This window comes from Corynebacterium sp. (assembly GCF_022712195.1).
Taxonomy (GTDB): Bacteria; Actinomycetota; Actinomycetes; order Mycobacteriales; family Mycobacteriaceae; genus Corynebacterium.
In genome coordinates this window covers 1-56203 of sequence record NZ_JALAGY010000010.1, presented here as the reverse complement: position 1 = coordinate 56203, position 56203 = coordinate 1, and the positions used below count along the sequence as shown (strand labels likewise).

Annotated in this window: 54 protein-coding genes and 1 pseudogene (1 of these 55 cut by a window edge); 25 read left to right on the top strand and 30 right to left on the bottom strand. The window is 68.9% G+C overall.

Features of this window, described 5'->3' with window-relative positions; all coding sequences use genetic code 11:
* The 5 genes from Q0A34_RS01515 to Q0A34_RS01495 all read right to left on the bottom strand — a co-directional run.
* Positions 1 to 113 carry the start of an AMP-binding protein gene (locus Q0A34_RS01515; RefSeq protein ID WP_291477792.1) on the bottom strand. It extends 1435 nt beyond the left edge of the window, so 113 of the gene's 1548 nt are visible here — the first part of the coding sequence; it begins with the start codon at positions 111 to 113; the stop codon falls past the left edge of the window.
* Positions 110 to 1528 (bottom strand): MFS transporter, encoded by a 1419-nt coding sequence (locus tag Q0A34_RS01510; RefSeq protein ID WP_291477790.1) that lies wholly within the window; start codon positions 1526 to 1528, stop codon positions 110 to 112. Before Q0A34_RS01510 ends, Q0A34_RS01515 begins: the two co-directional genes overlap by 4 nt.
* Positions 1529 to 1533: 5 nt before the next feature.
* On the bottom strand, positions 1534 to 2406 hold the full coding sequence (locus tag Q0A34_RS01505; protein WP_291477788.1) for an SDR family NAD(P)-dependent oxidoreductase: 873 nt from the start codon (positions 2404 to 2406) through the stop codon (positions 1534 to 1536).
* A 189-nt stretch (positions 2407 to 2595) separates the two neighbouring features.
* Entirely contained in the window at positions 2596 to 4881 is a 2286-nt protein-coding gene (locus Q0A34_RS01500) for a glycoside hydrolase family 3 C-terminal domain-containing protein (protein WP_291477786.1), read from the bottom strand.
* Positions 4882 to 4901: 20 nt separating this feature from the next.
* Entirely contained in the window at positions 4902 to 6239 is a 1338-nt protein-coding gene (locus Q0A34_RS01495) for a lipase family protein (protein WP_291477784.1), read from the bottom strand.
* Between the two features lie 218 nt (positions 6240 to 6457).
* Here Q0A34_RS01495 and Q0A34_RS01490 point away from each other — a divergent pair, with 218 nt between their 5' ends.
* The 5 genes from Q0A34_RS01490 to Q0A34_RS01470 all read left to right on the top strand — a co-directional run bounded on the left by Q0A34_RS01490 (position 6458) and on the right by Q0A34_RS01470 (position 11379).
* Positions 6458 to 7009 (top strand): gluconokinase, encoded by a 552-nt coding sequence (locus Q0A34_RS01490; RefSeq protein ID WP_291477782.1) that lies wholly within the window; start codon positions 6458 to 6460, stop codon positions 7007 to 7009.
* A 20-nt stretch (positions 7010 to 7029) separates the two neighbouring features.
* Entirely contained in the window at positions 7030 to 8394 is a 1365-nt protein-coding gene (locus tag Q0A34_RS01485) for a gluconate:H+ symporter (protein ID WP_291477804.1), read from the top strand.
* Between the two features lie 115 nt (positions 8395 to 8509).
* Positions 8510 to 9403 carry an SDR family oxidoreductase gene (locus Q0A34_RS01480; protein WP_291477780.1) on the top strand — a complete coding sequence of 298 codons (894 nt, stop codon included), beginning with the start codon at positions 8510 to 8512 and terminating at the stop codon, positions 9401 to 9403.
* 69 nt (positions 9404 to 9472) lie between these two features.
* Positions 9473 to 10600, top strand: a complete 1128-nt coding sequence (locus Q0A34_RS01475; protein WP_291477778.1) for an aromatic acid exporter family protein — start codon at positions 9473 to 9475, stop codon at positions 10598 to 10600.
* Between the two features lie 107 nt (positions 10601 to 10707).
* The gene (locus Q0A34_RS01470) at positions 10708 to 11379 is read left to right on the top strand and encodes a YdcF family protein (protein ID WP_291477777.1); all 672 of its coding nucleotides are present in this window, start codon (positions 10708 to 10710) and stop codon (positions 11377 to 11379) included.
* 13 nt (positions 11380 to 11392) lie between these two features.
* Here Q0A34_RS01470 and Q0A34_RS01465 read toward each other — a convergent pair whose 3' ends face one another.
* The 3 genes from Q0A34_RS01465 to Q0A34_RS01455 all read right to left on the bottom strand — a co-directional run bounded on the left by Q0A34_RS01465 (position 11393) and on the right by Q0A34_RS01455 (position 14327).
* Positions 11393 to 11758: a hypothetical protein gene (locus Q0A34_RS01465; RefSeq protein ID WP_291477775.1), complete on the bottom strand. Its 366-nt coding sequence runs from the start codon at positions 11756 to 11758 to the stop codon at positions 11393 to 11395.
* Positions 11742 to 13235 carry an MDR family MFS transporter gene (locus Q0A34_RS01460; RefSeq protein ID WP_291477774.1) on the bottom strand — a complete coding sequence of 498 codons (1494 nt, stop codon included), beginning with the start codon at positions 13233 to 13235 and terminating at the stop codon, positions 11742 to 11744. The genes Q0A34_RS01465 and Q0A34_RS01460 overlap by 17 nt, the downstream gene beginning before the upstream one ends.
* A 270-nt stretch (positions 13236 to 13505) precedes the next feature.
* Entirely contained in the window at positions 13506 to 14327 is an 822-nt protein-coding gene (locus Q0A34_RS01455; protein ID WP_291477772.1) for a PspA/IM30 family protein, read from the bottom strand.
* A 116-nt stretch (positions 14328 to 14443) separates the two neighbouring features.
* On the opposite strand from Q0A34_RS01455, the gene Q0A34_RS01450 reads away from it, so the two are divergent.
* Entirely contained in the window at positions 14444 to 15517 is a 1074-nt protein-coding gene (locus Q0A34_RS01450) for an NAD(P)-dependent alcohol dehydrogenase (RefSeq protein ID WP_291477770.1), read from the top strand.
* 17 nt (positions 15518 to 15534) lie between these two features.
* Here the strand turns inward: Q0A34_RS01450 and trxA are convergent, their stop codons facing one another.
* Positions 15535 to 15903 (bottom strand): thioredoxin, encoded by a 369-nt coding sequence (gene trxA / locus Q0A34_RS01445; protein WP_291477768.1) that lies wholly within the window; start codon positions 15901 to 15903, stop codon positions 15535 to 15537.
* Between the two features lie 206 nt (positions 15904 to 16109).
* Between trxA and Q0A34_RS01440 the strand changes: the two genes are divergently transcribed.
* Entirely contained in the window at positions 16110 to 16607 is a 498-nt protein-coding gene (locus tag Q0A34_RS01440; protein ID WP_291477766.1) for a hotdog fold domain-containing protein, read from the top strand.
* Here the strand turns inward: Q0A34_RS01440 and Q0A34_RS01435 are convergent, their stop codons facing one another.
* From Q0A34_RS01435 to Q0A34_RS01425, 3 genes are read right to left on the bottom strand one after another with little or no spacing between them, the layout of a single operon-like run.
* Positions 16608 to 16982 carry a CrcB family protein gene (locus Q0A34_RS01435; protein WP_291477765.1) on the bottom strand — a complete coding sequence of 125 codons (375 nt, stop codon included), beginning with the start codon at positions 16980 to 16982 and terminating at the stop codon, positions 16608 to 16610. It lies immediately after the preceding gene.
* The gene (locus Q0A34_RS01430; protein WP_291477764.1) at positions 16979 to 17425 is read right to left on the bottom strand and encodes a CrcB family protein; all 447 of its coding nucleotides are present in this window, start codon (positions 17423 to 17425) and stop codon (positions 16979 to 16981) included. The genes Q0A34_RS01435 and Q0A34_RS01430 overlap by 4 nt, the downstream gene beginning before the upstream one ends.
* 32 nt (positions 17426 to 17457) lie before the next feature.
* The gene (locus Q0A34_RS01425) at positions 17458 to 18003 is read right to left on the bottom strand and encodes a YceI family protein (protein WP_291477761.1); all 546 of its coding nucleotides are present in this window, start codon (positions 18001 to 18003) and stop codon (positions 17458 to 17460) included.
* A gap of 95 nt (positions 18004 to 18098) precedes the next feature.
* Here Q0A34_RS01425 and Q0A34_RS01420 point away from each other — a divergent pair, with 95 nt between their 5' ends.
* The gene (locus tag Q0A34_RS01420) at positions 18099 to 18563 is read left to right on the top strand and encodes a MarR family winged helix-turn-helix transcriptional regulator (RefSeq protein WP_291477759.1); all 465 of its coding nucleotides are present in this window, start codon (positions 18099 to 18101) and stop codon (positions 18561 to 18563) included.
* Here the strand turns inward: Q0A34_RS01420 and dnaB are convergent, their stop codons facing one another.
* From dnaB to Q0A34_RS01385, 7 genes are all read right to left on the bottom strand, one after another.
* Positions 18564 to 20072: a replicative DNA helicase gene (gene dnaB / locus Q0A34_RS01415; protein ID WP_291477757.1), complete on the bottom strand. Its 1509-nt coding sequence runs from the start codon at positions 20070 to 20072 to the stop codon at positions 18564 to 18566. It lies immediately after the preceding gene.
* 671 nt (positions 20073 to 20743) lie between these two features.
* Positions 20744 to 21199: a 50S ribosomal protein L9 gene (gene rplI / locus Q0A34_RS01410; RefSeq protein WP_291477756.1), complete on the bottom strand. Its 456-nt coding sequence runs from the start codon at positions 21197 to 21199 to the stop codon at positions 20744 to 20746.
* Positions 21200 to 21263: 64 nt separating this feature from the next.
* Positions 21264 to 21890 (bottom strand): single-stranded DNA-binding protein, encoded by a 627-nt coding sequence (locus tag Q0A34_RS01405; protein ID WP_291477754.1) that lies wholly within the window; start codon positions 21888 to 21890, stop codon positions 21264 to 21266.
* A 65-nt stretch (positions 21891 to 21955) separates the two neighbouring features.
* Complete coding sequence (gene rpsF / locus Q0A34_RS01400) at positions 21956 to 22255, bottom strand: 30S ribosomal protein S6 (RefSeq protein ID WP_291477752.1); 300 nt, start codon at positions 22253 to 22255, stop codon at positions 21956 to 21958.
* Between the two features lie 111 nt (positions 22256 to 22366).
* On the bottom strand, positions 22367 to 22567 hold the full coding sequence (locus Q0A34_RS01395) for a hypothetical protein (RefSeq protein WP_291477750.1): 201 nt from the start codon (positions 22565 to 22567) through the stop codon (positions 22367 to 22369).
* 12 nt (positions 22568 to 22579) lie between these two features.
* Positions 22580 to 24658, bottom strand: a complete 2079-nt coding sequence (locus Q0A34_RS01390) for a transglycosylase domain-containing protein (RefSeq protein ID WP_291477803.1) — start codon at positions 24656 to 24658, stop codon at positions 22580 to 22582.
* Between the two features lie 62 nt (positions 24659 to 24720).
* The gene (locus Q0A34_RS01385; protein WP_291477748.1) at positions 24721 to 25182 is read right to left on the bottom strand and encodes a DUF5318 family protein; all 462 of its coding nucleotides are present in this window, start codon (positions 25180 to 25182) and stop codon (positions 24721 to 24723) included.
* A 130-nt stretch (positions 25183 to 25312) separates the two neighbouring features.
* On the opposite strand from Q0A34_RS01385, the gene Q0A34_RS01380 reads away from it, so the two are divergent.
* The 4 genes from Q0A34_RS01380 to Q0A34_RS01365 all read left to right on the top strand — a co-directional run bounded on the left by Q0A34_RS01380 (position 25313) and on the right by Q0A34_RS01365 (position 28339).
* Positions 25313 to 26419 carry an inositol-3-phosphate synthase gene (locus tag Q0A34_RS01380; RefSeq protein WP_291477746.1) on the top strand — a complete coding sequence of 369 codons (1107 nt, stop codon included), beginning with the start codon at positions 25313 to 25315 and terminating at the stop codon, positions 26417 to 26419.
* 115 nt (positions 26420 to 26534) lie between these two features.
* Entirely contained in the window at positions 26535 to 26987 is a 453-nt protein-coding gene (locus Q0A34_RS01375; protein WP_291477744.1) for a MarR family transcriptional regulator, read from the top strand.
* A gap of 3 nt (positions 26988 to 26990) precedes the next feature.
* The gene (locus tag Q0A34_RS01370) at positions 26991 to 27941 is read left to right on the top strand and encodes a universal stress protein (protein ID WP_291477742.1); all 951 of its coding nucleotides are present in this window, start codon (positions 26991 to 26993) and stop codon (positions 27939 to 27941) included.
* 50 nt (positions 27942 to 27991) lie between these two features.
* Entirely contained in the window at positions 27992 to 28339 is a 348-nt protein-coding gene (locus tag Q0A34_RS01365) for a hypothetical protein (RefSeq protein ID WP_291477740.1), read from the top strand.
* A gap of 169 nt (positions 28340 to 28508) precedes the next feature.
* On the opposite strand, the gene leuS is transcribed toward Q0A34_RS01365, so the two are convergent.
* On the bottom strand, positions 28509 to 31364 hold the full coding sequence (gene leuS / locus Q0A34_RS01360) for a leucine--tRNA ligase (protein ID WP_291477738.1): 2856 nt from the start codon (positions 31362 to 31364) through the stop codon (positions 28509 to 28511).
* A 28-nt stretch (positions 31365 to 31392) separates the two neighbouring features.
* Between leuS and Q0A34_RS01355 the strand changes: the two genes are divergently transcribed.
* From Q0A34_RS01355 to Q0A34_RS01345, 3 genes are read left to right on the top strand one after another with little or no spacing between them, the layout of a single operon-like run.
* Positions 31393 to 31929, top strand: a complete 537-nt coding sequence (locus Q0A34_RS01355) for an SdpI family protein (protein ID WP_291477736.1) — start codon at positions 31393 to 31395, stop codon at positions 31927 to 31929.
* A gap of 7 nt (positions 31930 to 31936) precedes the next feature.
* Positions 31937 to 32809, top strand: coding sequence for a ribokinase (locus tag Q0A34_RS01350; RefSeq protein ID WP_291477734.1), 873 nt, complete (start codon positions 31937 to 31939; stop codon positions 32807 to 32809).
* A gap of 28 nt (positions 32810 to 32837) precedes the next feature.
* Positions 32838 to 33827, top strand: coding sequence for a bile acid:sodium symporter family protein (locus tag Q0A34_RS01345; RefSeq protein ID WP_291477732.1), 990 nt, complete (start codon positions 32838 to 32840; stop codon positions 33825 to 33827).
* Between the two features lie 2 nt (positions 33828 to 33829).
* Here the strand turns inward: Q0A34_RS01345 and Q0A34_RS01340 are convergent, their stop codons facing one another.
* Entirely contained in the window at positions 33830 to 35293 is a 1464-nt protein-coding gene (locus tag Q0A34_RS01340) for an RNA-binding domain-containing protein (protein ID WP_291477730.1), read from the bottom strand.
* Positions 35294 to 35305: 12 nt separating this feature from the next.
* Positions 35306 to 35869 carry an NUDIX domain-containing protein gene (locus tag Q0A34_RS01335; protein ID WP_291477728.1) on the bottom strand — a complete coding sequence of 188 codons (564 nt, stop codon included), beginning with the start codon at positions 35867 to 35869 and terminating at the stop codon, positions 35306 to 35308.
* Between the two features lie 71 nt (positions 35870 to 35940).
* Here Q0A34_RS01335 and Q0A34_RS01330 point away from each other — a divergent pair, with 71 nt between their 5' ends.
* Entirely contained in the window at positions 35941 to 36963 is a 1023-nt protein-coding gene (locus Q0A34_RS01330) for an iron-siderophore ABC transporter substrate-binding protein (protein ID WP_291477725.1), read from the top strand.
* A gap of 131 nt (positions 36964 to 37094) precedes the next feature.
* A complete protein-coding gene (locus tag Q0A34_RS01325) occupies positions 37095 to 38174 on the top strand; it encodes a hypothetical protein (RefSeq protein WP_291477724.1) in 1080 nt (359 codons plus the stop codon).
* Positions 38175 to 38289: 115 nt separating this feature from the next.
* Here the strand turns inward: Q0A34_RS01325 and Q0A34_RS01320 are convergent, their stop codons facing one another.
* From Q0A34_RS01320 to Q0A34_RS01310, 3 genes are read right to left on the bottom strand one after another with little or no spacing between them, the layout of a single operon-like run.
* Positions 38290 to 38634 (bottom strand): AzlD domain-containing protein, encoded by a 345-nt coding sequence (locus Q0A34_RS01320; RefSeq protein ID WP_291477723.1) that lies wholly within the window; start codon positions 38632 to 38634, stop codon positions 38290 to 38292.
* Positions 38627 to 39325: an AzlC family ABC transporter permease gene (locus Q0A34_RS01315; RefSeq protein ID WP_291477721.1), complete on the bottom strand. Its 699-nt coding sequence runs from the start codon at positions 39323 to 39325 to the stop codon at positions 38627 to 38629. Before Q0A34_RS01315 ends, Q0A34_RS01320 begins: the two co-directional genes overlap by 8 nt.
* Complete coding sequence (locus Q0A34_RS01310) at positions 39322 to 40773, bottom strand: CCA tRNA nucleotidyltransferase (RefSeq protein WP_291477801.1); 1452 nt, start codon at positions 40771 to 40773, stop codon at positions 39322 to 39324. The genes Q0A34_RS01315 and Q0A34_RS01310 overlap by 4 nt, the downstream gene beginning before the upstream one ends.
* A gap of 235 nt (positions 40774 to 41008) precedes the next feature.
* Here Q0A34_RS01310 and Q0A34_RS01305 point away from each other — a divergent pair.
* From Q0A34_RS01305 to Q0A34_RS01290, 4 genes and pseudogenes are all read left to right on the top strand, one after another.
* Positions 41009 to 41506, top strand: a pseudogene (locus Q0A34_RS01305) (NUDIX hydrolase); the annotation flags it as partial.
* A 2-nt stretch (positions 41507 to 41508) separates the two neighbouring features.
* Positions 41509 to 43875 (top strand): hypothetical protein, encoded by a 2367-nt coding sequence (locus tag Q0A34_RS01300; protein WP_291477800.1) that lies wholly within the window; start codon positions 41509 to 41511, stop codon positions 43873 to 43875.
* A 187-nt stretch (positions 43876 to 44062) separates the two neighbouring features.
* Complete coding sequence (locus tag Q0A34_RS01295; protein ID WP_291477719.1) at positions 44063 to 47290, top strand: murein biosynthesis integral membrane protein MurJ; 3228 nt, start codon at positions 44063 to 44065, stop codon at positions 47288 to 47290.
* Positions 47291 to 47385: 95 nt separating this feature from the next.
* Positions 47386 to 48570 carry an AAA family ATPase gene (locus tag Q0A34_RS01290; protein ID WP_291477717.1) on the top strand — a complete coding sequence of 395 codons (1185 nt, stop codon included), beginning with the start codon at positions 47386 to 47388 and terminating at the stop codon, positions 48568 to 48570.
* Positions 48571 to 48663: 93 nt separating this feature from the next.
* Here Q0A34_RS01290 and Q0A34_RS01285 read toward each other — a convergent pair whose 3' ends face one another.
* Positions 48664 to 49209, bottom strand: coding sequence for a hypothetical protein (locus Q0A34_RS01285; RefSeq protein WP_291477715.1), 546 nt, complete (start codon positions 49207 to 49209; stop codon positions 48664 to 48666).
* A gap of 132 nt (positions 49210 to 49341) precedes the next feature.
* Between Q0A34_RS01285 and Q0A34_RS01280 the strand changes: the two genes are divergently transcribed.
* From Q0A34_RS01280 to Q0A34_RS01265, 4 genes are all read left to right on the top strand, one after another.
* A complete protein-coding gene (locus Q0A34_RS01280) occupies positions 49342 to 49950 on the top strand; it encodes a sigma-70 family RNA polymerase sigma factor (RefSeq protein WP_291477713.1) in 609 nt (202 codons plus the stop codon).
* Complete coding sequence (gene trxB, locus Q0A34_RS01275) at positions 49947 to 50882, top strand: thioredoxin-disulfide reductase (RefSeq protein WP_291477711.1); 936 nt, start codon at positions 49947 to 49949, stop codon at positions 50880 to 50882. The genes Q0A34_RS01280 and trxB overlap by 4 nt, the downstream gene beginning before the upstream one ends.
* A 144-nt stretch (positions 50883 to 51026) precedes the next feature.
* Positions 51027 to 51356 (top strand): thioredoxin domain-containing protein, encoded by a 330-nt coding sequence (locus Q0A34_RS01270; RefSeq protein ID WP_291477709.1) that lies wholly within the window; start codon positions 51027 to 51029, stop codon positions 51354 to 51356.
* 48 nt (positions 51357 to 51404) lie between these two features.
* Positions 51405 to 52595 carry an N-acetylmuramoyl-L-alanine amidase gene (locus Q0A34_RS01265; protein ID WP_291477707.1) on the top strand — a complete coding sequence of 397 codons (1191 nt, stop codon included), beginning with the start codon at positions 51405 to 51407 and terminating at the stop codon, positions 52593 to 52595.
* Between the two features lie 16 nt (positions 52596 to 52611).
* Here Q0A34_RS01265 and Q0A34_RS01260 read toward each other — a convergent pair whose 3' ends face one another.
* From Q0A34_RS01260 to rsmG, 4 genes are all read right to left on the bottom strand, one after another.
* Positions 52612 to 53319, bottom strand: a complete 708-nt coding sequence (locus tag Q0A34_RS01260) for a hypothetical protein (protein WP_291477705.1) — start codon at positions 53317 to 53319, stop codon at positions 52612 to 52614.
* Positions 53320 to 53427: 108 nt separating this feature from the next.
* The gene (locus Q0A34_RS01255; protein WP_291477703.1) at positions 53428 to 54465 is read right to left on the bottom strand and encodes a ParB/RepB/Spo0J family partition protein; all 1038 of its coding nucleotides are present in this window, start codon (positions 54463 to 54465) and stop codon (positions 53428 to 53430) included.
* Complete coding sequence (locus Q0A34_RS01250; protein WP_291477696.1) at positions 54465 to 55406, bottom strand: ParA family protein; 942 nt, start codon at positions 55404 to 55406, stop codon at positions 54465 to 54467. The genes Q0A34_RS01255 and Q0A34_RS01250 overlap by 1 nt, the downstream gene beginning before the upstream one ends.
* A gap of 155 nt (positions 55407 to 55561) precedes the next feature.
* The coding region (gene rsmG / locus Q0A34_RS01245) for a 16S rRNA (guanine(527)-N(7))-methyltransferase RsmG (RefSeq protein WP_291477693.1) at positions 55562 to 56203 on the bottom strand (642 nt) is incomplete at its 5' end.

Genomic DNA, 56203 nt, shown 5'->3' with positions numbered 1-56203 from the left:
TCGGCGACCACCGTGTCCGGCATCTGCGCCGCGTAGTGCACGGGGATCTCCGACAAGGGGAAGCCGAGCTCGGGTTCCACGCACTGTGCTTTCTGTGGTTTCTGTGCTGTCACTTCTCCTCCTTGAGATCTGCGGCCTGCTCCACGAAACTGTCGTTGACGTCCGACCGGCGGAAGGTGGTGCGGGTGGCTGCGGCCTCCGCCGCCTCCCTGGCCATGGCGCGGTCCTCCTTCTTCAGCGCCCGGCCCAGGGCGATCGACAGGAGTCCGCCGATGATCGATACCCCGATGATGACCCAGAAGCCGGTCGTGGGGGTGCCCGAGGAGCTCTCCACCAGGCCGAAGACGTACGGCCCGACGAACCCGCCGGTCAGGCCCACGGTGTTGATGAAGGCCAGGCCCGCGGCGGCCATCAGGCCGGTCATCCGCGGCATGGCCACCGACCAAAACAGCGGCAGCGTCCCGATGAACAGGAAGCCCAGCACACCGATGAGGATGATGCGCAGCACCGGGGAGGACGTCATGAGGAACAGCGCGGCGGCGACGGCACAGCCGACGGCCAGGTAGCCGATGATCGCGGACTCGTTGGTGTAGCGCTTCGCGATCCGGGGGATCAGGAGCACACCGATGGTGCCGCCGATTCCGGTCACACCGCTCAGGAGCCCGATCACGAAGGTACTGCTGACGTTCATCTCCTCCACGATGGAGGGGACGTTGAACGTGACGCCGTTGTTGGTGACCTGGTTGAGGAAGTAGATCAGACCGACCAGGAGGATGAACGGGCGCCCGAAGGCGACCTTGACGTTGCCCTTGAGCGAGTGGCGTTCATGGGGCTGGTCACCTCCGACGGCGGCGTCGGTGAGCGCGTCGGCCTCCTCCTGGCTCAGCCAGGCCGCGGCCTGCGGCTTGTCCGGCAGCATGACCAGCACGACGAATCCGACGAGGACGGTGAGAATCCCCTCGACCAGGAACATCCACTGCCAGCCGTGCAGCCCGAGGGTGTCGTGCATGCCCATCAACGCCCCACCCATCGGGCCGCCGAAGAAGATGCCGAGGGTGGCGGCGAGGTAGGTGTAGCCGATGGCGGTCGCCCGGTCCTTCTGCGCGAACCACTGGGTGATCATGAACATCATGGCGGGGAACAGGCCCGCCTCGGCCGCGCCGAGCAGGATGCGCAGCAGGTAGAAGGTGATGTCGTTGGACACGAACATCATCAGGGCCGTGACCGTTCCCCAGCTCACCGCGATGCGGAAGATCCAGCGGCGCGGGCCAACCCGGAACATGATCAGGTTGCTGGGCACCTCGAGGAAGGCGTAGGTGAGGAAGAACAGGCCGGCACCGAGGCCGAAGGCGGCCACGCTGATGCCGACGTCCGCCTGCAGCTGGGTCTTCGCCATCGCGATGTTGGTGCGGTCCACGTAGGACATGAAGTACGCCAGGCACAGGATCGGCAGCAGGCGGAGCATCGCCTTCCGGGTGGCGACGGCGTGGATGGCGCCCAGCGCTTTCGGGGCGTCGGAGACGGACATCGGGCTCACCTCCCGGCCTCGGTGGCCGCGCGGACGTACAGCGCGGTCTGGTCGAAGGCCGACCCCAGGGAGTGCGGGTCACCCATGTCCGAGATCTCGTCCCACCGGGCGGCGACCCCCTCGGCGGTGCATTCGTCGGCGGGCAGGGCCACCGGTTCCGCCTCGAGCATGCGGGAGACGGCGAAGACGCCGGCACCGGCGCCGAGGATCACCCCGGTCGGGGCGTCCTTCGAGACAAGGAACACCGCGCCGGGGGCGACGGTCTCTGGGCCGAGTTTCGCGGCGGCGTCCTCGTCGATGAGGCCGTCGGTCATCTGCGTGGCGGCGGTCGGCGCCAGGGCGTTGACCTTGATGCCCTTGCGTTCGCCCTCGATGGCGAGGACGTTGGTCAGTCCGACGAGCGCGGACTTCGCCGCGCCATAGTTGGCCTGACCGAAGTTGCCGTAGATGCCGGAGGCGGAGGTGGTCATGAGGATCCGGCCGTAGCCCTGCTCCACCATGTGCGGCCAGGCCGCCTTGGTGCAGTTCACGGAGCCCATGAGGTGGACTTCGACGACGGCGCGGAAGTCGTCGAGGTCCATCTTCGCGAAGCTCCTGTCGCGGAGGATGCCTGCGTTGTTGATGAGGATGTCGATGCGGCCCCATGTCCGGACGGCGGTGTCGACCAGCGCGGCCGCGGCGGCGGCGTCGGAGATGTCGGCGTTGTCGGCGACGGCCTCTCCCCCGGCGGCGGTGATCTCGTCGACGACGGCACCGGCGTTGCCGAGGTCGTTGACCACGACCTTCACGCCGCGTTTCGCGAGGGCGAGGGCGTGGGCCCTGCCCAGTCCACCTCCCGCCCCGGTGATGACGGCAACCTGCCCTGTGAACTCTTCCATGACTCGCCTCTCTCGAAGTGAACTGCGATACTGACGAGTATTATGTGACCGGGGTCTCATGATTGTCAAGCTTTTGTTTTGTGACACAGTTCCTGTGGACACGTCAGTCCCCGGCCCCACGGCTCTGGCAGCATCCGCCGTGGCACGCCCACCCGACGCCGCGCCCGGTCAGCGCGGCGACCGTCGCCCCTAGCCGTTCACCCTCTCCAGCAGCTCCTGGAGCTGTTCGCGGGTCACCGCACCACCGCTGAAGGTGATGACCCGGTCGAGGGGGATGCTCGCCATCATCTTCGCCATGTCGACACCGAGCCCGTCGCCGGAGTCCGCCCCCTCACCGGTCAGCCCGCTCAGGGCGCTGCCCAGGGACTCCGCCACCGCCGGCACGGCGAGCGCCTCCCCGAGAGTCGACTCCAGGGTCAACGGCACACGTACCTCGTCGCCCTCGAGGTCGACCTGGACCGTCGCCCGCAGGTCACGGCTGGACGACCCCAGGTGCACAACGTAGCGTCCCGACTCCAGGACGAAGCGGCCCAGCCTCACGTCCCAGTACTCCAGGTCACGCCGGTCGAGGTGGATCTCGATCTCCTCGCGCTCCCCGGGCTCCAGGGTGACCGAGCCGAATCCCGCCAGCGACTTCGGTGCCCGGACCTGGTCCGAGTCCGGCACCGACACATAGGCCTGCACGACCTCCCGCCCGGCGCGACGTCCGGTGTTGGTCACCCCGACGGTGACCGTGATGCCGTCACCGTCGTCGTCCGGCTGCCCGTAGGCCTCGTCGTAGGCGAAGGTGGTGTAGGACAGCCCGTGCCCGAACGGGTAGGCGACCCGCAGGTTGCGTGCGTCGTACCAGCGGTAGCCGACGTACAGGCCCTCGCTGTAGCGGACATGCCCGTGCTCGCCGGGAAAGTCCAGGAACGCCGGGGTGTCCGCCAGGCGCGTCGGCAGGGTCTCGGTGAGCTTTCCCGAGGGGTTGACCTCGCCGGTCAGCACATCGGCGATGCCCGCTCCCCCTCCCTGCCCGAGGAGGTTGGCGTCCAGGATCGCCGGGGCCAGCTCGGTGACCTCGGTGAGGTCCAGCGCACCGCCGTGGGACAGCACCACGACCACACGGTCCTGCACGGCGCGGACCGCGCGCAGCAGGCCGAGCTGCTCGGCGGGCAGCGACAGGTCGGTACGGTCGAAGCCCTCGGACTCCTGGTCCGGTGACAGACCCAGGAACACCACGGCGATGTCCGCGTTCGCGGCGTCCTCCACCGCCTCGGCGAGCAGCCCGCTGTGCCGGCCGGAACCGTCGGTGGTGAAACCGGCGGCGTAGGTCACCGGCGCCGCCAGACGTTCCTTGATCAGCTCCAGCGGTGAGTCGACACGGGTGGGGTTCACGTGCGAACTGCCTCCCCCCTGGTAGCGCGGTGTCTCGGCGAAGGGGCCGATCACCGCGACGGAGCCGGTGACACCGGAGGCGGCGATCGGCAGGATGTGGCGTCCGTCGGCCTCGTCGTTCTTGAGCAGGACGACGGACCGTGCCGCCGCCTCCCGCGCCAGGGCGTGGTGTGCCTCGACCGTGGCGTCATCGAAGGTCACCTCGCGCCGTGCGGCGGCGGCTTTCCGCGCCAGCGCCGCCACACGCTGTGCGGCGACGGTCACCGGGTGCTCGTCGAACTGCCCGTTGCTGACCGCCCTGACCACCTCGGCGTCGCCCGTCCCGCCGTCCGACGGCATCTGCAGGTCGAGACCCGCGGCGAGTGACCGCAGGCGGCCTCCGACGGCGCCCCAGTCGCTGACGACGACACCGGCGAAGCCCCAGTCCCCGCGCAGGATGTCGGTGAGCAGTTCACGGCTGTGGCGGACCGGGACCCCGTTGACGGCGTTGTAGGAGCACATCACCGTCCACGGGCGGGTGTCCTCCACGATCCTGCGGAAGGCCCGCAGGTAGATCTCGTGCAGCGGCCGCGGGTCCACGTCGGAGCTGACCCGCATCCGGTCGGTCTCCTGGTTGTTCAGTGCGAAGTGCTTCAGGCTCGCACCCACGCCCCCGCCCTGCAGGCCGGCGACCCAGGCGGAGCCGAGGACACCCGCCAGGTGCGGGTCCTCGGAGTAGTACTCGAAGTTCCGGCCGCCCAGCGGGGACCGTTTGATGTTCACGCCCGGCCCGAGGAGGACCTGGACGTCCGCTGCCTGCGCCTCGTCGGCGAGGGCGGCGCCGATCCGGGCCACGAGCCCGGGGTCCCAGCTCTGGCCGAGGCCGGCGGCCGGCGGGAAGCAGGTCGCCGGCTCGCTGCCGGCCAGCCCCAGGTGGTCGACTCCGCCGGTCTGCTTCCGCAGTCCGTGCGGTCCGTCGGTCATCGTGACGGAGGGGACGTCGCCGACGTCCCTGGTCTGCCAGAAGTTCTTCCCGGACCCGAGCCCGGCCCGGTCGGCCAGGGACAGGGCAGCGATATCGGTGCTGTCGGTGCTGTCTGGTGTGTGGTGGTTCATGGTGTCCTTTGTACGGGGATTCACGCGGGGAAGGCGCAGGTGCCGCCGACGGGGCGGCCGTGGAACCTGTCGAGCAGGAACGGGATGCCGAAGGCGCTGCCGGAGACCGCCTGGAGGAAGTGGTTCTGGTCGCTGATCTCGGGGAGGACGTCGTCGCGGTACACCACGGGCGCACCGGCCGTGCACCAGGTGGCGGCCAGTTCGCGTGCCTGGGTGTAGTCGACGGTCTTGTCGTGACGGCCTGAGACGACCATCGTCGGCGCGGCGGGAGTGCCGGTGCCGATGCGCTGCTCCTCCATGGCCCGCACCCCCTCGGGGATCTCGCCCAGCAGGTCGTCGAGCCTGCGTCCGTCCGCCGTCCACCGGTCGGTGGTCTGGTACCCGTAGGTGTCGCCGATCTCGTCGGTGCACATGCCGGCCAGGTCGTCGAGGACCTCACGGCCGTGCCCGGAGAGGTGTGTGTCGAGCTCCGCGGCGAGGGAGGGGTAGCGGGCGTTGAGGCCGTTGATGGTGAAGCCGATCGCACCGACCAGGTTCGACCCGTCGATGGTGCGCTGCACCTCCTCCAGGTCGGCCGGCGGCGCCGAGGCGTAGGCGCCCGCCACGTCCAGGTCCGGTGCGTAGTCCGCCACCACCTCGACGGCCGCGGTGGAGGCGCCCCCGCCCTGGGAGTGCCCGTAGAAGCCGACCGGCCCGAAGGTGCCGCCCCGTTCCTCGACGAGGGTGCGGACGGCACGGGCGGCGTCGATCATCGCGTGGGCCTGCTCCGCCCGGTTCATGTAGGTGTGCATCCCCGGCGTCCCCATGCCGACGTAGTCGGTGACGACCACCCTCACGCCCTGGCTGGCGAACGCCCAGTCGTAGGCGCCCTCGAGGGCGACCGTCCGACCGGAGTCCAGCGGGTCCGGCTGGTTGTCCAGGGGCCAGTTCCGCGACGGGGCGCACTGGTCGCCCTGGCCGACGGTCCCCCGGCCCACCACCACGGTGGGACGCTCCCCCGGTCCGGTCCACGGCACCGTCGGTTCCACGGTGTAGCCGCTGACGGCGACGGGCCGACCGGCGGTGTCCGTGGTGGAGTACATGATCTTCCGGACCCGGTCCGGGACGGCGAACTGCCGCCCGTCCGGTCCGGGGGGCGCCGGGGCGTAGGGCGCGGACGCGGTGCGCAGCACCGTCCCGGGCGTTCCCGGCACCAGGTCGGCGGTGTCGTAGAAGGGGTCGACGTCCCCGGCCTCGACGCGTGGTGCGTGACCTCCCCACGGCAGTGTCTGCGCCTGCGCCGGCACCGTCACCAGTCCCGCTGCGACGGCGAGGCCGGCGAGCGCCGCCCGGACCGTCCTTCCTGCCGTTCTCCCCATACCCGACTCTCCTCTGATCACCAGACCGGAGACATTTTCTCCAGGCTACATTCCCCATCAAACCTACTCCGGGACCGACGCCGACCGGCACCGCAGGCGAAAACCACACGAAACCACAGAGACCGTCATCGGAGACAGACACACTCGGAACCTTCCCCACGGAGGGCCGCAGGAGTACAGTCTCCGCAAGACCACCCGTCCAACCAGAAACGAGTGCCATGCCCGACACAACCCGGCCCCGCCCCGTCCACCTCGTGATCATGGGGGTGAGCGGCAGCGGAAAGACCACGATCGCCGAGCAGCTGGAACAGCGAACCGGTGTCCCCTACGCCGAGGCCGACGTATTCCACCCCGAGGCCAACAAGAAGAAGATGGGCTCCGGCCAGCCGCTCAACGACGACGACCGGTGGCCCTGGCTGCAGGAGCTGCGCGACTGGATGACCGCACAGGCAGGGAAAGGCCACTCCACCATCGTGACCTGCTCGGCACTGAAGAAGTCCTACCGTGACGTGCTGCGCGCCGCCGACGGTGACGAGTTCTTCGTGCTGCTGGACGCCCCGGAGGACGTCCTCGCCGCCCGCATGGAGGACCGCAAGGGCCACTTCATGCCCGCCTCCCTGCTGCGCTCCCAGCTCGACACCCTCGAAGGCCTCGACACCGACGAGAACGGCGTCACCGTCGACGCCACCGAAGCACCCGAGAGGCTCGCCGACGAGATCCTCGCCATCGACGCCCTCTCCGTGCTCGTCCACGAAGGACGGCCGGCATGAGCACCGCACCGACAACGGCGATGGTCCTGGCGGAGGGCACCGCCGGTGAATCCCAACTGGTCATCGCCGCCGCCATCGGCATCGCCCTGATCATCGGGCTGATCGTCTGGGCCAAGCTCAACCCCTTCCTCTCCCTGATGATCGGCTCCGCCGTCCTGGCCCTCGTCGCCGGCACACCCCTGGTGGAGGCCTTCGGCAGCTTCACCGAGGGCTTCGGCGGCACCATCGGCAACGTCGGCGTGCTCATCGCCCTGGGAGCGGTGATCGGGCAGTTCCTCGTGAAGTCCGGGGCCGCCGACAGCATCGTCGACGCCTTCCTGGACCGTACCGCGCCTGCACTGCGACCCTGGGTCATCGCCGGGCTGGCGATGCTGCTGGGTATCCCACTGTTCTTCGAGGTCGGCATCGTCCTGCTGATCCCCGTGGTGATGCTGGCGGCACGCCGTTCGCAGCTCCCGGTGATGCTGCTGGGCATCCCCGCCCTGGCGGGCCTCTCCGCACTGCACGCCCTGGTGCCGCCGCACCCCGGCCCCCTCATCGCCGTGGAGGCCCTGGGCGCGAACCTCGGACTCACCCTGGCCCTGGGCCTGCTGGTGTCCGTGCCCGTCGTGGCGATCGCCGGACCGCTGTCGGCGAAGCTCATGGCCCGCTGGGTGCCCATCGAGGCACCGACGTCCATCTCCGGTCAGGACATCACCCAGACCGCCGGCACCGACCGCCCGTCGGTCGGCCGCGGACTCACCGTGGTGCTGCTGCCGGTGGTGATGATGCTCTCGCGCACCGTCGTGGAGTCACTGCAGGTCTCCGAGGACTCGGCGGTGTTCAAGACCTTCGAGTTCCTGGGTGAACCCCTCGTCGCCCTGCTCGCCACCGTGCTGCTGGCGATGTTCTTCCTCGGCTTCGGCATGGGCCGCACCCGCCAGGAGGTCTCCGACCAGGTCGGCGGCTCCTTCGGGCCGATCGCCGGGGTGATCCTCATCGTCGGTGCCGGCGGAGGCTTCAAGCAGACGCTGGTCAACACCGGTGTCGCCGACGTCGTCGGCGAATGGGTGCAGAGCGCCCCGGTGTCGCCGTTGATCGCGGGCTGGCTGGTCGCGGTGTTCATCCGCCTGGCCACCGGTTCAGCCACGGTGGCGACCGTCACTGCGGCGGGGATCATGGCGCCGGTCGCCGCCGGCATGGGCTCCACCGAGGTGGCACTGATGGTGCTGGCCATCGGCGCGGGTTCGGTGTTCTTCTCCCACGTCAACGACGCCGGATTCTGGCTGGTCAAGGAGTACTTCGGGATGACCGTCCCCCAGACCCTGAAGACCTGGTCACTGATGGAGACGGTCCTCTCCGTGGTGGCCCTGGGCGTGGTCCTGCTGGTCCACCTGGTCATCTGACACCACTCCCCGCACATGGGGCCACCCCTCGGGGTGGTCCACATACCTGCAGGTCAGGTCGCTGGTAGGGTCGTGGCACTTCCCGATACGCGACATGCAGGAGGGAGCACCACCCATGGCAGACCAACTGACCTTCACCGACCCCGTCACCCGCTTCGAGGCCGTCGAACCACCGGAGCAGCACCAGCCCGAACCGGGGCTGGACGCCGAACTTGTCCCCCAGGCCGACATCGGGGCCACCAGCTACCGCGGCACCGGACGTCTGGAAGGACGGAAGGCCCTGGTCACCGGCGCGGACTCCGGTATCGGCGCCGCCACCGCCCTCGCCTTCGCCCGGGAGGGTGCCGACGTCGCCCTGGCCTACCTGCCCGACGAGGAACGTGACGCCCGGCGGGTCGCCGACCTCATCGAGGAGTCCGGCCGACGGGCCGTCCTGCTGCCCGGCGACCTGTCCGACGGGCGCTACTGCACGGACCTCGTGGACCAGGCCGTGACCCACCTCGGCGGTCTCGACGCCCTGGTCAACAACGCCGGCCGGCAGATCGCCGTGACCGACTTCGCCGACGTCACCGACGAGCAGTGGAAGCACACCTACGAGGTGAACCTCCACGCCATGGTGCGCGTCACCCGGGCCGCACTGCCCCACCTGGGGGCCGGGTCGACGATCGTGAACACCACCTCCATCCAGGCCTACGACCCCTCGGACCACCTGATGGACTACGCGTCGACCAAGGCCGCCGTCAACAACCTCACCAAGAACCTGTCGGTCCAGCTCGCCCCGAAGGGGATCCGCGTCAACGCCGTGGCACCTGGGCCGATCTGGACCCCGCTGCAGGTCTCCGACGGCCAGCCCAGGGAGGCGTTGCCCGGGTTCGGGCGGGACACGCCACTGGGGCGGGCGGGCCAGCCTGTCGAGGTCGCCCCCGCCTACGTCTTCCTGACCTCCCCGGAGTCCAGCTACGTCGTGGGATCCACCGTCCACGTCAACGGCGGACAGATCAGCCCGTGACACCGAACCCGGCAGCAGCGGCGCAGTAAGGAGCAGCACCATGGCATTCGACGCCGAGGACGTGGGCGTATGACCCGGACCGACGGCCCCGGGGCCCTCGGCAGGCTCTGGGCCGCCGTCAGCGGCCCGGAGGGTTCGACGGCGGGGCTGCAGATCGCCAAGTGCGTGGTCGCCGCCACGGCGGCGTGGTGGGTCTCGGTGACCTTCCTGAACACGAGTTTCCCGTTCCTGGCCCCGTGGGTCGCCCTGCTGACCATCGACGCCACCGCCTACCGCACCCTGTCGCGCGGGGTGCAGTCGACGGTCGCGTCGCTGCTGGGCATCGGCGTGGCGTCGCTCGTGGGGCATATCCTGGGCGTCTCACTGTGGACCTACGCCCTGGCCCTGCTGGTCGGCCTGGTGGTCGCCCGAGTTCCCTGGATCCGCGACGAGGGCGTCACCGTCGCGACGATGGCCATCTTCATCCTCAGCGACGGTTTCTCGGAACAGCAGCAGCAGTTCGGCGACCGGATGCTGGAGATCGGCGTGGGCGTCCTCGTCGGCATCGCGGTGAACCTGCTGGTCCTGCCGCCGATGCGCGACCGGCAGGCCTCGCGGTACGTCGACAGCGTGAACCACCGGATGGGATCGGTCCTGGAGAACATGGGCGAGGAGTTCGCCTCCTCGTGGGACACCGACCGGGCGGACGCCTGGATCACGGAGACGGACGCGATCACCGAGGAACTCAATTCGGCGTGGTCCGTGGTGCGGTTCGCACGGGAGAGCCGACGGGCGAACCCGCGCTCCTACCTCGCCCGGCTCCGCCGGGCCCGCGCGGGGGCCGGGCAGGCGCCGGACCCTGCGGACGCGAACTGGGAGGACATCCTCCGGCGTGCCGACGAAGGTGTCTCCCACCTGCGCAACCTCGCCCGGACCCTACGGGAGGCCTCCTACGCGGACAGCGGCTGGGACACCCGCTTCCGCGAGGAGTGGGCGTCCATCTCCCGCGACGCCGGACGCGCGGTGGCGGACCCGGACGCCGAGGTCGAGTCGTTGTCGGACCGGCTGAGCGCGCTCACCGAGGAGCTCTCCGACGCCGGGGATCTGCCGACCGCCCACTGGCCGGTCTACGGTGCGATGATCACCGGTCTCGACCACATCATCACGGTCGTGGACGACGTCGCCTCCTCCCGGCATGCCCGGGAGACCGCGGACTGAGGTGCCGTTCGCCCGGTCCCCTTTCCGCACGCACGGTACTCAGTTATGCTGCTATCACTACTTGGCCCCTCCGGTCCGGGTACCGTCAACAGCCCAGGAGCTCTCCCGTGTCCTCTGCTTCACCCCTCTCCTCCGGAAGGTCGCGCCGCGGCGCCGTCGCCGCGGCACTCGCCGGCCTCCTGACCGTCGGCGCTGTGGCCGTCACCCCCGCCGTCGCCCCGGCAGACGCAGCGACCCCGGGCGTGTCCGGCCCGGTGGCCGGCTCAGTGTCCGGCTCGGTGTCCGCCGTCGACGATCTCGTCGCCTCCGCCAAGCAGCACGTCTACAACGTCACCGACTCCGAGTTCGTCCGCACCCCCCTGGCGAACTCACTGCTGCGCATGAACGAGAACACGCCGGTCGTCATCCTCGGTGCCCAACTGCAGGAGGACTGCTCGGCACCCCGGGTTCTCACCGACCGCCTCACCGCCGCCGCCGAACTGCTGCGGGAGCACCCCCGGAACCCCGTGATCGTCACCGGCGGCCCCACCCGCGCAGACTGCCCGACCGAGGCAGCGGCGATGAATGACGCACTGCAGAAGCTCGGCGTCGGCAACGAGATCCTCCTCGAGGAGAAGGCCGGCAACACCCTCCAGAACGTGGAGTACACCGCCCGGATGATCAGGGAACGCACCGGGACCGCCGTCGTCGTCACCTCCGACCCGCACTACCTGCGGGCGCTGAAGAACTACCGGGACGCCGGACTGCGCGCCTTCGGCTACGTCGGCGGCCGGGGCTGACCCCACTCCCCCGTCAGTCCACCATCTCCACGACCACCCGGTCGGCGGTGACCAGGCAGCGGAACTGCTCCCCGTCGGTCCGCGTCCCACGCGTCACCTCGACACCCTCCAGGTGTTCCGCGAACACCTGGCCGTCGATGACCCACCGCTCCCCGTCCCCGTCGTTCCGCGCGCCCCACAGGTCCAGTTCGGCGTCCCTGCCGTAACCGGTCTCCCACCGGACCTCGTCCCCGCAGAGGGTGCGGGCCTCGGACTCACGCAGTCCCCCGGCACGTTCCAGGTAGCTCCGGCTGTACCACCAGACCACCACCGTCCCGAGGGCGACGAGCGCCACCAGCAGGACGGCGGTCAGGACCCGGGCGTCAGACCGTCTGCTCATCCCGCTGGACCTCACCGGCCCCCGCACCCGCGTCCCGCGCGTCGATGCGCAGCACCAGTGCCAGGACGAACACGAGCACGGCGATGCCCGCACCCAGGAAGAAGGCGACGTGGACGCCGTCCACCAGGGCGCCGACGGGCGTGCCCGCCGTGGAGTTCGCCGACCCGATCCCCATCACTGCGATGAACAGTGCCGTACCGGCCGCGCCGGCGAGCTGCTGCAGGGTGTTGAGGATCGCCGACCCGTGCGACGAGATGTCGTTCGGGACCGCGGCGAGGGCGTTCGACATCAGCGGTGTCATCAGCAGCGACAGGCCGATGTTCAGCACGACCGCGATGAGGACGAGGTACCAGAAGGTCTTGTTCTCGTCGAGCATCAGCAGCAGACCCATCGCCACGACCAGCAGACCCCCGCCGGGGATGATCAGCGGTCGGGTCCCGTGGGCGTCGTAGAGACGTCCCACGACCGGCCCCATCGCACCCATGATGATGCCGCCGGGCAAGGTCACCAGGCCGGTCTGCAGCTCCGAGAGCCCCAGGACGTTCTGGCCGAAGATCGGCATGATGATGATGAAACCGAACAGCGAGCCGAAGGACAGCAGCATCAGCCCCAGGGACCAGGAGAACTCCCGGATCTTCAGCGGGGTGGTGTTCATCAGCGGGGCGCGGTGCTCGCCGGCCGTCTGGGCACGCATCAGCATGCCCTGGCGCCGGAAGAAGACCACCAGGACCACCGCACCGACGACCAGGCACACGACCGCCGTCGTCGGGAAGGACTCGGCCGCCTTGGACAGGCCGGACAGGCCGTAGATCGCCGCAGCGAAACCCACCGCGGAGAGCAGCACGGACACCGGGTCGAAGGGCGGACGGCTCGGCTCCTCGAAGTTACGGATCTGCCAGATGCCCATCACCAGGGCGATCACGGCCAGAGGCACCATGACGATGAAGATCCACCGCCAGTTCGCGAGCTCAAGGACCATACCGGCGAACGTCGGCCCGAGTGCCGGACCCACGGCGATGACGATGGTGACTAGACCGAAGACGGAGCCACGTCGTTCCACCGGGATGAGGATCATGATCGTGGTCATCAGCAGCGGCATGATCAGTGCGGTGCCGGCGGCCTGCAGCACGCGTCCCGCCAACAGCGCGGCGAAGACCGGGGCGACCGCGGCCAGCACCGTTCCGCCGAGGAACAGCGACAGCGCCAGGATGTAGATCGTCCGCAGGGTCAGCCGCTGCATCAGGTACCCGGTCGTGGGGATGACCACGGCCATGGTGAGCATGAAGACGGTGGTCAGCCACTGGGCGACGTCCTCGCCCACCCGGAACTCGCGCATGAGACTGGGCAGCGCGTTGGACAGGGCCGTCTCGTTGAGGATCGCGACGAAGGCCGCTGCGACGAGAATGCCGATCAGCAGACCGACGTTGACACCGGTCGTGTCCGGGCGCGCGCCGGACGAGGTTCTGTTTTCTGCCATGGAGGTCCTCCCAAAGATGCGAGGCGACGGACACACGGGCTGACCGTGTGGACGACGTCGCCGGTGGGCTGCAGTGTCGGTTGACCCGCTGCAGCGATTGGCTCGGGATGAAGGCAACCAAAAAGACCCCCGCGTACAGCTGTGGAGGTCTCGTCACAAAGTATCCGGAGTGCCCGGGGCCGCCTGTCGGCGGAACACCACGCTCCCGTGCTCAAGCCTTGCAATCTTAGAGGTTCCGGGCCGTCGGCGCAACCCGGCAGCGCAGGGAGGTCAGCGCCCCTGCGCCTCCCCGGAATCCGCCGCGTCCTGCGCGTCTGCCGCGTCCTCAGCTGACTCCCCTGCGGTGATCTCACCGGCCCCGCCGGTGGAGCCCCCGGCGAGTTCGGCACGGATCTGCTCGAGACGGGAGGACGCGGCCATGTCGCGCCCGCTCGACTCGATCTCGGCCATCCGGCCGCGCACACTGTTCTCGGTGAGCTCCTGCGCACCCAGTGCGGTGGCGTAGCGGGCCTCGATCTTGTCGCGGACGCTGTCGAGGGTGGGCACACTGTCGTCGGCCTGGATGCCCTGCATGGACTCCAGCGCCTGGTTGGAGCTCTCCTGCATCTTCGCCTGGTCCACCTGGGCGCGGAGCTGGTCGATCTGGCCCATCTGCTCCTTGAGACGCGCCTCGGACTGCCGTTGCTGCTGCTGCGCCTGCTCAGCCGCCTGGGTCGCCTGCGCATGCATCTTCTTGGTGTCCTCGATCTCCTGCTCGACTGTGACGAGCTGCGTGGCGAAGATCTCGGCGGTGTTGGTGTACTGCGTCGCCGCGGCGGTGTCCCCCTCGGCGGCCGCCTTGTCCGCCTGCTGCAGGGCGGTGCGCGCGTTATCCTGCAGCTTCTCCTGGTCCTTGACCAGGCGGTTCAGCGTCATCTCGAGGTGGTTGCGGTTGCCGATGATCCGGGCGGCGGACTCGGTGACCTCACGGTGCTGCTTCTTGGCCGCTTCAGTCGCCTGCTGGATCTGGACCTTCGGGTCCGCGTTCTCCTCGATGGTGGTGTCGAGGGACTGCATGAGGTACTTCCAGCCCTTGGAGAAGGGGTTCGCCATGGCGGTACTCCTAACGATGTCGTGCCCGGGTGGCCTCTGTGGTCTGTAGCCCAGCATAAAGGGTTTTCCGTCCGCGCGTCCCGCGGTCGCACCGGGGAGGGTTACCATCGGTGACCATGACCACCACCGCTGCCTGCATCCACGCCCCCGCCGCCGGCGCCGACCTCGAGAAGAGCACAGTCATCCGGCGCGACCTGCGTCCCGACGACTGCCTCGTGGAGATCCGCTGGTCCGGGATCTGCCACTCCGACATCCACACCGTCAACGGCGACTGGCCGCACGAGAACTTCCCCATGGCCCCCGGGCACGAGATCGTCGGCACCGTCGTGGAGACCGGTGCCGGGGTGACCCGCCACGCCGTCGGTGACGTCGTGGGGATCGGGTGCATGGTGGACTCCTGCGGCGACTGCGCCTCCTGCGAGGCCGGGGAGGAGAACTACTGCCTCAACGGCTTGACCGGCACCTACAACAGCATCGACCGGCACGACGGCACAGTCACCCAGGGCGGGTACTCCACCCACATCGTGTGCCGGGAGGACTTCCTGATCCGCATGCCCGCGGTCGACGGCGGACTCGACGGCGCGACGATGGCGGCGATGACCCCGCTGCTGTGCGCCGGGATCACCACCTACTCTCCCCTGAAACACTGGGGCGTCGGCCCCGGGTCGCGCGTCGCCGTGGTGGGCATGGGCGGGCTGGGCCACGTGGCCGTGCAGATCGCCGCCGCCCTCGGCGCCGAGGTGACCGTCTTCTCCCACGGCACGTCGAAGAAGGAGGACGGCCTACGGTTCGGCGCGTCCTCCTACGTGGCGACCGGCGGGGACGCCGCCGACACCTTCCACAGGGACCACGCCGACGAGTTCGACCTGATCCTGAACACGGTGTCGGCGACACTGCCGGTCCACCGGTACCTCAGCATGCTCGCCCCGGACGGGACGCTGGTGATGCTCGGTCTACCGCCGGAGGGGATGTCCGTGCGTGCGAACCAGCTCACCGGGCGCCGACGCAGTCTCGCAGGGTCCAACATCGGCGGGATCGCCGAGACCCAGGAGATGATCGACTTCTGCGCCGCGCACGGGATCACCGCGGAGATCGAACTCGTCTCCGCCGACGAGGTCAACGACGCCTACCGGCGGGTACTGGGGTCGGAGGTGCGTTACCGCGCCGTCATCGACGCACGCACCATCTGAGTCCGCCGGGTGGCAGGTCAGCCGTTCTGCTGCTGCTCGGCGACCTTCTTGCGGACGTCGTCCATGTCCAGTCCCTCGACCTCGGTGATGAGGTCGGTGAGCGCCTTGGGCGGCAGTGCGCCGGCCTCGCGGTAGACCAGGATGCCGTCACGGAACGCCATCAGCGTGGGGATCGACTGGATCTGCAGGGCCGCGGCGATGTCCTGGTTGGCCTCGGTGTCGATCTTGCCGAAGGTGTAGTCCGGGTACTTCTCCGACACGCTCTCGTAGACGGGGCTGAACCGCTTGCAGGGTCCGCACCATTCCGCCCAGAAGTCGAGCAGGACGATGCCGTCGCCCTGGATGGTGTCCTGGAAGTTCTCGCTGGTGATCGTCGTGGTGGCCATGGCCGCACCTTCCTGAAGGTAGTTGTCGTCGCTGTCGCTGTCGGTTCGCTCGTCGGTCGTTCACGCGCCGCACCCAGTTCAACGTCACCGGACGCGGCCGGTATTCCACCGGTGCCGCCCCCACGCTACCGGTGTTCAGGATCGCGTGTCGCCCGCTCGCGCCGTTCGGCTGTGCCGGGCAGCGGCCTCCGATAATGTCTGGAAACATGACTACTCATGGCCCCGCCACCGGTACCTACAAGTTGTGGAGGAAGCTCAACGGCAGCACACCAGGCCGTGGGCTGTTCTCGCTCGGGTTCAGCCTCAAGGCCCCGTACTTCCGGACCGTCCTCCCCCGCGTCCGCGTCGCCGAACCGGGACGCGCGGTCGTCCGCATCGGCGACTGGTGGGGCGTGCGCAACCACATCGGCACCTACCACGTGATCGCCGCACTCAACGGCGCCGAGGCGGCGATGGGCATGCTGTGCGAGTCCAGCGTCCCGACGACCCACCGGTGGCTGCCGCGCGGGATGCGCGCCGACTACCCCACCAAGTCGACCGGCGGGCTGACCGTGACCGCCACCGCCGACTTCCCCGACTTCTCCACCGTCACCCGGGAGACCGGGGGCCAGCTGGTCACCGTGGACATCGCACTGGTCGACGACGCCGGCAACGAACCGGTCCACGCCGAGATCGACGTGTGGATCTCGGCGAAGAAGAGCTGATCACCAGACCACGAGCCAGTGGCCGACTCCGAAGGCGGCGACCGCCAGCAGCGCCATGCCCGCCACGGACACGGCCGCGGCCGTCGTCCGGCCCCGGCGCAGGAGGTCGACCGCGTCCACCGACGCGGTGGAGAAGGTGGTGAAACCACCGCACAGACCGGCACCGACCAGGGCCAGGAGCCACCAGCTGTCCGTCAGCCCGCTGACCACCCCCAGCACCAGCGAACCGAGGGTGTTGATCACCAGCAGGGCGACCATCAGGTCACTGCCGCTGCGCCGCGTGATCGCCGCGTCGACACGCCAGCGCAGCCACGCCCCCGTCCCACCCCCCAGGGCGACGAGTACCGCGGCGATGAACGAGACCTCCCCGGTCATGCGTCCGCCCCTTCCACCGTGCCACCCGGGACGAGCCGCTCCCCGCACCACATCCCGGCGCGGGCGAGCAGCAGGCCCAGGACCACCGTCCCGACCAGGTAGACGACCGGTCCGAGGACGCCGCCGGCGTCCTGCACGGTGGCCGCGGCGATCGCGGAGTAGGACGTGAACCCGCCGAGCAGACCGGTGCCGAGGGCCGCCCGGATGCGGTTCCTGCGGCCCGACGCCCCGTCGCGCCCTGTGTCGCTGACGAACGGGAGTGCACCGACGAGCAGCCCGAGTGCGAAGGCCCCCACCTGGTTGACCACCAGGAGGGGCCAGAGGGACCCGGCGACGCCGGTGTCCACGGTGAACGCCCACCGCAGGAACGCGCCGACGGCGCCCCCGGTGAAGACGAGGGCGCCGAGGCGGCGGTGCTCCCCTACGGACACATCTGCAGTCATGTCCGTGATGCTAGAGCACCCGCGGGGATAAGTCAGGCGTTCTTCGTCGCCGAGATGTCGAAGTTCAGCTTGATCTTCTCGGAGACCAGCACGCCGTCGCTCTTCAGCGGGGCGTTCCACGTCAGCCCGAAGTCCGAGCGGTTGATCTCGGTGGAACCCTCGAAGCCGATACGGCTGTTGCCCCACGGGTCGGTGACCTCCCCGTCGAACTCGAACTCGACGGTGACCTGCCTGGTGACGTCCTTGATGGTCAGGTCGCCGGTCACGACGAGGGTGTCGTCGCCGTCGGCGCGGACGTCGGTGGAGGTGAAGGTGATCGTCGGGTAGGTCTCGACGTCGAAGAAGTCCGCGGACTTCACGTGGCCGTCACGGTCGGCGTTGCGGGTGTCGATGGACCCCGCCTGGATCTCCACGGAGATGCTCGCGTCCCGGAGCTCGGGACCCGTGGTGGCCGAACCGGTGAACTCGGTGAAGGATCCGCGGACCTTGGTGACCATCGCGTGGCGGGCGGTGAACCCGATCTCGGAGTGGGCGGGGTCGATGGTGTAGCTGCCGCTGTAGTCGTTGATGCTGCTCATGATGCTGTTCTCCTTCGTGTGGTGCATGACGGTGGCCAGAGTAGACCCATGTAGTTGATGTGTCAACTACTTCCTGTCTGTGGTTCAATGGAGATATGACGAACGGCACGACGACCCCCTGGCTCTCCGAGTCCGAGCAGTGTCTCTGGCGCTCATGGCTGTCCGTGGCCCGGCGCATGGACTCCGCGCTGGCCAGGGACCTCCAACGCGACACCGGCCTGTCCATGGCCGACTACGAGGTCCTGGTGAACCTCTCCGAGGCCGAGGACCACCGGATGCGCATGGCGGTGCTCGCCGACCGGCTGACCTGGGACCGTTCACGGCTGTCCCACCAGATCACCCGCATGATGAACCGCGGCCTGCTCGGCAAGGAGACCTGCAACTCCGACGGACGCGGCGCCTTCGTGGTCCTCACCGACCACGGTCTCGCCACGATACGGGACGCCGCGCCCTCCCACGTCGCCTCCGTCCGGCGGATGATGTTCGACGTGCTCAGCGAGCAGCAGGCCGACGACCTCCGCGGCATCCTGGGGACCCTCGCCGAACAGTTCGGGGACTAGTCACACTCCCCTGCTGAGATCCGAGAACTTCGAGTAGTGCAGCTGGTGGGCGACCTGGATCGTTCCGATCGGGCCACCACGGTGCTTGGCCAGGATCAGGTCGGCCTCGCCGGCCCGCTCGTGGTCACGGTTCTGCGCGTCGGGACGGTTGATCAGCAGGACGATGTCGGCGTCCTGCTCCAGCGAACCGGACTCACGCAGGTCGGAGACGCGCGGCAAGGCGTCGTCGCCACGGGACTCGACACCACGGTTCAGCTGCGAGATCGCGATCAGCGGCACGTCGACCTCCTTCGCCAACAGCTTGAGCTGACGGGAGAACTCGGAGACCTCCTGCTGACGTGACTCGACCTTCTTGCCCGAACTCATCAGCTGCAGGTAGTCGACGACGATCAGGCCGAGGTCGTGCTTCTGCTTGAGCCGGCGGGCCTTGGCCCGGATCTCGGTCATCGTGAGGTTGGGCGAGTCGTCGATGAAGATCGGGGCGTCCTCGATCGCGGTGACCCGCTGGGTCAGCTTGTCCCACTGGGAGTCGACCATCTTGCCGCCGCGCATCACCGACAGCGGCACCTCCGCCTCCGCGGAGAAGACGCGCATCATCACCTCGGACTTGCTCATCTCCAGGGAGAAGAGCACGGACGCACGGTGCTGCTGGACCGACACCGACCGCATGAAGTCCATGGCCAGTGTCGACTTGCCGACACCGGGACGGGCCGCGACGATGATCATCTGCCCGCCGCGGAGACCGTTGGTCATCTCGTCGAGCTCACTGAACCCGGTGAGCACGCCCTGCCCCTGCCCGTCGCCGTTCTCCAGGGCGTCCAGTTCGTCCATGGTGGACTCCAGGAGGTCCTGGAGCACCATGTAGTCCTCCGACGCGGACTCGTTGGTGATGTTGAACATCTCCTGCTGGGCGCGGTCCACCACGCTCTCCAGCTCACTGCCCTCAAGACCGGAGTACCCGTACTGCACGATCCTCGTACCGGCGGCCACGAGACGGCGCAGGACCGCCTTCTCCGCGACCAGGTCGGCGTAGTAGCCGGCGTTCGCCGCGGTGGGGACCTTCGCCGAAAGCTCGTGCAGGTACGGTGCCCCGCCCACGCTCTCCAGGATGCCGTTGTTGTCCAGCCGCCCGGCGAGGATCACCGGGTCGACCTCCATGCCCTCGCCGTAGAGCTCGAGCATGGTCTCGTAGATGGTGCGGTGCGCGGGACGGTAGAAGTCGTCGGGACGCAGACGCTCGACGACGTCCGCGATGGCGTCCTTGCTCAGCATCATGCCGCCGAGCACGCCCATCTCCGCCTCGGTGTTCTGCGGCATCTGACGGGCCTCGAGGAAGGCCCCGCCCGCACCGGTCCCGTTGTCCCGCTTCCGGTAGGTGCCACGCCCCCCGGGGCCCGGAGCCTGCGCAGGCGCGAACGCCTCGCCCTCCCACTGGTCAGGCTCCGGCGGCAGGGGGGCGGCCCCCGCGTCGTCGGCGAAGCTGTCGCGTGCCCGTTCCGGTGTGCTCATGTCCATGATTCTAGCCCCCTTTTCGCGGGCGTCCCGCCCCGCGGCCCGTCAGTGCCGCAATCCTACTCCACACCCCTCCGGGAGGAAGTTGTCCACAGGCTGTGTGCGTGAACTGTGGACAGAATGTGTGCGTAACACCGTCCCTCCTGCACTGCCTGTGGACAACTTGTGGACAGGAAGCGCCCTGACCTGCCATTTTCTAAGACATTGCTGGTCACAGGGGTGACAGTGCGGAATATAAGCGGACGCACGCCGTGGACAACCCGTGTTCACGCAGGCCAGGGGAACCCGGTGCAGCATCGTCCGAGGTCACGGCATAACTAAGTATGCGCATATTTCGTGCATATTGAGGGGCCTCGTCCCCGGGTTGTCCACAGTTGTCCACAGGGCCGTGGGTGGGTGTGCACAACAGTGCACAGCACTGCACAACACCGCCCACGGGTCCGGGCCCCGGACATGCCGAAGGCCCGCCGGCCGGTCAGGAAGACCGGGGCGGGCCCGTCGGACAATGCTGTTGTCTTACAGATGGTGGCGTTCTTCGCCGACGTCGCGGCGGAGACCCGGACCCACGGACACACACCGGTTGTCTAGGCCGGGAACCCCGGGTGTCTAGGCCGGGGAGTGTCCGAAGAACCGTGACGGGTTCCTGCGGCGTGATGGCGAGGAGAGAACTACTTCTCTGCGACGACCTTGAAGTTCAGCGACGCGACGACCTGCGGGTGCAGCTTCACGTCGACGTTGTAGGAACCGGTCGCCTTGACGTCACCCTGGTTGAGGACGATGGTGCGCTTGTCGAGCTCGCGGCCGTTGGCCGCCTTCACGGCGGCGGCGACGTCCTCGGCGGTGACGGAGCCGAACAGCTTGCCCTGCTCCGACGTGCGCACGGTGACCGTGACGTTGTTCAGACGGTCGATCTCGTCCTTGACCTCGCGGGCGTGGTCGAGGTCGCGGATGACCTTGTCCTGCTGGGCACGGCGGATGTTCTCCACCTGACGCTCGGCGCCACGGGTGGCGGTGATGGCGTAGCCGCGCGGCAGCAGGAAGTTGCGTCCGTAGCCGGCCTTGACCTCGACAATGTCACCGGGGACACCGAGGTTGTCGACGGCGGCGGTGAGGATCAGCTTCATGATCCGTAGCCTTTCATGGTTTCGGTAGATCCCGAGGGATCCGGGGATGAACTCACACGGAAGATCAGAACGGCGGTTCGTCGCCGCCGTCGAAACCGGACTGCGGAGCGGAGTTCCACGGGTCGTCGTCCGGCGCGGCGTTACGCCCGCCGAACCCACCCTGGCCCCCGGCGTTACCGCCGAAGCCCTGGCCGGGCTGACCACCCTGGTTTCCCTGCTGACCGCCGAAACCACCCTGGCCGCGGTTTCCACCGAAGCCTCCCTGGTTACCGGCCTGGCCGCCGCCCTGCGGGGCCTGCTGGCCACCGAAGTTCCCGCCCTGACGGGGGGTCTTGGTGACCTGGGTCGTGGCGTACTTCAGGGACGGGCCGACCTCGTCGGCCTCGACCTCGAACACGGTGCGCTTCTCGCCCTCGCGGGTCTCGAAGGAGCGCTGCCGCAGACGGCCCGTGACGATCACCCGGTCACCCTTGGTGAGCGAGTTCGCCACGTTCTCGGCCGCCTGGCGCCACACGTTGCATTGGAGGAACAGTGCTTCGCCGTCCACCCACTGATTCGACTGGGAATCAAACCGGCGCGGCGTGGAGGCCACTCGGAAGTTCGCGACGGCGGAACCGCTGGGGGTGTACCTCAGCTCGGGGTCCGCGACGAGATTTCCGACGACGGTGATCGGGGTGTCTCCCTGTGCCATGCCAGTTTCTCCTGTCAGTCGATGTCAGCGTCGGTCCGACGTTGATCCGGATTCCGTGAGGACGCTTACTTGGCGTCCTTGCGCAGCACCTTGGTGCGCATGATGATGTCGTTCAGGTTCAGAACGCGGTCGAGCTCCTGGACGGTGGCCGACTCACAGCTCAGGTCGACGACAGCGTAGATGCCCTCTTCCTGCTTGTTGATCGGGTACTCCAGGCGACGCTTGCCCCAGATGTCAACCTTGTCGACCGTACCGTTGTCCTTGCGGACCGTCTCGAGGAACTTGTCCAGGGACGGGGAAACGGTGCGCTCATCCTGTGACGGGTCGATGATAATCATCATCTCGTATTGACGCACGGACCTCATCACCTCCTGTGGTCTAGTGTGTTTTCGGCCGTATCCGGGAGTGGTTACGGCAGGAGGGTTCGTTGCGTCAGCAACCTGATCAGGATACACGGCTTCGGGCCTGACCCCAACTTACCCGGACGGCGGACCCGCCGTGGCCCAGAACACCGCCACGATCACAGGGATCACCGTGATGAAGACGATGGCCGCGCCGAACAACCCCCAGATCACCGCCGGACGCCGCTTCGCCATGAAACTGGCGAAGGAGCCGCCGAACAGGAGGAACCCGATGAACACGCTGCCCATGGTGACCAGCAGCTCAGTACTCGACATGACGGCCGCGGATCAGAGGTTGTTGAGGAAGTCGTCGATCATCCGGCCGATGTCGGTGTCCTGGCCGGTGCCGTTGCCCGGGTTCGGCCCGGGAGCGGGGACGTCGTCGGAGGAGTCCCGGTCGGCACCCTCGCCACCCTCGGCGCCACCGGTGTCACCGCCACCCTGCGCCCCGGAGGCGCTGCCGCCGGAGGACGACCCGGCCTGCGGGTCCTGGACGACGGGCACTGAGCTCGCGAACTCCTCGACCTCGTCGTTCACCAGCGCCTCGTTCATGAACCCCTGCCAGATGTCCGACGGCGACTGCGAGCCGTACATGGATCCGCCGTAGCGGCCGTCGACCAGAGGCTGACCGGCGGTGTCACCGATCCACACGGCGGTCGCCAGCTGCGGGGTCGAACCGATCATCCAGGCGTCCTTGTTCTGCCCGGTGTCGCCCAGCTGGGCGGTACCGGTCTTCGCCGCGCTGGGACGCCCGTTGGCCAGGGAGTGGCCGTTGGAGTAGGCCGCGATCGGACCCATGGCCGCGATCACCTCGTCGGCGACCTCCGGCTGCACCACCTGGGTGGACTCCATGTCGGTGTTGTCCATCAGCATCTCACCCTCGGAGGTCTCCACCTTCCACACGAAGTGCGGGGGGATGTAGCGGCCCTGGTTGGTCAGGGTCGCCAGGGCGGACGCCATGTCCAGCGGGCGGGACTGGTACTGACCCAGGGTGATGCCCTCGTAGGGGGTACCGCCGTTCTCGCGCAGGGTCTCACCGATGCCCGGCAGCTCCTTGGCCACGCCCAGACGGTGGGCCATGTCGGCGACGTCCTGCGGGCCACCGTTGAGGTCACGCGCGACACGGATGAAGGAGGTGTTCAGTGAGCGCTTCAGTGCCTCGGCCATGGAGCAGGTGCCGCAGGACTCGCCCTCGACGTTGTTGACCTCGGTGGCTCCCGTGGTGACGGGGGAGGAGTCGTAGGGGGGCGAGGTGGGGATGCCCTGCTCGACGGCGGCGGCCATGGTGAAGATCTTGAAGGTCGAGCCCGTCTGCAGGCCGGCGTTGGCCCAGTCCAGGCCGGTGGGGTCGTCACCGCCGTAGTAGGCGCGCACACCGCCGGTCTTCGGGTCGATCGCCACACCGGCCGAACGGACGGTGTCCGCCTGGGCCTCCATGACGCCGTGCACGTTGTCGACCATGGCGCGCTGGTGGTTGGCGTCGATCGTGGTGGTGATCTTCAGACCACCGGTGTTCACCGCCTCCTCGGTGATGCCGTTGGCGTTCAGCTCGGCGAGGACCTGGCTCTTGATCAGGCCGTTGGTACCCTCCGCCACGGAACCGGAGTCAACCTCCGCGGGGTCGATGACCTCCGGGAAGACCATCTCGTCGCGTTCCTGCCGGGTGATGGACTTCATCTCCACCAGGCCGTCGGCGACGTAGTTCCAGCGCTGCTCGGCCTCCGGACGGTTGGTCCACGGGTCCAGCTGGCTGGGCCGCTGGATGGACGCGGCGAGCACCGCGCCCTCGGCGGGGGTCAGCTCCTGGATCGGCTTGTTGAAGTAGGCGCGCGACGCCGCGGAGATGCCGTAGGCGTTGCGGCCGAAGTAGATGGTGTTCAGGTAGGCCTCGAGGATCTCGTCCTTCGACCACTGCCGCGACATCTTCGAGGAGATCACAAGCTCCTTGCCCTTACGGACCAGACTGCGCTCGTCGCCGACCACCGCGTTCTTCACGTACTGCTGGGTGATCGTCGACCCGCCGCCGGCGTCCTCGCCGGTGAGCTGGCCGAGGGCGGCACGGCCGAACCCGGTCACCGAGAACCCGGGGTTGTCGTAGAAGTCGCGGTCCTCGGCGGCGATCACGGCGTCCCGCACGTGCTCGGGGATCTCGTCGATGTCCACGTTCTGGCGGTTGCCCTCCGGCGGGACGATACGCGCGAGCTCGGTGGTGCCGTCATTGGCGAAGATCTGGGAGATCTGGTTGTTGACCAGTTCCTCCGGCTGCGGGACCTTGGTCACCGAGTAGGCGGCGAAGAACGTCACCAGCGGCACCACGATCAGCACGGCCAGGACAGCCGCCGCCGAGGCGATGAGACGGCCCCACACCGGCTTGCGCGTACGCGCGCGCTTCCGCTTCGTGGAGTCGTTGGGGGTGGTCGAGTCGTTAGTCACGTGGCTGTTCTCTCCGTACTGGATTTACCGGCACCGTACATGTCTTCCCTGACGAGATGATTCCATCCGCAGCGGAGGCAGACCTCCACCGTGTGGACGGCCACCCCGCTCCCGGAGGCACCTGCAGGGTCTGCGCCGGGCTGTTCCTTAGCAGACCGTCCGACGCCGTCAGGAAACAGGGTAGCGAGGATAGCGTCGATCTCCGAAAGACTACGCGCCGTTCCCGATTTTTCCCCCATTGCCGCACCGTGGATCCACCGGCTCTCGCGGAGTCCCGGCGCGCCGCAGACGGGGCAGGGGCGGTCGACCCGGGTCCCCAGCACCTCCGCGGAGGAGAGGAGGCCACGGTCGGCGTCGCAGACGTCCGTCCGACGGCGCTCACCCCGGCGCAGGGCGCGCAGGGTCCGCCGGCGGTCCAGGTCGTGGGAGACGGTGTGGACGGGCTGCACTGTCGACATGATGCGGACCATCCTATCCGCTCCCGGGCCGTGAGTGAATCGGTCAAGATCGCACGTTGACCGGTTAAGTTCCTCTCCACCCCATGTCAGAGGGTGTTTTCCACGGGCCGGAGGGCTAACGTCCGGACCCATGAGTTCACAGGACAACCCCACCATCAAGCTGGCCATCGCCGGCATCGGCAACTGCGCGACCTCGCTGCTCCAGGGCCTGGAGTTCTACAAGGACACCCCGGACGACGACACCGTCCCCGGGCTCATGCACGTCCGGTTCGGCGACTACCACGTGCGTGACATCGAGCTGGTCGCCGCCTACGACGTCGACGCGGACAAGGTCGGCAAGGACGTCTCCGTCGCCACCGAGTCCGGCCAGAACTGCACCATCAAGATCTGCGACCTGCCGGAGCTGGGGGTCACGGTGCGTCGCGGCCACACCGCCGACGGCCTGGGCAAGTACTACCGGGAGACCATCGAGGAGTCCGGCGAACCCGACGCCACCCACGACGAGATCGTCGCGCACCTGCGTGAGACCGGTGCTGACGTGCTCGTGTCCTACCTCCCGGTCGGCTCCGAGGAGGCCGACAAGTTCTACGCCCAGTGCGCCATCGACGCCGGTGTGGCCTTCGTCAACGCCCTGCCGGTCTTCATCGCGTCCGACCCCGAGTGGGCGAAGAAGTTCGAGGACGCCGGTGTGCCGGTCGTGGGTGACGACATCAAGAGCCAGGTCGGTGCGACGATCACCCACCGCGTCCTCGCCCGCCTCTTCGAGGAGCGTGGCGTCACGGTGGACCGCACCTACCAGCTCAACGTGGGCGGCAACATGGACTTCAAGAACATGCTGGAGCGCGACCGCCTCGAGTCGAAGAAGGTCTCCAAGACCCAGGCGGTGACCTCGAACCTCACCGGCTCACTGGCCGGCAAGATCGACGACCGCAACGTCCACATCGGCCCGTCCGACTACGTGCAGTGGCTGGACGACCGCAAGTGGGCCTTCATCCGGCTCGAGGGCCGTGCCTTCGGCGACGCCCCGATCAGCCTGGAGTACAAGCTGGAGGTCTGGGATTCCCCGAACTCCGCCGGTATCATCATCGACGCCGTCCGTGCGGCGAAGATCGCCAAGGACCGCGGGATCGGCGGACCGGTCGACCCGGCGTCGACCTACCTGATGAAGTCCCCCCGTATTCAGCGGCCGGACGACCAGGGACGCGCAGACCTGGAGACCTTCATCAACGAGGGTTAGTCACCCTCATTGTGGGTCAGTAATTATCGGCCGACCTGCGCAGTTAAGGAACTTCACGGGCCTAAAAGTGGTACCAGTATACCTTTCAGGAGCAAAGCACGGTAGATTGGTGACCATGACCGCTACCCCGTCTGAAGTCGCGAAGCGCCTGCGACCCGTCGTCACGCGGATGTACCTGTTGTACTTCCGCCAGACCACGCAGTCCAGCATCAGTACCGCGCAGCTCTCCATCATGATGAACCTCCAGACCCACGGAGCTCTGCGCATCAGTCAGATCGCCGACCTTGAGTCCATCAGGATGCCCACCGCGTCGAACGCGATCAACCACCTCGAGTCGCTGGGGCTCGTCTCCCGCGTCCGGGACGTGAGTGACCGCCGCGGTGTCCGGGTGAAGCTCACGGACCTCGGCCGCACCGAACTGGCGCGTATCGGGGAGGAACGCGACAAGCAGATGGCGAACATCCTGAGCGTCCTCGACCCGGAGCAGCTGGAGAAGGTGGAGGAGTTCATCCCCACCCTGGAGGCCGGCATGGAGGTCTTCGACTCCCGTCGCATGGGGGAGAAGTAGCCGGTGGACCCGCTACGGGTGTTGCTGGCCTGGCGGCCCGACGGGGATCCCGGCGGAGTCAGCACCGGCACCGACACCGCGGCCTTCGTCTCCTGGCTCGCCAGGACGGCGGAGATCAGCGTCAAGCCGGTCACCGTCATCCCCCGGATCTGGCCTGAGGGTGTCGGCCGGGACGACGCCTCCGACGCCGCCGCGGCCCGCCGCTTCGAGGAGTGGGCGGCCGCGGAGTCCTCGGCCTGTCACGCCGCGGCCCGCACCGCACTCACCGAGGCCGGTGTCCCGGAGTCGATGATCGACGACAGCGACGAGCTGCTCCACAGCCACTCCGAGACGACCGCGCTGATCCGCTCCGCCGAGGAGTTCAGCGCCGACCTCATCGTCGTCGGTTCCCGGTACGGGACCTCAGGCGGGCCCGTCGGGCGTTTCCGGGCCGGCTCCACCGCCGATGCGCTGCTGCACTGCGCGCCACTGCCGGTGGTGACGGTGCCCCGCACACCCACCCTGTCGAAGCACGGGGTCACCCGCGTCAGCTGCGCCTACGTCGACAACGAGCAGTCCCACCAGGCGCTGCGGAAGGCCGCAGACCTGGCGTCCCGCTGGGGCGTGCCGCTCCGCCTCGTGGCCTTCAGCCCCACCGGCGCGTCGATGTACCCCACCCTCACACCCTTCCCCGACGCCGCCGAGGCGGACGAACGGTGGCGTGGTCAGGCCCTCGACATCCTCGCCCGTGGCCGGGAACGTGCCGAGGAACGGCACCCGGACCTGCGCGTCGAGACCGAGGTCGGGTCCGGGCCCGGCTGGAGCGGAGCCATGGACGACGTCCACTGGAAGAAGGGCGAGGTCCTCGTGGTCGGCTCCTCTGTACTCGGGGCCTTCAACCGGGTCTTCATCGGCCCGTCGACCAATCAGCTCCTGGCGCATTCACCGGCACCGGTGCTCGTCAGTCCCGTCTGAGTGCGGCGGTAGCCGAGCGGAGGGGGACGGGGACTAGACTCGGGGGCATCATGTCCGATCAGTCCAGCAGTTCAGAGCTCCCCGACCCGCTCGACCGTCTCGAAGACCTCGACCGGCGCACGTCCGTGCGTCAGGCCTGGCAGTTGGCGATCGGGTTCCCCGTGGTCACCATCCTTGTCTGGGTCCTGCTCGACCAGACGTTGGGCGACACCGCCACCACCCGGATCGTCCCCACCGTGGTCGCGATGTTCGGCCCGGTGACCGCCGGCCTCGTCGTGCTGCACAAGTGGCGGCGCTACCAGTGGTGGCAGCCGTTCATGGGCACGCTGTGGTGGTTGATCCCCTTCTTCCTGATCATCTTCACCACGCTGCCGATCCCACTCATCGCCGGACACTGAGCCACCCGCGGTAGCGCACCCGCACAACCGCCGCGCCAGCAACGCCCCCAGTGTCGGATTGTCGCCCTCCCCGGTAGGTTTCCGGGCCGGAACCCTACCTGGGAGGGCGACAATCCGACATCGGGGAGGGGAAGGGGAGAGGAGGGGACCGGAGCCCCTTCCGCCGGGGCTACTTGGCGACGATGTTCACCATCTTGCCGGGGACCACGATGATCTTCGCCACGGTCTTTCCCTCGACGTGGGCGGCCACGTTCGGCTCGGCCAGCGCCGCGGCCTCGACGTCCTCACGTGCGGCGTCTGCGGCGACAGTCACCCGGCCCCGGACCTTGCCCATGACCTGCACCGGGAGTTCCACGGTGTCGTCGACGAGCCATTTCTCGTCCCACGCGGGGAAGGTCTCGTGGGCGAGTGAGCCCTCGTGCCCGAGACGTGACCACATCTCCTCGGCGATGTGCGGGGCGACGGGCGCCATCATCAGCACCAGCGGCTCCACCGCCTCCCGCGGCGCCTGCGAGCCCGCGTACGCCTTCGTGAGGTGGTTGACGTACTCGATGAGCTTGGCGACGGCGGTGTTGTCGCGCAGGTGCGCGTAGTCGTCGTGGACCCCGGCGACGGTGCGGTGCACTGCCCGCAGGTCGTCGTCGGTCAGGTCGGCGTCGGACACCGCGGTGTCCCCGGTGGCCTCGTCGACGACGAGCCGCCAGGCACGCTGCAGGAAGCGCTGCGCACCGACGACGTCCTTCGTGGCCCAGGGACGGGAGGTGTCCAGCGGGCCCATCGACATCTCGTAGACCCGCAGGGTGTCGGCGCCGTAGTTGTCGCAGATCTCGTCGGGGGAGACGGCGTTCTTCAGGGACTTGCCCATCTTGCCGTACTCCTGGGTGACCTCCTCGCCGTTGTGGTAGAACTTCCCGTCCTTCTCCTCGACCTCCTCGGCGGGCACGTAGACGCCGCGGGAGTCGGTGTAGGCGTAGGCCTGGATGTAGCCCTGGTTGTAGAGCCGGTGGTAGGGCTCGTAGGAGCTGACGTGGCCGAGGTCGTAGAGGACCTTGTGCCAGAACCGGCTGTAGAGCAGGTGCAGCACGGCGTGCTCCACACCGCCGACGTAGAGGTCCACGCCGCCGGAGGGCGCGCCCTCGCGCGGCCCGGTCCAGTAGCGTTCGTTCTCGATGTCGACGAGGGCGTCGCTGTTGGTCGGGTCGATGTAGCGCAGCTGGTACCAGGACGAGCCGGCCCACTGGGGCATCACGTTGGTGTCGCGCCAGTAGGTCTTCTCGCCGTCGCCGAGGTCGAGGGTGACCTCGACCCAGTCCCGTGCCTTGGCCAGGGGCGGCTGGGGTTCGGAGGTGGCGTCGTCCGGGTCGAAGCTGACGGGCCGGTAGTCCTCCACCTCGGGCAGTTCCACGGGCAGCATGGACTCCGGGAGGGCGTGGGCGACCCCGTCGGCGTCGTAGACCACGGGGAAGGGCTCACCCCAGTAGCGCTGGCGGGCGAAGAGCCAGTCGCGCAGCTTGTACTGGATCTTCTCCTCGCCGACGCCTTGCTCGGTCAGCCAGGCGACGGTGGCTTCGATGGCCTCGGCCTTGTCCATGCCGTTGAGGTCGAGGCCGTTGCCGGACCAGCCGTTGGCGGAGTTCACCAGCACGCCGTCGCCGGTGTAGGCGGCTTCGGTGACCGGGACGTCGCCCCCGGAGACGACCTCGGTGACGGGCAGGCCGAAGACGGTGGCGAACTCGTGGTCGCGCTCGTCGTGGCCGGGCACGGCCATGATGGCGCCGGTGCCGTAGCCGGTGAGGACGTAGTCGGCGATGAAGACGGGGATCTGCGCACCGTTGACCGGGTTGGTGGCGTAGGCGCCGGTGAAGACGCCGGTCTTCTCCTTGTTCTCCTGCCGTTCCAGGTCGGTCTTCGAGGCGATGGCGGCACGGTAGGACGCCACGGCCTCCGCCGGGGTCGCCGCGCCGTCGGTCCAGCGCGGGTCGACGTCGTCACCGTAGGCGGCGTCGCCGACGAGGCGGTCGACGAGCTCGTGCTCGGGGGCCAGGACCATGTAGGACGCACCGAAGAGGGTGTCGGGTCGGGTGGTGAACACCCGGATCGGGCCGGCGTCGCTGGCGAAGTCCACCTCGGCGCCGCGGGAGCGTCCGATCCAGTTGCGCTGCATGGACTTGACCTTGTCGGGCCAGTCGAGGTCCTCGAGATCGTCGAGCAGGCGGTCGGAGTAGGCGGTGATGCGCATCATCCACTGGGACAGCCGCTTACGGAAGACGGGGAAGTTGCCGCGCTCGGAGCGTCCGTCTGCGGTGACCTCCTCGTTGGCCAGGACGGTGCCGAGCCCGGGGCACCAGTTGACGGTGCTGTTGGAGCGGTAGACGAGGCGGTGCCCGTCGAGTTCGGCCTGCTTCTGTGCGGGGGTCAGGTCGGCCCAGTCGGGGCGCTCGGCGGCGAACTTCTCCTCGAGTTCGTTGATCGGGCGCGCCTTCTGCGACTCCGGGTCGAACCACGAGTTGTAGATCTGCAGGAAGATCCACTGCGTCCAGCGGTAGAAGTCGGTGTCGGTGGTGGCGACGACGCGACGGCGGTCGTGGCCGAGTCCCAGTCGGCCGAGCTGGCGCTCCATGTTCTCGATGTTGGCGCTGGTGGTGGTGCGCGGGTGGGTACCGGTCTGCACGGCGTACTGCTCGGCGGGCAGGCCGAAGGCGTCGTAGCCGAGGGTGTGCAGGACGTTGCGCCCCAGCATGCGGTTGAAGCGGGCGTAGACGTCGGTGGCGATGTAGCCCAGCGGGTGGCCGACGTGCAGGCCGACACCGGAGGGGTAGGGGAACATGTCCTGGACGAAGAGCTTCTCCCGGGACGAGGAGTCCAGCGGCTGCCCGGGGTCGGCGAGTTCGCCGACGGGGTTCGGGGCATTGAAGGTTCCGTTGTCGCGCCAGTACCCCTGCCAGCGGCTTTCGATGTCGCCGGCGAGTTCCGGGGTGTAGCGGTGGGACGTGGACTCGCCAGATTCGCTCCGAGGGTTAGTCATGTCCAGCCATTGTAATAGACTGGTCAGCATGATTGTCCTCTCTGTCCTGCTGTTCGTCCTGGGCGCTGCCGTGCTGGTCACCGGTGTGCTCTCCGTCACCGCGAAACTGCCGGGGAACAGGTGGGTGGGCCTGCGTGTCCCCGAGGTGCGCAAGAGCCGTGAGATGTGGGACACCGGCCACCGCATCGCCGGCCCGACGTGGACCGGGGCGGGTGTCGCCCTCATCGCCGCGGGGCTGGTCAGCCTGCAGGGCGGGTGGCTGTGGGTCATCTCCGGCCTGCTGGTGGTCGGCGCACTGTTCCTCGTCGGGATGGGTGCGGCACTGGCGGCGCAGACGTTGGCGAAGATCGACCACATGAAGGCCCGGCGGGCTGAGGAGCAGCGCGCCTCGGCCGGGTGCTGCTCCTCCGGGGCCTCGGGGGCCTCGGGGGCGTCAGACTCGTCGGCCTCCTGCGGCGGTGACTGCGGCGGCTCCTGCGGCGGCCACGACACGGCCGACGCAGCCCCGGTGGAGCTGGACCTCGACGCGGCCCGTCGGGCGGCGGCGTCCAGCGACGGGAAGTAGGCGTCGTGTGACCCGCACAGTGGCGGTCTGCGGTTCGGTGAACATGGACACCTTTGTGCGCACGGGGCATTTCCCGGCGGCGGGGGAGACGGTGATCGCCTCCCCGAACGGGCAGGCGCTGGGCGGCAAGGGGGCCAACCAGGCCGTGGCGGCCGCACGGTTCCTCCAGGGCCGGGACGCCCGGGTCGTCCTGCACGCCACGGTCGGCCGGGACGCCGACGGTGACCGGGCCGTCGCGGAACTGCGGGACGCCGGGGTGGACGTCTCCGCCGTCGCCCGTACGCGGGACGCGCCGACCGGGCAGGCGTTCATCATGAACGACGGCACCGGCGAGAACATCATCGTGGTGACCTCGGGCGCCAACGAGGTCACCGACCCTGCGGGGGTCGACGGTGCGGCGGACGTACTGCTGGCCCAGGGTGAGCTGACCCCGGCGCACTCGGCCGCCCTGCCCGCCCTCGCGGCACGGCTGGGCGCCCGGTTCGTCCTGAACCTCGCCCCGGTGACCACCCGCGACCCGGACCTCGTCGCCGCGGCCGACCCTCTCGTCCTCAACGAGACCGAGGCCGCTGAACTCGCTCCCGACGGCGACCCCTCCCACCTGGCCCGGTCGGTGCTGGTCACGTTGGGTGCGCACGGCGCGGTGCTCTACGAGGGGGCGGAGCGGACCGACATCCCGCCGCGGCCCGTCGCCGAGGTCGTCGACACCACCGGCGCGGGGGACGCGTTCTGCGGGACCCTCGCCGCCGCGCTCGCCGAGGGTGCGTCGCTGGTGGACGCTGCCGAGGTCGCGACCGCGGCGGGGAGCCTGGCCGTTCGCTCGAGGGGTGCCTCGGCGTCCTACGCCTCACGGGCGGAGATCCTCCACCTCGCAGGCTGAGGAATATCATCAACTATAGTGTCTCACCATGAGGAACTTTATTAACCGTATCGTGGGATACCGCCCGGATCTCCTGATCATCCTGATCGTCCTCGGCGTGGTCCTCGCCCTCGTCTTCCCCGCGCGGGACGGGTTCGCCGACGTCATGGACTGGGTCGTGAAGATCGCCATCGGCCTGCTCTTCTTCCTCTACGGGGCCCGCCTGTCGACCCGCGAGGCCCTCAACGGCCTGAAGCACTGGCGGCTGCACCTGCTGATCCTGGCGTTCACCTTCGTCGTCTTCCCCCTGGTCGGCCTCGCCCTGATGCCGCTGAAGGGGGTCATCGGCGACGAGCTCTACCAGGGCATCCTCTTCCTCACCCTGGTGCCGTCCACGGTGCAGTCCTCGGTGGCCTTCACCTCCATCGCACGGGGCAACATCCCCGGGGCCATCGTCAGCGCCTCCGCGTCGAACCTCATCGGCGTCTTCGCCACACCGCTGCTGGTGCTCCTGCTGATGACCGGCACCGACGGGGGACTGCACATCGACACCTCCGTCTTCGTCGACATCGCCCTGCAGCTGCTCGCCCCGTTCATCCTGGGCCAGCTCATGCGCAACGTGCCCGGCGTCGCCACGGTCGCCGGTGCGAAACCCACCGGCTACGTCGACAAGATCTCCATCGGCCTGGTCGTGTACGTGGCCTTCTCCGAGGGCATCGTGATGGGCGTGTGGAGTTCGGTGTCCTGGGGCGCCATCGTCGGCATCTGCGTCGGCTCCGTGATCGGCGTCTACGCGATGCTGTGGCTGACCTCGTGGACCGCCCGACGCCTCGGCTTCGGCTACCGGGACCAGGTCGCCATCCAGTTCTGCGGCACCAAGAAGTCCCTGGCCTCCGGGCTCCCCATCGCCGCGGTGCTGTTCAGCGGCGGCGCCGGACTGGTCATCGTGCCGCTGATGATCTTCCACCAGATCCAGCTGATGATCTGCTCCGGACGGGCGGCGACGTACGCCGCGAAACAGCCGGAGAACACCTGGTAGGTTCAGCCGGTCCGCGGCACCAGCGCAGCCACCCGGTCAGAGAACCGCCACTCGTCCCGGCGACGGGCGGTGCGCTGCAGCACTCCACGCTGCGCCAGCCACGTCATCAGCGACCGGGCGTCCGCCTCCCCGGCCTGCTGCAGCAGAGCCGCCACCTCGAGGTCGACCGTCCCCGTCGACATCAGGTGACGCAGCACCACCAGGGTCGCGGCGTCACGGGCCACGCCGCGCCCGTACTCGGCGCGCACCGCGGTCAGCAGGCCGACGAACTCCATGTCCGGCTCCCCGTTGAACAGGGTCACGTCCACCGCGTCCTCCTTCGCGTCGACGACCGGTGGTTCGAAACCCGCCGACAGCATCGCCAGCCACATCCGGTCGAAACCCCGCGAGGACCAGCGCTCCAGACCGAGCAGCTGCATCGCGTTGAGCAGGGCCGGGTTGCGTGGCTGCGACGGCCCCGAAAGCAGCCGGTCGGCCGTCTTCCCGCCCGGCAGGCCACCGGGGGAGTGGACCCGGATCATGTCCGGGGACTGGAAGACCACCACCGGGTCCGGACGTGACCAGTCCCGGTGCACCAGCGCATTGGTGATCGCCTCGTCCGCCGCCGCCGCTGGGATGGAGGAGTCGTCGTGCGCCCGGACCAGGTCCCGCAGTGACGTCGCCGTGAGCACCAGCGGCAGGTCGAGCACCGTCTCGGTCGGCGGGTGGCCCGACTCCGCCTCGCCGGCCCGGTAGAGGTGGCGCACCCCCGGCGCGCGGTGGAACAGGAGCTCCGCGGCGACCGTCGGCCCGCCCCCGGTGAGCAGGTCCAGCTTCGCCAGCAGGCCGGTCCCGGTGCCGTCACCGTTGGGCAGCGTGCCCGCCCGCTGCGCTGTGGCGAGGAGGTCACGACCGGCCGCCAACGCCTCCACGTCGTAGTCCTGCAGAGGCACCGTGGAACGCCGCGCCGTGTGGTCGGGGTTGCCGCGGGCCCGGGCGAGCAGCTCCCTCGGCTCACCCTCCAACGGCAGGCAGGCGTCACCCACACGGTGCCGGACGGTCCCGTCCGGGCCGGTGTACACCGCCAGCCCCGCAGGCACCCGGACGACGATGATCCGCGCACCGTGGGCGTAGGCGTCCCACGCGTCCACCGTGAGATGGGGACGGGTGCGGGTGAAGATCAGGTGGGCGATCTTCGCCGGGTCGCGGTCAGTGCCGTTGAAGGCGTCCGGCCCGGGCGTGCGGTCGGCGATCCCGAAGACGATGAATCCGCGGCCCGCCGAACCGTTGGCGAAGCAGCACGCCGTCCTGACCAGCATGTCCGCCGCCTTCTCGTCCGGGCGGCGGGTGGGGGTGTGGACCGGGTCCTCCTTGAAGTCCAGGACGCTGGACTCCAGGTCGTCCGCGACGGCCCCGTCCAGGATCCGGTCGAGTGCCTCGGCGACGTCCCGGGGGAGGGCACGCCTCCGCTCCCCTGCAGGTTCCATGACGCCGACGGGCTACACGCCGCGGATGTCGCCGGCCACCGGCCGTGACCGCTTGACGTAGCCCAGACGTGGACGGAACCCCGCCGGATGCTTCAGCTGCGCCACACAGTCGGCGATGACGAGACGGAACCTGGGGTCCATCGCCGGCAGCTGGGCCACAGGGAACCACCCGACCTCCACCGACTCCTCGTCGTTGACCTGTGGCTCCGGAGCGCTGTCCGGGGTGAGGACACAGCGCACCGTGGTGTCCATGAAGCTGCACACGTCACCGTTCGGGTAGGTGACCGGACCCACCGCTCCGGTGCCGATCAGCGCGTCGACCTCCACCGTGAGGCCGGTCTCCTCGGCGACCTCCCGCACCGCCGCGTCCGCGACCTCCTCACCGGGGTCGATGATGCCGCACACCGGTGTCCAGCGGCCGTCGTCGGCGCGCTTGACCAGCAGGACGTCCGGCGTGGCGAAGACCGGGGCGTCCTCCGGGACGTCCCGGACCACCACGGCGGTGACCCCCGGGAGCCACAGCGGCGCGTGGCCGACCCGCGCCCGGAGCTCGGAGATGAAAGACGGTGTACCCATGGGAGGACAGTCTAGTACCGGCGACGCCCACGCGCTGTCCCCGGAAGCAAGGTTACGGTACCTTTACCTCCATGAGACGTTCACTGCTGCGCATCGGCGCCGCCACCACCGCCCTGGCCACGGGCATCGCACTGGCATCCTGCACCTCAGGCGACAGCGGGGACGGCGGACCGTCCGGCACCACCTCCACCGCCACAGACGCCTTCCCCGTCTCCGTGTCGACCACCTTCGGCGACGTCGAGATCCCTGCCCAGCCCACCCGGGTCGTCGCCCTCGGCTGGGGCGACGCCGACATCGCACTGAACCTGGGCGTCCAGCCCGTCGGCGCCAGCGACTTCCTCGGGTTCGGCGGCGACGGCGTGAGCCCCTGGAACGCGGAGACCTACGACGAATCGCCCGAGATCGTCTCCGGCGGCGGCAACCAGGACGTCGACGTCGAGAAGATCGCCGCCCTGGACCCGGACCTCATCCTCAACGTGAAGGCCGCCGGCGACCGGGAGACCTACGACCGCCTGTCCGAGATCGCCCCGACAGTCTCCGCACCCGAGGGCGGCGAAGGCTACACCGTCGGCCGGGACGAGCAGGTCGAGATGATCGCGAAGGCCCTCGGCGAGTCCGCCAAGGGCGACGAGATCAACCAGGAGGTCGACGACGCCGTCACCCGCGTGCGCGACGACCACCCGGAATGGGCGGACAAGACCGCCTCCGTCATCTCCAAGTACGGCGAAGGCTGGGCCGCCTACCTCCAGGGCGACGGCCGGACAGACCTGCTGACCTCCCTGGGCTTCAGTTCGCCCGACGCGGTGGAGGAGGCCGGGAAGGACGGCGAGAAGAACTCGGACACCTTCTTCACCCAGCTCTCCGACGAGAACCTCGACACCGCGGACGCGGACGTCGTCGTCGGCTTCCCGATCGGCATCACCCGGGAGGAACTCGAGGATCTGGGACCGTGGAAGAACCTCGGCGCGGTGAAGGCGGGACACGCGGTCGTCGCCGACGACGACCTCTCCCAGGCGTTCTCGCTCGGCACGCCGGACGCGGTGCTCTGGGCCCTGCAGCAGATCACCCCGAAGCTCGAGGACGCCACCCGCTGACCCTGCCCCCGCATCCCCTCGATGTCGGATTGTCGCCCTCCCAGGCAGGAAATCGGCCTGATCGGCTACCTGGGAGGGCGACAATCCGACATCGGCGCCTCTGCGGGGCCCCGATCGTGTTAGATCAGGACATGGGGGCATTCGGGGGAATCCACTGGAACCAGGCTGCGCGCGACGGGCGGATACGGCCGGGACGCGGCCCCAACTTCACACGACGGGTCCTCCCCACCCGCATCCCCGTGCTGCGTACCGCGGAACTCTCCCGCGGAACCCCACGATCGGCGGTGGACACCTGGGAGAAACCGGTACGACGCGTCGTCCTGCCCCCACTGCCCGAGGGCGCCGACACCACCTCCCGCCTGGGTCCGCGCGGGTACGGGGACGACCCCTCCCCGTACCCCTGGGACGTCGTCACCCGTGCCCGTGCCCTGTGGCTGCTCACCCGGGACGCGGTTGTCGGCGGGTGGGCTGCCGCGGCACTGCACGGGCTGCCGCACTGGGCTGACAACGAGAGGGTCGTCCTGCTGTCCACCCGGACGCGCCGCAACAACACCGGAACACACGGCGCCGTGTTCCGGGCCTTCACACCCGGCACGCAGACCGTGTCCCCGGACCCGGCGTTCCCGGGGATGCAGGTCGTCACGGCCGCGACCGCCGCCGCCCAGTGCCTCGCCACGATCCTCACCGGCAAGAAGACGTGGTACGTGCACCGTGTCCCCGGCATGGAGGACCGGCACGTCCGCGCGGTCCAGTTCATCGACGCCATGTACCAGTGCACCCACCTCACCGCCGGGACGGTCCTCGCGGGTGCCAGAGGCATCGTCTGCCGTCGGACCCTGAAACGGCTCCTCGCACTGACCGACTACGGTGCGCAGTCGCCGATGGAGACCGTGCTGCGTCTGGTCGTGCGCGACCGACTGCCGGACGGCTGCCGGTGGACCTCCCAGGTCAGGATCGACCTCGGGAAAGGGCGGTCTACCGTGCCGGACCTGGCCTGCCCCGAGTTGGGTGTCGCGCTGTACTACGACGGACGGCACCATGACGCGGCCGGGCAGACGGACACCGACTTCACCCTGTTCCAGAGGCTGAAGAACAAGGACTGGGAGGCGGTGCGCGTCAACCGGGCACTGCTCGCCGACCTCGAGGAACTGTCAGAGCAGCTCCAGGGGGCGGTACTCCGGGCGTGTGCCGCCCGGCCTCCCCGGCCTTGAGACTGTCCTGAGATGTCGGATTGTCGCCCTCCCAGGCAGGGTTTCGGCCCGCACAGCTACCTGGGAGGGCGACAATCCGACATCGGAAAAGGAGGGGAGGACGGGAGGGGCCCGTTCAGAAGACCAGGTTCACCAGCAGCATGTACACCACGGTGCCGAACAGGATCGACATCGTCGCCGAGCGCCGCCACAGGTGCAGCGCCGCGGTCGCGGCCACGGCGATCACCGCCGCCCCCACACCACCGGGATTCTCCGTGGAGTTGACCAGTGTGTACAGCACCAGCACGGTCATCACCCCGGCGGGCATCGCGATCCCCAGCCAGGCGACCAGGGCGGACTCGCGGAAGTAGCGCATCGCCGCGAAGGGCAGTGCGCGCAGCAGCAGTGTCACTGCGCCGACCGCGCCGAGGATCAGCAGGGTGTTGGTCAGGTCCACGCCTGCGGGCAGCCCGTCAGACACCGCGGTCCTCCTTCCGGCGGGTCCACAGGAACCTCACCACCAGGTACACGAAGTACAGCGAGAGCCCGACGAGCAGCATCTGGTCCCGGCTCACGGCGAAGCCCACCGCCCCTGCCACGACCGCGACGACCGGCAGCCACACGTCCCGGCTGACGTCGAGTGCCTCGATCGCCAGGACCACGAACAGTGCGGTCAGTGCGAAGTCCAGGCCCACGAGGTCCAGCGGCAGTGCGGAGCCGACCAGTGCCCCGACGACGCCGAAGACCACCCAGGCGGACTGGCAGAACACCTGCACCGCCATGACCCGCGGCTGGGTCCACGCGGACTTCGTCTTCGTGGACAGGATCGCGTAGGTCTCGTCGGTCAGCGAGTAGATCCCGTAGGCCTTCGCGGCCGGTGAGCGGACGGCCTCCACGGGGTAGCTCAGTCCGTAGAAGACGTGCCGGAAGTTCACCAGGAACCCGTACAGCGCCGCGGAGAGTGGGGCGACACCCCCGGTGACCAGCGTGATCGCCAGGAACTCCATGGAGCCGGCGTAGAGGACGATGCTGAACACCGGTGTCCACCACCACGCGAACCCGGTCTGGGTGACCAGCAGCCCGAACGCGAGTCCCAGGGGGATCAGCCCCAGGGCCACCGTCCAGCTGTCCCTGACGCCCTTCCGGAACTCCGCCGTGGCGGTGGGGCTCACCCCTGCTCCTTCCACCAGCGTCTCAGCTCCGCGACGGCCTCGTCGCGGTCCATCGGCCCGCGGTCCAGGCGCAGTTCCTTGAGGAAAGCCCAGGCCCGGCCGACCTCGGGCCCCGGCGGCAGGTCGAGGATGGTCATGATCTCGTTGCCGTCCAGGTCGGGGCGGACGGCGTCGAGGTCCTCCTGCTCCCTGAGTTCGACGATGCGGGTGTCGAGGTCCTCGACGGCGCGTTGGAGCCGTCCGGCCTTGCGCCTGTTCCGGGTGGTGCAGTCCGCCCGGACGATGACCTGCAGCTGGGGGAGGAGGTCGCCGGCGTCGGCGACGTAGCGTCGGACGGCGGAGTCGGTCCAGGCGCCGTCGCCGTAGCCGTGGAAGCGCATGTGGAGGAACACCAGTTGGCCGATGTCCTGGATCTGCCGTTTCGGGTACTTCAGCGCCTTGAGCCGGCGGCGTGCCATTCGGGCGCCGACCACCTCGTGGTGGTGGAAGGTCACCGCCCCGGTGTCGGTGAACTCGCGGGTGTCGGGTTTGCCGATGTCGTGCAGCAGGGCCGCCCACCGCAGCACCAGCCGGTCGGTGTCGGTGGCCCCGTCGCCCAGGCGTCCCTCCAGTTCGGTGGCGTTGCGCAGGACCTGCAGGGAGTGGGCGTAGACGTCCTTGTGCTGGCGGTGCTCGTCCTGGGTGAGTTTCAGGGCGGGCAGTTCGGGCAGGACGTGGTCGGCGAGCCCGGTGTCGACCATCATGTCGAGTCCGGTCCAGGGCTCGGCGCCGAGCATCAGCTTGTTCAGTTCGGCGGCGACACGTTCGGCGGTGATGCGGTTGATCTGGTCGGCCATGCCGGTCATGGCGGTGCGCACCCGGTCGGCCACGGTGAAGCCCAGTTGGGAGGCGAACCGGCAGGCGCGGAGCATGCGCAGCGGGTCGTCGTGGAAGGACTGTTCGGGGGCGGCCGGGGTGTCGAGGACGCCGGCGGCGAGGTCGTCGAGCCCGTTCAGCGGGTCGCGGAGCCGGTGCTCGCCGTCGGGGGCGAGTTCGAGTGCGATGGCGTTGCAGCGGAAGTCGCGGCGCACCAGGTCGCCGTCGAGGGTGTCGCCGAAGGTGACCTCGGGGTTCCTGGACTCGCCGTCGTAGGCGTCGGCGCGGAAGGTGGTGATCTCCACGGTGAGGCCGTGGAACATCGCGGAGACGGTGCCGAACTCGATGCCGGTGTCCCAGACGGTCTCGGCGACGTCGTCGAGGACGGCGGTGACCGTGTCGGGTCGGGCGTCGGTGGTGAAGTCCAGGTCGAAGTCGGTCTCCGGGGTCAGTCGGCCGAGCAGGGCGTCGCGGACGGACCCGCCGACGAGGTAGAGCCGGTGTCCGCGGGCGGCGAAGGCGTCCGCCAGTGCGGTGAGTGCCCGGTCGGTCCTGGCGTCGTCCTTCACCGCCGACCATGCGGTGGCGAGCATCGTCGCCGTGTCTGCCGGGGCTGCCGTGCCTGCCGTGCCTGTGTTGTCCTCGGTACCCTCTGTCTGCCGTCGCGTCACCCCCCGGATTTTACAGTTCCCACAAACCGCCCCGCAGGCACTACCCTTGTTCCCCATGAACCAACGGCGTCGCCGCTCCAACGGGAGCCCCTCACGGCCGGACCAGCGCCGGTCTCCGGCACGCTCCGTTCAGCAGCGTGACCACAGTGAACTGCCGACCTCGGTGGAGACCAGCGCCGGCGGTCTCGTGCTGTCGGGCCTGGCCGAGGCGGTCCGGGGGGACGGCTCGGTCGACCTGTCGCGGATGTACGTCGCCCTCATCGGGCGGCTGGACCGTCGTGGCCGGCTACTGTGGTCGATCCCGAAGGGCCACATCGAGCCGGACGAGTCCCACCACACCACGGCCGAGCGTGAGGTGTGGGAGGAGACCGGTGTCAGCGGTGAGGTCGTCAGCGACCTGGGCACGATCGACTACTGGTTCGTCTCCGAGGGGCGGCGGATCCACAAGACGGTGCACCACCACCTGCTGCGCTACGTCGACGGTGACCTCAATGACGAGGATCCCGAGGTCACTGAGGTGGCGTGGCTGCCGGTGAGCAACCTCGTGGAGCGTCTCGCCTACGCTGACGAGCGCAAACTCGCCCGTCAGGCCCACGACCGGTTGCCCGACCTCGCCCGCGCGGAGGCGAAGGCCGGGCGACGTACGCCGCGGTAGTGATGGGCCGGTTGTCGGGAGCGGCACGACCGCTGGCCTGCGCTGCGGCGGCGGTGGTGGGTGTCGTCGGCACGTCGGGCCTGTCACCGGTCGCGGCGCAGGAGCTCCCGGTCGGGGGGACGGTGTGGGCGAACCCGGAGTCGCGGTCGGCGGACCCGGACAGCGGTGTGTCGTTGGAGATCCTCGGGCAGCAGCCGGCGACGGTCACCGGCGACGGCGCACTGGACCTACGCGTCCGGGTGACGAACTCCTCGGACCAGGAGCTGTCGGGGCTGCAGTTGCGGACCCAGCACCAGAACGCGGTGGAGCGTCCGGACGACGTGGCCACCTCCCTGATCTCGAACCAGGGGGAGTACCCGTGGGTGGGCCCGTTCCAGCAGCTCGACGGCACCCTGGCGCCCGGTGAGGACCGTCAGTTCCGGCTGACGGTGCCGGTCGACGGCCGTGCGGGCAGTCTCAGCGGGCTGGGGGTGGACGGCCCGGGGGTCTACCCGCTGCTGCTCAACCTCAACGCGGACCTCGGGGGGTCGGGCACGTCCTTCGTCGCCGCCACGCGCACGACGGTGACGGTGACGGAGGACGGGACCGGCACCACGGACGGCCCCGACGCCGGGCGTCCGGCGGGGATCACGATGCTGTGGCCGCTGTCGTCGAGCGCCACCGCCGGCGCGGCGCAGGTGGGCGACGCCCCGGAGCCCAGTGAGCTGTACCTGCCCGATGAGTCGTTGGCGGAGGAGCTGCGGCCGGAGGGGCGGCTGGGCACCCTGCTGTCGACCTACCGGGCGGCGGCCGCGGAGTCCGACGAGCTGAAGGAGGCGACGTGCGTCGCGGTGGACCCTGATCTCCTGGAGACGGTGTCGCGGATGAGCGGGGGCTACCGGGTCGGTGAGGCCCCCAGCCCGGTCGAGGAGCCGGTGCGGCTCCGTGACCGGTGGACGGAGGGCCGCGGCGGAGACGATTCCGTGGAGGGGACCGGTGCCGCGGACGCCTCGTCGTGGCTGGAGGAGCTGCGCACCGTCGTCGACGGCCAGTGCACCGTCCCGCTGCCTTTCGCCGGGGCTGACGTGGACGCGGTCACCGGTGTCGGTGACGCACGCGTCTCGGAGCTGGCGGACCGGGGTGCGGAGACCATCTCCGAGATCCTCGACACGGAGCCGGCCACCGGGGTGGTGGTCCCGGGGTCGGGGTACGTCTCGGAGGAGTCGGTGCGACGGTTCGGCGACACCGACCGGGAGACCCCGACCACGGTGCTCGTGGCGGAAGACACGGTGACCACGGAGGACGGAGGCGACGCCGGGGTCGTCACCCTGCCCGGGGGGACGCGGGCCCTGCGGTTCCCCGCGGCGCTGGGGTCCGCGCTCGCGGCGACAGGGGAGAACCCCACCACCGCCGCCTACAGTGCGCCGGCGTCACGTCGTGACCTCGGTGACGACAGCACGGCGGAGCGGATGGCGGCCGCCGTCGGCGTGCTCGACCTGGAGCTCCGCGACGCCGGGGCGGAGGACGGCTCCCCGGCGGGCAACGTCATCGCCGCACCGCCGGCGGAGTGGACCGTCGGCGGAGACGACGCGGAGACGTGGCTCGAGGCCGTGTCCGGCCGGCTGGAGGACGGTTCGGCACGCGCGGTGTCCTTCGGGGCGGCGCTGCGCGGGGTGGCGTCCGACGGCACGGTGCAGGAGCCTGTGGCCGACCCCGCACCGGTGGGGGAGGATGAGCTGGCCCGGGGCCGGGAGCTCGCCGGGGACGTGCACGACGTCACCCGGATCATGGTCGACGACGACAATGTCGCGCTCACCCCGGAGATCTTCACCAGGCCGATGGTCGACGACCTGCTGCGGTCGTTGACGGACAACCGCCGCCGCGTCGCCGGGGAGGACGTGTCGGCCCGGGAGCGTGCCGCCGAGCGTCGTGACCGGGTGCGGGCGCTGATCCACGACCTGCGCGAGTCGGTGTCGCTGCTCCCGCCGGGGAGCGTCTTCACCCGGACAAGCGACTCCTCGCCGCTCATCGTGGTGGCCCGCAACGGTCTCCCGTTGCCTGTGCGGGTCAACGTCGACTACGAGTCCGGGGACGGGGTGAAGCTCAACACGCCCGGGCTGCAGCAGATTCCGGCACAGGGCAGTGTGACCCTCCAGATGACGACGTCCTTCCCTGCGGACATCCGGGAGACCGATCTGACCATGTTCCTGGAAACCCCGGATGACATGCGCATTTCCGATCCGGTGACGATCCGCATGGCCTCCGGCCCCGGCGGCGGGGCGCTCGTGGTGGGCGTCGGCGTGGCCGTCGTCTTCGGCCTGTTCGCCCTGATCCGGGTGACGAAAAGACGCCGTCAGTTAGCGAACCGCCGGGGGAGTGCACGAAGATAGAGCGGTGACTGATTCTCGAGAAGACCCCGGCGACGCCGCACAACCCGGCGTACGGGGGCGGTTCCGCGCCGCCACCCCGCCGGCGAAAGCTGCACCTTCCCGGCCGTCCCGCACCTCCGGACCGACTGACCGTGTCAGTCAGGGCACCGGCGGCACCGACCCAGGCGCCGACCATTCGAATCTGAACATGTCCCCCGCCCAGCGCGCGGCGACGGACCCCCGGTTGACGAAGGCCACCGCGCAGGCCGGTGCGCAGACCACCTCCTCCGGGGAGGACAACGAGGGTTCGGCCGCCACGACGGCGTCGGACGCCGACGTCGTCAGCGCGACCGGCTCGATGGCGATCGCGACTCTGTTGAGCCGGATCACCGGCTTCCTGCGGACCGCGTTGATCGGCTGGGCTCTCGGCGCCGGGGTCGCCAGTGCGTTCAACACGGCGAACACGCTGCCGAACCTCATCACCGAGCTGGTGCTCGGCGCGGTGCTCACCAGTCTCGTGGTGCCGTTGCTCGTGCGGGCGGAGAAGGAGGACCCGGACCGCGGGGCGGCGTTCATCCGACGTCTGCTGACGTTGACGTTCACACTCATGATGACCGTGACGGTCATCGCGGTACTGGCCGCACCCCTGCTGACCCGGGTGTCGTTGGACTCCGACGGCCAGGTGAACATCGGCATGTCCTCCGCCTTCGCCTACCTGGTGCTGCCGCAGATCGTGTTCTACGCGATGTTCGCGGTGATGATGGCGGTGCTGAACACCAAGGGCATCTTCAAACCCGGCGCGTGGGCCCCGGTGGTCAACAACGTGGTGACGTTGGCGGTGCTGAGTCTCTACATCCTGCTGCCCAATGAGTCGAAGCTCAGCAAGGATGACGTCGTGTCGATCACCGACCCGCACATCATGCTGCTGGGTCTGGGCACCACGCTGGGCGTCGTCGTGCAGGCGGCGATCATGGTCCCGTACCTTCGTAAGGCCGGCGTCGACATCCGGCCGTTGTGGGGGCTGGACGACCGGCTGAAGCAGTTCGGCGGCATGGCCCTGGCGATCGTCGTCTACGTGCTGATCTCCCAGATCGGCTGGGTGCTGAACAACCGCATCGCCTCCAGCTCCGGTGCGGGTCCGACGATCTACATGCAGGCCTGGCAGCTGCTGCAGGTGCCCTACGGTGTCATCGGCGTGACCCTGCTGACCGCGGTGATGCCGCGGCTGTCGCGCAACGCCGCGGACGGCGACGACAAGGCCGTGGTCAAGGACCTGACCATGGCGACGAAGTTGACGATGCTGGCGCTGGTGCCGGTCATCGCCTTCTTCACCGCCTTCGGCACGCTGATCGCCCCGGCGCTGTTCGCCTACCAGGAGTTCTCGCTCGACGACGCGAACGTCCTGGGCTGGACGATCAGCTTCTCCGCGTTCACGCTTGTCCCCTACGCCATCGTGCTGCTGCACCTGCGCGTCTTCTACGCCCGCGAGGAGGTGTGGACGCCCACCTTCATCATCGGCGGCATCACCATCACCAAGGTGACCCTGGCGTACCTGGCCCCGCACATCGCCAGTGAACCGCGCCTGGTGGTGGTGCTGCTGGGTGCGGCCAACGGCATGGGCTTCGTGGCCGGTGCGATCATCGGGCACCGGCTGCTGAAACGTTCCCTGGGGCATCTCGGCATGCGCAGTGTGCTCAGGACGTCGCTGTGGGCCCTGGGGGCGTCGGCGGTGTCCGCCCTGGTGGTGTGGCGCCTCGACGTGCTCGTGGACCACTTCCTCATCCCGGACGGCTTCCTGTTCGGCTACCTCATCCGTCTGATGGTCGCCGGCGTGGTGTTCCTGGCGATCGTCATCGCGATCATGTCCCGCTCCAAGCTGCCGGAGGTCATCACCGTCGGTGCGACGCTGGCCCGGCTGCCGGGTGTCGGCCACTTCTTCGCCAGGGCCGCCGCAGTGGAGGAGCAGGAGCGCCCGTCCGCGCGCATCACCGAGATGCCCATCGCCGGCATGACGGGGCTCACCGGGCAGGACGTGGTGGGCCCGGCGATGCCGCCGCTGTCCGCCGGCCGGGTCCGTGGCCCGCGCCTTGTTCCCGGTGCCCCGATCCTACAGGGCCGGTTCCGGCTGCTCTCGGACCACGGTGGATCACCCGCGGCACGGCTGTGGCAGGCCCGCGACAACGAGACCGGGGACCTCGTGGCCCTCACCATCCTGGACCCGCAGGTCGCCGGGGCAGGTTCCCGCGAGCTGCTGGACCGCAGCGCCACGCTGGCGAAGGTCTCCTCCCCGGGTGTGGCCCGCGTGCGGGAGATCTGTGACGCCCGGACGCTGGTCGTCGTCGTCGCGGACTGGACCGAGGGCGCACCGTTGACCAGGGTGGCGGAGTCCGGTCCCGACCCGCTGGCCGCCGGCTACGCGATGGCCGACCTGGCGGACGCCGCCGGGGACGTGGCCGACCTGGGCGGGTCGCTGGGCATCGACCACCGCAACCGGTTGCGGATCAGTTCAGAGGGGCGGGCGGTGCTCGCCTTCCCGGGTGTGCTGCCGGGCGGCTCGGCCCGTCAGGACGTCCACGCCATCGCGGTGTCGCTGGACATGCTCCTCGCGGCGGTGCCGTCGGAGGAGATCCCCGCGGAGCTGCAGCAGATCCTCGGCGACGCACGCCGGGTGGACGGCGTCGACGCACGGCAGCTCGCGGCGCGTCTGCGTGCGGCGACGACGTCGGAGTCCCCCGACGCCGATCTGGTGACCAGTGCCGACGTGGCCCCGAACCCGGAGCAGCGTGCCGGTTTCGGCGCCGCCCCGGAGAAACCGGGACGCACCGCACTGTCGGTCACCCTGACGATCGGCGGACTGTTCCTCATCGTCGCACTGATCGTGGTCGCGGTGGCCTACTTCGGTGGCGACCGCCGCGACTCGCCGGTGACCACGGACTCCATCCGCGGCGGTCAGACCACCTCGGCGCAGGCTGCCCCGGACCCCGAACCCGTGGCCGTGTCCGAGGCCGCGGAGTGGGCGCCGGCGGACGGTGACGGTTCCCTGGACCGTCCCGGGGACGCCCCCCTGGTCATCGACGGCGACCCGGCGACGACCTGGGACTCGGCGCAGTACGTCGACCAGCTTGGCGACGGGCCGTCGTCCCTGAAACCGGGGCTCGGCCTGCTGCTGTCGCTGGACGGGCCGACGTCGGTGACGTCGGTGGACCTCGAGGGTGTGCCGGCGGGTACGCGCATCGAGCTGCGCACCGGGTCCGGTGAGATCTCCACGGTGGACCAGACGCAGCTGCTGGACGCGCAGACCGCCTCCGGCGGGACGCTGACCCTGTCCGGCGAGGACGCCCCCGCCGGGGACCGGGTGCTGCTGTGGATCACGGAACTCCCGATGCCGGACGCCGCCTCGGTGGGGGAGGTCACGGTGCACGGCGTGCGGGAGTGACAGCGGAATCATCCGAAGTATCGCAAAGTATAGTGCCGTATCCAGAAAACTGGATACGGCACTATACTTTGGATGATATCGGATACTCTGGCCCCATGGATGGTGCGCTGAACCCCTATTCCCCAGGTGCAGGCCTGCGGCCTGTCGCGCTGGTCGGTCGTGACGGGGAACTGAAGCTGATGTCAGACATGATCACTCGCGTTGAACGCGGACTGCACAACCGTGGGCTGATCCTCCACGGACTCCGTGGTGTCGGGAAGACCGTCCTCCTCAATGAGATGGCGGAGAAGGCGGAGGAGGCCGACTGGTTCGTCGTCCGCCTGGAGGCCCGGAGCGACGGCCCCGGGCAGGCCCAGATCCGCAGCAAACTCGCCCGCGAGATGGTTGTCAGCGCCAGGAAGATCACCCTTCGCGAACGGTGGCGCGGTATCACGAAGGCATTGCCGACGATCTCGTCGTTCACCCTGTCCCTCGGGTTCTCCGGGGCATCGCTCAACGTGGATGCCGTCCACGGACGGGCGGACTCGGGAGACATCAGCATCGACCTCGAGGAACTTGTCTTCGACGTCGCCGCTGCGGCGGCGGAGGACGGGAAGGCTCTCGCGTTCTTCATCGACGAGATGCAGGACCTCGAGCCCGAACTGCTCGCGGCCGTCATCGCGGCCCAGCACCTGGCTGGACAACGTGGCCTGCCGTTCCTCGTCTTCGGGGCGGGGCTGCCGACACTCCCGTCCGTCCTCGCCGGCACCCAGTCCTACGCGGAACGTCTCTTCAGTTACCGGCAGATCGGGAAACTGGACGACGGGGAGGCGCGGAAGGCACTCAGTGAGCCGGCCGCCCGGGAAGACGCCACCTTCGCCCCGGACGCCCTCGATGAACTTGTGCGGGTGTCCGGCAACTACCCCTATTTCCTGCAGGAGTACGGCAAGGCTGTCTGGGATGTCGCACCGCAGTCCCCGTTCACCCGGCAGGACGCGCAACTGGCGGAAGGCACGGGGACGGCCGCCCTGGACGAAGGGTTCTTCCCCAGCAGGTGGGACCGGGCGACCCCTGCCGAGAAGCGTTTCCTTACCGCCATGGCGGCGAACGGCCAGGATGCGGTGCCGATCGGCACCGTTGCCGAATCGATGGGCGCGGAGGTGCGCTCTCTCGGCACCGCACGGAAGAAACTCATCGACAAGGGGCTCATCTACTCACCGGCGCACGGCCTGGTGCAGTTCACCGTTCCGGGCATGGCAGGGTTCATCCGCAGGACGGTGGATCCCGCGACACTCGAGTAGGCGAAGTATCGCAAAGTATAGTGCCGTATCCAGTTTTCTGGATACGGCACTATACTTTGCGATACTTTGCGACACTTCCGGAACCGGCATGGTCTACGACGCCGCGAGCCGCCGGATCGTCCGCAGCATCCGTACCGTCATCACCCCGGACGCCACCGCGAGGAACGGCACGAACAGCCGGTGGTGCACACGGGCGAACCGGTAGCGTTCGCGCACGTGGAGACGGGTGCCGTCCGCCACCGGGGTCAGGACGAACACCCAGGTGAACACTTCGGGCACGGCGGCCGGGTCACCTCCCACCAGGACCAGCGCCTCGTCCTGCGTCGCCTGGTGCACCGTCAACGGCAGCTCGGGGGCGAGTCGGACGGTGTCCCCGACGGTTCTCGTCGACCATTCCGGACGCAGAGCACGGACACCGTGAATCTCGCACCCGACGAGGTTCTCCAGGAACTCCCAGGAATAGAAACCGCCCCTGTCCTGGCCCAGTTGCATCAACCACGGCCAGACGTCCTGCGGCTGCGCGGGGATCGTGACCGCACGGTCAGCCTGGAAGTGGGGGCAGGCGAGGCTGTCTCCCGGCAGGGAACGTCGCCGTTCCTCCCGTGTGCTTCCCCACGTCGTGCACCACAGAGACCGCATGGTGCCGATCCTACAGTCGGAAAGTTGTCCACAGGCGCTCCGCGGGTACGTTCACTCCGCTAAGCTCGTGCACGAAGCTCTCCCCGGGGGACGGAGGAGAGCAGGGGACGTTACTTTCAAGGGGGATCCTTCATGACCGCACCATCCGTCACGCCGAGCGACGCCGAACTGCTGCGCCGCCACCTCGCCGGCTGCGCCGCGTCCTTCACTGAGCTGATGGGCCGGCACTCCGGCCTGCTGGGGTGGGCGATGCACCAGGCCGGGGTGCCCGTCGAGGACCGGGCGGACGTCCTGCAGGACGGTCTGCTGAAGATCCACCGGACGGCGGGCACCTTCCGCGGCTCGGACTCGGCCGCGGCCTGGCTGCACACCATCATGCGCAACACGGCGTTGACGCACCTGCGGGACAGCAGACGCAGGAACGACGAACTCGCGCGGGCGGTGGAACTGGGGGAGCGGCTGCGTTACCTGCCGGACAGCCGCTCCGCCGACGCCGGTCAGACCGTGCACCGTATCCTGCTGCACGAGGCGGTCAGTCAACTTCACCCTGGCCTGCGGGACGTGATCGTGCTCACCGACATGCGTGACCTGTCGCTGCGGGAGACCGCCGACCACCTGGGCATTCCCACCGGGACGGTGAAGTCGCGTCGGGCGAGGGCCCACCGCCACCTGCGCGTCCGCCTCGCAGAGGCCGGGGTGGCACCTGCGGTGGCCGGTGCGTCGCTAGAATCGTCGGCATGAGTGATTCCACCCCGTCTGTGCACGACGTCGTCATCATCGGTTCCGGTCCCGCCGGCTACACCGCCGCCATCTACGCCGCCCGCGCGGAACTCAGGCCCCTGGTGTTCGAGGGGATGGACTTCGGCGGTCTGCTGATGCAGACCACCGAGGTCGAGAACTTCCCCGGGTTCCCGCAGTCCATCATGGGGCCGGCCCTCATGGACGACATGCGCAACCAGGCGGAGCGTTTCGGCGCCGACCTGCGGATGGAGGACGTCGTCCGGGTCGAGCTGGAGGGAGAGGTGAAGAAGGTCTTCACCGACGAGGAGGAGTTCCACGCCCGCACCGTCATCCTCGCCACCGGCGCGGAGCCCCGCTACCTCGGCGTCCCCGGCGAGGAGGCCCTGCTGGGACACGGCGTCTCCGCGTGCGCGACCTGCGACGGCTTCTTCTTCAAGGAGAAGCAGATCGCCGTCGTCGGCGGTGGCGACTCCGCGATGGAGGAGGCCGACTTCCTCACCAAGTTCGGTGACCGGGTGACCATCATCCACCGCCGGGACGAGTTCCGCGCCTCGGCGATCATGGAGGAGCGGGCCCGCAACAACCCGAAGATCGACATGGTCATGAATTCGCGGGTGGTCGAGGTCCTCGGTGAGGGCAGTGTCAGGGCGCTGAAGCTCGAGGACACCGTGACCGGTGAGACCCGTGAGGTGCCGATGGACGCGATGTTCGTCGCCATCGGTCACGATCCGCGCACCGCCGTGTTCGAGGGGCAGGTCGAGCTCCAGGACAACGGGTACGTGAAGGTGGACGAGCCGTCCACGAGGACCTCGGTTCCGGGCGTCTTCGCCGCGGGTGACCTGGTGGATTCCCACTACCAGCAGGCGATCACCGCCGCCGGGTCCGGCTGCCGCGCCGCCTTGGACGCTGAGGGGTATCTGGCCGCTCTCTGAGCGCCCGCGGATCACCGGCTTAGCCGTTCCGTGACTCTACCGTGACCGCTCCGTGACTGTTCAGCGCATGTTTTCGCGCTTCTACTCCCACGGGTATTGTGGTGGGCAGATTCTTGCTCCCATCACCCTCAGGAGATTCACCCCATGTCCGACCCCGTGACCGTCACCCAGGACACGTTCCGCAGCACCGTCATCGAGTCGGACGTCCCAGTCCTGGTGGACTTCTGGGCGGGCTGGTGTCAGCCGTGCATCCAGATGGAACCGGCCCTGGAGAACATCGCCGCCACCTACGACGGGTCCGTGACCGTGGCGAAGGTCAACGTGGAGGAGGAACGCGGCCTGGCCTCGATGTTCCAGATCATGTCGATCCCCGCGATCTTCGTCTACCAGGGAGGCAAGAAGGTCGTGGAGCTCCACGGACGTCAGTCCGAGGCCGATCTCGCCGCCGCTCTCGACCCCCTCATCTCCGCGTGATCTCTTCCCCTGACCATCAGCCACCTGTGACGGAAACGAGAGGACAACGTGCACCGTAACTCACTCAAGTTGGGCGACCGGAGCCCGCGAGTCGCCGAAGTCCGCAGTACCCTCGCCCGGCTCGGATACATTGACGGGTTCACCGGGGACACCTCGGGGGACGCCGGTCAGCGGTGGACGCCCGAGGAGGAGCTCTTCGACGCCGACCTGGACATCGCCCTGCGCGCATTCCAGCAGGGCCGCGGCATCATCGCCGACGGCCACATCACCGACGGCACGTTGCGCGCCCTGCGGGAAGCCTCCTACACGCTGGGGGCACGCGTGCTGTCCCTGCAGCCTCCGGGACACTACTTCGTCGGCGACGATGTCGCGGAGCTCCAGACGCAGTTGCACGACCTCGGCTTCTACACCGACCGGGTGGACGGCCAGTTCGGTCCGCAGACCCATGAGGCCGTCCGGAAGTACCAGCTGAACTACGGGCTGACCAACGACGGCGTCTGTGGTCCGGTGACCCTGCGGGCGCTGAGTTACCTGGGCCGTCGTATCACCGGAGGTTCACCGCAGGCGATCCGTGAGAAGGAGCAGATCCGGGCGGCCGGACCCCAGCTCACGGGCAAACGGATCGTGATCGACCCGGGTCTCGGCGGCGACGTCGCCGGACGGACCGTCACGGGGCGCTACGGCACGATCACGGAGGAGGAGATCCTGTGGGATCTCGCCACTCGCACTGAAGGACGCATGATCGCGGCGGGTATGGAGACGATCCTCTCGCGCCCGCGCAGTGACAACCCGACGAGTCTGGAACGGGCGGCCCTGGCGAACGCCTTCGGCGCCGACCTGATGATCTCCCTGCGGGCGGACGTCTACCCCAACGAGCGTGCGAACGGTGCGGCGTCGTTCTACTTCGGCTCCGAGTCCGGGTCGTCGTCGCTGACGGGGGAGAAGCTCTCCGGGTTCATCCAGCGCGAGGTCACCACCCGGACGTCCCTGACGAACTGCCGCAGCCACCGGCGCACCTGGGACCTGCTGCGCATGACGAAGATGCCGGCGGTGCAGTTCGTGGCCGGCTACCTGACGAACGACGACGACGTGGCCGTGTTGACGGACCCGGAGGTCCGGGACACCATCGCCGAGGCGCTCGTGGTCGCCGTCAAGCGCCTGTACCTGCTTGACGCGGACACGGCGCCGACCGGCACCTACCGGTTCTCCGACGTGCTGGAGGCCGAGAAGCTGGCCTGAATCACACCGGTGTGATTCAGGCGCGCTGTCCGCCGAGTACGGTGCTGAGCGGTGCTCTGTCGTGCATCAGCTCATGGGCGTCCGTGGCGTAGTTGCTGAACAGTGAGGATCCTTCCGCGAGCTTCTTGCGGTACCGCGGGAAGCGGGGGTGTTTCCCGACGACGGTGAAGCCCTGCTGCTCCAGAATGTCCGCGGAGAGGACCGGGGCGGCTTCCAGGTCCGCCCCCGGACGGTCGGGGCGTTCCTCCCAACCGTGGTACCCCTCGGGAATGTAGCCCAGGGGAGTGCCGTCCGCGTCGTTGCGCCCGTAGACCTCCACTGCAGCGACACCGCGGCGCTCCGCTTCGGTGAGGATGGTGTCGATGAGGCTGTGTTCGAGGTAGAGGCCCATGTAGGGCTGCTCGACGAAGACGGTGGAGATCTGGATGGCGTCGCCGGACACCGGACCGGACGGCATCGCCGCCGAGCCCGGGAAGTACGTCGGGGGAGCGAAGAAGGCGGTCGCCGCCGGCCGTTCACCGCTGCCCCGGTCACCGGTACCGACGAAGGCCGTGTACCCGCAGGTTCCCCAGCGGTAGAGGACGGACTGGATCCACATCTGCTTGTCGAAGGCGGGATCCGTACTCTCCACCCCGGGCCCGAGCTCCCAGAAGACGTCGGTGCCCGCGGAGGGCGCCACCACGTCACCGCTGTCGTGCTGCAGGGCGCTGTACCTGATCTCCACCGATGTCCTCCTCTGTCGGAGGTCGAGTTTACCTCGCCCGGGTGGCGGCTGCGGCCGGACCCGCTAATCCGACGTGGAGGTCACAGTTTCACGTGAAACCGTGGCCGCTCACTTCTCGCGGGGGAGTTTCAGCAGGTCCGTGATCCGCTCGAAGTCGTCCTCGTCGCCGAATTCGACGACGATCTTGCCCTTTTTGGCACCCATCTGCACGGTCACCCGGGTGTCGAGTGCGTCCGCGGCGGAGCTTGCCCACCGGGTGACCGATTCGGGCTGCTCACGGGGGGCGCGTGACGTGCGCGGAGCTTGCTCCTCACCCCGGTTGAGCAGCACGACGGCCTCTTCGGTGGCACGTACGCTCAGACCTTCAGCGATGATGCGGTCCGCCAGTTTATCCTGCGCCTCCGGCCCAGCCTTGACTCCGAGGAGGGCGCGCGCGTGCCCTGCGCTCAGCACGCCGGCCGCCACCTTCCGCTGTGCCCCGACCGGAAGCTGGAGGAGACGGATCATGTTGGTGATCAGCGGTCGGGAGCGCCCGAGACGCCGGGCCAGTTCGGCCTGGGTGACGTCGAACTCCTCGAGAAGCTGCTGGTAGGCACTGGCCTCTTCCAGAGGGTTGAGTTGGACGCGGTGGATGTTCTCCAGCAGGGCGTCCCGGAGCATGTCCTGGTCGTCCGTCTCCCGGACGATGGCCGGGATCGTCGCCAGGCCCGCCATCTTGGAGGCACGCAGACGGCGTTCACCCATGATCAGTTCATAGGTGGAGCTTCCCGTCGGCCGGACGACCACAGGCTGAAGGAGGCCGAACTCCTTGATGGAGTGGACCAGTTCGTTGAGGGGTTCCTCCTCGAAGGTCTCGCGCGGGTTCTTTCGGTTGCGACGGATCGACCCGAGGGGGAGCTCCCGGTAGGTCGCCCCGATGTTCTCTTCGGCCTCGGGAGCACTGTCGGAGCCCTTGGCGCCACCCTCGGGAGTAACGTCACTGTGACGTTGCCCGGCCGGGCCGAGGATGACGTCCGCTGCACCCGCACCCAACCTCGGCTTCGACGGACTGGTCGGAATGAGGGCCGCGAGGCCTCGTCCCAGGCCACCTCGCTGGGTCTCGGTCTGGGGGAGCTGGGGGAGGGTCGGCTTGTTCTTCTCTGACATCAGTTGCTGCTTCCTGTCCGCAGTTCAGGTGCCACACCGATCGGGGCGGTCTCGGGGAGGGGGAGGTAGTCGCCGCGTTGCGCGAATTCGACGGCGGCGTCGAAGTAGGCCAGTGCTCCGCGTGAGCCGGCGTCGTACTGGAGCACCGTCTTCCCGTAACCCGGCGCCTCGGAGACCTTCACGCTGCGGGGAATCTGGTTGTCCAGCACAGCGCTGCCGAAGTGGCTCCTCACTTCGCCGGCGACCTGTTCGGAGAGCTTCGTCCGGGCGTCGTACATCGTCAGGAGCACGCCGGAGACGTGGAGCTCCGGGTTGAGGTGCTCGCGGATCATCGAGATGTTGTTGAGGAGCTGTCCCACTCCTTCCAACGCGTAGTACTCGCACTGGATGGGGATCAGGACCTCGGTGGCCGTGTTCATCGCGTTGATGGTCAGCAGCCCCAGTGACGGCGGGCAGTCGATGAAGACATAGTCGAAGCCTTCACGCTCCAGGTAGCCCGGGCTGAGTGCGTCGCTGAGCCGGTATTCACGCCGCACCATCGACACCAGCTCGATCTCCGCGCCTGCGAGGTCGATCGTCGCCGGGATGCAGAAGAGGTTCTGGTTCTCGGCATTCGCCTGAATCACCTCCGCCGGTCCCTTCTCCCCGATGAGAAGTTCATAGCTCGACGGCGTCCCGATGCGGTGTTCGGCTCCGCAGGCCGTGGACGAGTTCCCCTGGGGGTCCAGGTCGACAACCAGGACCTTGAGCCCGTGGAGCGCCAGCGCCCACGCCAGGTTCACTGCCGAGGTCGTCTTACCCACGCCGCCCTTCTGGTTGGCGATCGTGATGCGGCGGGTCCTGGTGGGACGGGGGAGTGACAGACGCTCCGGATTCTGGATACGAGCAGCCCGACGAGCAGCGTCGGCGATGGGTGTGTCATCCCACTCGGGAGGAATCATGGACGTCCTTTGCGTGACTTAGTGCGGCGTGGTCGTGTTTCACGTGAAACACGAGGCGTACCGGGTGCCCTTGTACCGATAGCCTAGTCCCCACTCGCGTCGTGAACAACGAGAGTTTCACGTGAAACACCGGTCATGAATGACATGCTTGTCATTCAGCGTAGGCGTTCGACGTCCACCACGAAAGTGGGCTGTTCCAGGACGGACGCACCGACCTCCAGGACCGTCCCAGGCGATCCGCCGGCACGTGTGAGGTCCCGGGCGTCCCGCACCAGTTCCTCGCCCGCAGAAGAGCCTTTCAGCGCCTTCACGTGGCCACCCACGCGCGCGAGGGGGAGTGACCAGCCCATCAGACGTCCCACCGGAGCGACCGCGCGCGACGTGACCACGTCTGCACCACCCACGGCCCGTGAGATCTCCTTGTCCTCAGCCCGTCCACGGAAGACCTCGACGTTCCCGAGACCGAGATCGGCGACGACCTCATTGAGGAAGGTCACCCGCCGCAGCAACGGCTCAACGAGCTGGACCCGGAGATCCGGGCGTGCGACGGCCAACGGGATCCCCGGCAGGCCGGCTCCGGAACCGACGTCAACCACGCGGGCGCCGTCCTCGACCACCTCGCTGAGGACGGCACTGTTGAGGATGTGGCGCTCCCAGAGCCGACCGACTTCGCGGGGGCCGATGAGACCGCGGACCACGCCTGCGTCGCGCAGCCAGGCGGCGTAGCGCGTCGCAAGGTCCGTACGGTCACCGAAGACCGCCTCAGCCTCCGGGGGAGGGGAGGGGACGTCCTGGGG

Bases quoted from the DNA above. Each gene is read 5' to 3' on its own strand.
- Q0A34_RS01510 (WP_291477790.1), bottom strand. From the start codon at position 1,528: ATGTCCGTCTCCGACGCCCCGAAAGCGCTGGGCGCCATCCACGCCGTC.
- Q0A34_RS01505 (WP_291477788.1), bottom strand. From the start codon at position 2,406: ATGGAAGAGTTCACAGGGCAGGTTGCCGTCATCACCGGGGCGGGAGGT.
- Q0A34_RS01500 (WP_291477786.1), bottom strand. From the start codon at position 4,881: ATGAACCACCACACACCAGACAGCACCGACAGCACCGATATCGCTGCC.
- Q0A34_RS01495 (WP_291477784.1), bottom strand. From the start codon at position 6,239: ATGGGGAGAACGGCAGGAAGGACGGTCCGGGCGGCGCTCGCCGGCCTC.
- Q0A34_RS01490 (WP_291477782.1), top strand. From the start codon at position 6,458: ATGCCCGACACAACCCGGCCCCGCCCCGTCCACCTCGTGATCATGGGG.
- Q0A34_RS01485 (WP_291477804.1), top strand. From the start codon at position 7,030: ATGGTCCTGGCGGAGGGCACCGCCGGTGAATCCCAACTGGTCATCGCC.
- Q0A34_RS01480 (WP_291477780.1), top strand. From the start codon at position 8,510: ATGGCAGACCAACTGACCTTCACCGACCCCGTCACCCGCTTCGAGGCC.
- Q0A34_RS01475 (WP_291477778.1), top strand. From the start codon at position 9,473: ATGACCCGGACCGACGGCCCCGGGGCCCTCGGCAGGCTCTGGGCCGCC.
- Q0A34_RS01465 (WP_291477775.1), bottom strand. From the start codon at position 11,758: ATGAGCAGACGGTCTGACGCCCGGGTCCTGACCGCCGTCCTGCTGGTG.
- Q0A34_RS01460 (WP_291477774.1), bottom strand. From the start codon at position 13,235: ATGGCAGAAAACAGAACCTCGTCCGGCGCGCGCCCGGACACGACCGGT.
- Q0A34_RS01455 (WP_291477772.1), bottom strand. From the start codon at position 14,327: ATGGCGAACCCCTTCTCCAAGGGCTGGAAGTACCTCATGCAGTCCCTC.
- Q0A34_RS01450 (WP_291477770.1), top strand. From the start codon at position 14,444: ATGACCACCACCGCTGCCTGCATCCACGCCCCCGCCGCCGGCGCCGAC.
- trxA (WP_291477768.1), bottom strand. From the start codon at position 15,903: ATGGCCACCACGACGATCACCAGCGAGAACTTCCAGGACACCATCCAG.
- Q0A34_RS01440 (WP_291477766.1), top strand. From the start codon at position 16,110: ATGACTACTCATGGCCCCGCCACCGGTACCTACAAGTTGTGGAGGAAG.
- Q0A34_RS01435 (WP_291477765.1), bottom strand. From the start codon at position 16,982: ATGACCGGGGAGGTCTCGTTCATCGCCGCGGTACTCGTCGCCCTGGGG.
- Q0A34_RS01430 (WP_291477764.1), bottom strand. From the start codon at position 17,425: ATGACTGCAGATGTGTCCGTAGGGGAGCACCGCCGCCTCGGCGCCCTC.
- Q0A34_RS01425 (WP_291477761.1), bottom strand. From the start codon at position 18,003: ATGAGCAGCATCAACGACTACAGCGGCAGCTACACCATCGACCCCGCC.
- Q0A34_RS01420 (WP_291477759.1), top strand. From the start codon at position 18,099: ATGACGAACGGCACGACGACCCCCTGGCTCTCCGAGTCCGAGCAGTGT.
- dnaB (WP_291477757.1), bottom strand. From the start codon at position 20,072: ATGAGCACACCGGAACGGGCACGCGACAGCTTCGCCGACGACGCGGGG.
- rplI (WP_291477756.1), bottom strand. From the start codon at position 21,199: ATGAAGCTGATCCTCACCGCCGCCGTCGACAACCTCGGTGTCCCCGGT.
- Q0A34_RS01405 (WP_291477754.1), bottom strand. From the start codon at position 21,890: ATGGCACAGGGAGACACCCCGATCACCGTCGTCGGAAATCTCGTCGCG.
- rpsF (WP_291477752.1), bottom strand. From the start codon at position 22,255: ATGAGGTCCGTGCGTCAATACGAGATGATGATTATCATCGACCCGTCA.
- Q0A34_RS01395 (WP_291477750.1), bottom strand. From the start codon at position 22,567: ATGTCGAGTACTGAGCTGCTGGTCACCATGGGCAGCGTGTTCATCGGG.
- Q0A34_RS01385 (WP_291477748.1), bottom strand. From the start codon at position 25,182: ATGTCGACAGTGCAGCCCGTCCACACCGTCTCCCACGACCTGGACCGC.
- Q0A34_RS01380 (WP_291477746.1), top strand. From the start codon at position 25,313: ATGAGTTCACAGGACAACCCCACCATCAAGCTGGCCATCGCCGGCATC.
- Q0A34_RS01375 (WP_291477744.1), top strand. From the start codon at position 26,535: ATGACCGCTACCCCGTCTGAAGTCGCGAAGCGCCTGCGACCCGTCGTC.
- Q0A34_RS01365 (WP_291477740.1), top strand. From the start codon at position 27,992: ATGTCCGATCAGTCCAGCAGTTCAGAGCTCCCCGACCCGCTCGACCGT.
- leuS (WP_291477738.1), bottom strand. From the start codon at position 31,364: ATGACTAACCCTCGGAGCGAATCTGGCGAGTCCACGTCCCACCGCTAC.
- Q0A34_RS01355 (WP_291477736.1), top strand. From the start codon at position 31,393: ATGATTGTCCTCTCTGTCCTGCTGTTCGTCCTGGGCGCTGCCGTGCTG.
- Q0A34_RS01345 (WP_291477732.1), top strand. From the start codon at position 32,838: ATGAGGAACTTTATTAACCGTATCGTGGGATACCGCCCGGATCTCCTG.
- Q0A34_RS01340 (WP_291477730.1), bottom strand. From the start codon at position 35,293: ATGGAACCTGCAGGGGAGCGGAGGCGTGCCCTCCCCCGGGACGTCGCC.
- Q0A34_RS01335 (WP_291477728.1), bottom strand. From the start codon at position 35,869: ATGGGTACACCGTCTTTCATCTCCGAGCTCCGGGCGCGGGTCGGCCAC.
- Q0A34_RS01330 (WP_291477725.1), top strand. From the start codon at position 35,941: ATGAGACGTTCACTGCTGCGCATCGGCGCCGCCACCACCGCCCTGGCC.
- Q0A34_RS01325 (WP_291477724.1), top strand. From the start codon at position 37,095: ATGGGGGCATTCGGGGGAATCCACTGGAACCAGGCTGCGCGCGACGGG.
- Q0A34_RS01310 (WP_291477801.1), bottom strand. From the start codon at position 40,773: ATGCTCGCCACCGCATGGTCGGCGGTGAAGGACGACGCCAGGACCGAC.
- Q0A34_RS01300 (WP_291477800.1), top strand. From the start codon at position 41,509: ATGGGCCGGTTGTCGGGAGCGGCACGACCGCTGGCCTGCGCTGCGGCG.
- Q0A34_RS01295 (WP_291477719.1), top strand. From the start codon at position 44,063: ATGTCCCCCGCCCAGCGCGCGGCGACGGACCCCCGGTTGACGAAGGCC.
- Q0A34_RS01290 (WP_291477717.1), top strand. From the start codon at position 47,386: ATGGATGGTGCGCTGAACCCCTATTCCCCAGGTGCAGGCCTGCGGCCT.
- Q0A34_RS01285 (WP_291477715.1), bottom strand. From the start codon at position 49,209: ATGCGGTCTCTGTGGTGCACGACGTGGGGAAGCACACGGGAGGAACGG.
- Q0A34_RS01280 (WP_291477713.1), top strand. From the start codon at position 49,342: ATGACCGCACCATCCGTCACGCCGAGCGACGCCGAACTGCTGCGCCGC.
- trxB (WP_291477711.1), top strand. From the start codon at position 49,947: ATGAGTGATTCCACCCCGTCTGTGCACGACGTCGTCATCATCGGTTCC.
- Q0A34_RS01270 (WP_291477709.1), top strand. From the start codon at position 51,027: ATGTCCGACCCCGTGACCGTCACCCAGGACACGTTCCGCAGCACCGTC.
- Q0A34_RS01255 (WP_291477703.1), bottom strand. From the start codon at position 54,465: ATGTCAGAGAAGAACAAGCCGACCCTCCCCCAGCTCCCCCAGACCGAG.
- Q0A34_RS01250 (WP_291477696.1), bottom strand. From the start codon at position 55,406: ATGATTCCTCCCGAGTGGGATGACACACCCATCGCCGACGCTGCTCGT.